The 57,671-nt window shown below is 44.7% G+C and carries 60 protein-coding genes (1 of these 60 running past the window's edge); 51 read left to right on the top strand and 9 right to left on the bottom strand.

Annotation, left to right across the window (positions count from 1 at the left end):
• From BUA78_RS02620 to BUA78_RS02590, 7 genes are all read left to right on the top strand, one after another.
• Nucleotides 1-357, top strand: partial view of an FAD binding domain-containing protein gene (locus BUA78_RS02620; protein WP_072910743.1) — the 3' end only. The gene continues 507 nt to the left of window position 1, outside the view; 357 of the gene's 864 nt are visible here — the last part of the coding sequence; the start codon falls outside the window, past its left edge; its stop codon occupies nt 355-357.
• A 42-nt stretch (nt 358-399) separates the two neighbouring features.
• Entirely contained in the window at nt 400-885 is a 486-nt protein-coding gene (locus BUA78_RS02615) for a (2Fe-2S)-binding protein (RefSeq protein ID WP_072910742.1), read from the top strand.
• Between the two features lie 13 nt (nt 886-898).
• Nucleotides 899-3,178 (top strand): xanthine dehydrogenase family protein molybdopterin-binding subunit, encoded by a 2,280-nt coding sequence (locus BUA78_RS02610; RefSeq protein WP_084082281.1) that lies wholly within the window; start codon nt 899-901, stop codon nt 3,176-3,178.
• Nucleotides 3,179-3,395: 217 nt separating this feature from the next.
• On the top strand, nt 3,396-4,196 hold the full coding sequence (yqeB, locus tag BUA78_RS02605) for a selenium-dependent molybdenum cofactor biosynthesis protein YqeB (RefSeq protein ID WP_072910740.1): 801 nt from the start codon (nt 3,396-3,398) through the stop codon (nt 4,194-4,196).
• 364 nt (nt 4,197-4,560) lie between these two features.
• Complete coding sequence (gene spoIVB, locus BUA78_RS02600; protein WP_072910739.1) at nt 4,561-5,931, top strand: SpoIVB peptidase; 1,371 nt, start codon at nt 4,561-4,563, stop codon at nt 5,929-5,931.
• A 162-nt stretch (nt 5,932-6,093) separates the two neighbouring features.
• Nucleotides 6,094-6,864 carry a sporulation transcription factor Spo0A gene (gene spo0A / locus BUA78_RS02595; RefSeq protein ID WP_072910738.1) on the top strand — a complete coding sequence of 257 codons (771 nt, stop codon included), beginning with the start codon at nt 6,094-6,096 and terminating at the stop codon, nt 6,862-6,864.
• Nucleotides 6,865-7,002: 138 nt separating this feature from the next.
• Nucleotides 7,003-7,848: an MBL fold metallo-hydrolase gene (locus BUA78_RS02590; protein WP_072910737.1), complete on the top strand. Its 846-nt coding sequence runs from the start codon at nt 7,003-7,005 to the stop codon at nt 7,846-7,848.
• A gap of 50 nt (nt 7,849-7,898) precedes the next feature.
• On the opposite strand, the gene BUA78_RS02585 is transcribed toward BUA78_RS02590, so the two are convergent.
• Nucleotides 7,899-8,087, bottom strand: coding sequence for a hypothetical protein (locus tag BUA78_RS02585; RefSeq protein WP_072910736.1), 189 nt, complete (start codon nt 8,085-8,087; stop codon nt 7,899-7,901).
• Nucleotides 8,088-8,406: 319 nt separating this feature from the next.
• Here BUA78_RS02585 and steA point away from each other — a divergent pair, with 319 nt between their 5' ends.
• From steA to BUA78_RS02540, 9 genes are all read left to right on the top strand, one after another.
• Nucleotides 8,407-9,528: a putative cytokinetic ring protein SteA gene (steA, locus tag BUA78_RS02580; RefSeq protein WP_072910735.1), complete on the top strand. Its 1,122-nt coding sequence runs from the start codon at nt 8,407-8,409 to the stop codon at nt 9,526-9,528.
• Nucleotides 9,529-9,543: 15 nt separating this feature from the next.
• Nucleotides 9,544-10,473, top strand: a complete 930-nt coding sequence (locus tag BUA78_RS02575) for a copper transporter (RefSeq protein WP_072910734.1) — start codon at nt 9,544-9,546, stop codon at nt 10,471-10,473.
• Nucleotides 10,430-11,137, top strand: a complete 708-nt coding sequence (locus BUA78_RS02570) for a glycosyltransferase family 2 protein (protein ID WP_072910733.1) — start codon at nt 10,430-10,432, stop codon at nt 11,135-11,137. Before BUA78_RS02575 ends, BUA78_RS02570 begins: the two co-directional genes overlap by 44 nt.
• 93 nt (nt 11,138-11,230) lie before the next feature.
• Nucleotides 11,231-12,067, top strand: a complete 837-nt coding sequence (locus BUA78_RS02565) for an MraY family glycosyltransferase (protein WP_072910732.1) — start codon at nt 11,231-11,233, stop codon at nt 12,065-12,067.
• A gap of 93 nt (nt 12,068-12,160) precedes the next feature.
• Nucleotides 12,161-12,856: a nucleotide-binding protein gene (locus BUA78_RS02560; RefSeq protein ID WP_072910731.1), complete on the top strand. Its 696-nt coding sequence runs from the start codon at nt 12,161-12,163 to the stop codon at nt 12,854-12,856.
• 61 nt (nt 12,857-12,917) lie between these two features.
• Nucleotides 12,918-13,136, top strand: coding sequence for a 4Fe-4S binding protein (locus tag BUA78_RS02555; RefSeq protein WP_072910730.1), 219 nt, complete (start codon nt 12,918-12,920; stop codon nt 13,134-13,136).
• Nucleotides 13,133-14,197: a 3-methyl-2-oxobutanoate dehydrogenase subunit VorB gene (locus BUA78_RS02550; protein WP_072910729.1), complete on the top strand. Its 1,065-nt coding sequence runs from the start codon at nt 13,133-13,135 to the stop codon at nt 14,195-14,197. The genes BUA78_RS02555 and BUA78_RS02550 overlap by 4 nt, the downstream gene beginning before the upstream one ends.
• A gap of 3 nt (nt 14,198-14,200) precedes the next feature.
• Nucleotides 14,201-14,950: a thiamine pyrophosphate-dependent enzyme gene (locus BUA78_RS02545; RefSeq protein WP_072910728.1), complete on the top strand. Its 750-nt coding sequence runs from the start codon at nt 14,201-14,203 to the stop codon at nt 14,948-14,950.
• Nucleotides 14,951-15,505, top strand: coding sequence for a 2-oxoacid:acceptor oxidoreductase family protein (locus BUA78_RS02540; RefSeq protein WP_072910727.1), 555 nt, complete (start codon nt 14,951-14,953; stop codon nt 15,503-15,505). It begins immediately after the preceding gene.
• Between the two features lie 154 nt (nt 15,506-15,659).
• Here the strand turns inward: BUA78_RS02540 and BUA78_RS02535 are convergent, their stop codons facing one another.
• Nucleotides 15,660-16,334 (bottom strand): uracil-DNA glycosylase, encoded by a 675-nt coding sequence (locus BUA78_RS02535; RefSeq protein ID WP_072910726.1) that lies wholly within the window; start codon nt 16,332-16,334, stop codon nt 15,660-15,662.
• A gap of 215 nt (nt 16,335-16,549) precedes the next feature.
• Here BUA78_RS02535 and BUA78_RS02530 point away from each other — a divergent pair, with 215 nt between their 5' ends.
• From BUA78_RS02530 to BUA78_RS02515, 4 genes are all read left to right on the top strand, one after another.
• Nucleotides 16,550-16,891: a zinc ribbon domain-containing protein YjdM gene (locus tag BUA78_RS02530; protein WP_072910725.1), complete on the top strand. Its 342-nt coding sequence runs from the start codon at nt 16,550-16,552 to the stop codon at nt 16,889-16,891.
• 242 nt (nt 16,892-17,133) lie between these two features.
• Entirely contained in the window at nt 17,134-18,267 is a 1,134-nt protein-coding gene (locus BUA78_RS02525; protein WP_072910724.1) for a M20/M25/M40 family metallo-hydrolase, read from the top strand.
• A gap of 43 nt (nt 18,268-18,310) precedes the next feature.
• Nucleotides 18,311-18,502 carry a hypothetical protein gene (locus tag BUA78_RS02520; RefSeq protein WP_072910723.1) on the top strand — a complete coding sequence of 64 codons (192 nt, stop codon included), beginning with the start codon at nt 18,311-18,313 and terminating at the stop codon, nt 18,500-18,502.
• 96 nt (nt 18,503-18,598) lie between these two features.
• Nucleotides 18,599-19,672, top strand: coding sequence for a DUF3866 family protein (locus BUA78_RS02515; protein WP_072910722.1), 1,074 nt, complete (start codon nt 18,599-18,601; stop codon nt 19,670-19,672).
• Here the strand turns inward: BUA78_RS02515 and BUA78_RS20785 are convergent.
• A complete protein-coding gene (locus BUA78_RS20785; protein WP_274377366.1) occupies nt 19,659-19,790 on the bottom strand; it encodes a hypothetical protein in 132 nt (43 codons plus the stop codon). The two genes, BUA78_RS02515 and BUA78_RS20785, sit on opposite strands and share 14 nt — an antisense overlap.
• A gap of 193 nt (nt 19,791-19,983) precedes the next feature.
• Here BUA78_RS20785 and BUA78_RS02510 point away from each other — a divergent pair, with 193 nt between their 5' ends.
• The 3 genes from BUA78_RS02510 (at nt 19,984) to BUA78_RS02500 (ending at nt 21,908) form a co-directional block, all read left to right on the top strand.
• Nucleotides 19,984-20,658: a hypothetical protein gene (locus tag BUA78_RS02510; protein ID WP_072910721.1), complete on the top strand. Its 675-nt coding sequence runs from the start codon at nt 19,984-19,986 to the stop codon at nt 20,656-20,658.
• Between the two features lie 199 nt (nt 20,659-20,857).
• On the top strand, nt 20,858-21,487 hold the full coding sequence (spoIIM, locus tag BUA78_RS02505) for a stage II sporulation protein M (protein WP_084082280.1): 630 nt from the start codon (nt 20,858-20,860) through the stop codon (nt 21,485-21,487).
• A 130-nt stretch (nt 21,488-21,617) separates the two neighbouring features.
• Nucleotides 21,618-21,908, top strand: a complete 291-nt coding sequence (locus tag BUA78_RS02500; protein WP_072910720.1) for an alpha/beta-type small acid-soluble spore protein — start codon at nt 21,618-21,620, stop codon at nt 21,906-21,908.
• A gap of 40 nt (nt 21,909-21,948) precedes the next feature.
• On the opposite strand, the gene BUA78_RS02495 is transcribed toward BUA78_RS02500, so the two are convergent.
• The gene (locus BUA78_RS02495) at nt 21,949-22,404 is read right to left on the bottom strand and encodes a DUF441 domain-containing protein (RefSeq protein WP_072910719.1); all 456 of its coding nucleotides are present in this window, start codon (nt 22,402-22,404) and stop codon (nt 21,949-21,951) included.
• A 205-nt stretch (nt 22,405-22,609) separates the two neighbouring features.
• Nucleotides 22,610-22,834 (bottom strand): hypothetical protein, encoded by a 225-nt coding sequence (locus BUA78_RS02490; protein WP_072910718.1) that lies wholly within the window; start codon nt 22,832-22,834, stop codon nt 22,610-22,612.
• Nucleotides 22,835-23,097: 263 nt separating this feature from the next.
• Here BUA78_RS02490 and BUA78_RS02485 point away from each other — a divergent pair, with 263 nt between their 5' ends.
• The 5 genes from BUA78_RS02485 to BUA78_RS02465 all read left to right on the top strand — a co-directional run bounded on the left by BUA78_RS02485 (nt 23,098) and on the right by BUA78_RS02465 (nt 28,325).
• Nucleotides 23,098-23,364 carry a hypothetical protein gene (locus tag BUA78_RS02485; RefSeq protein ID WP_072910717.1) on the top strand — a complete coding sequence of 89 codons (267 nt, stop codon included), beginning with the start codon at nt 23,098-23,100 and terminating at the stop codon, nt 23,362-23,364.
• Between the two features lie 169 nt (nt 23,365-23,533).
• Nucleotides 23,534-24,424, top strand: coding sequence for a site-specific tyrosine recombinase XerD (gene xerD, locus BUA78_RS02480; RefSeq protein WP_072910716.1), 891 nt, complete (start codon nt 23,534-23,536; stop codon nt 24,422-24,424).
• A gap of 31 nt (nt 24,425-24,455) precedes the next feature.
• Complete coding sequence (locus tag BUA78_RS02475; RefSeq protein ID WP_072910715.1) at nt 24,456-25,631, top strand: phosphopentomutase; 1,176 nt, start codon at nt 24,456-24,458, stop codon at nt 25,629-25,631.
• A 19-nt stretch (nt 25,632-25,650) separates the two neighbouring features.
• Entirely contained in the window at nt 25,651-26,952 is a 1,302-nt protein-coding gene (locus BUA78_RS02470; protein ID WP_072910714.1) for a pyrimidine-nucleoside phosphorylase, read from the top strand.
• A 164-nt stretch (nt 26,953-27,116) separates the two neighbouring features.
• Nucleotides 27,117-28,325 (top strand): D-alanyl-D-alanine carboxypeptidase family protein, encoded by a 1,209-nt coding sequence (locus tag BUA78_RS02465; RefSeq protein ID WP_072910713.1) that lies wholly within the window; start codon nt 27,117-27,119, stop codon nt 28,323-28,325.
• A 365-nt stretch (nt 28,326-28,690) separates the two neighbouring features.
• On the opposite strand, the gene BUA78_RS02460 is transcribed toward BUA78_RS02465, so the two are convergent.
• Together BUA78_RS02460 and BUA78_RS20070 are read right to left on the bottom strand one after the other, a co-directional pair.
• On the bottom strand, nt 28,691-29,629 hold the full coding sequence (locus tag BUA78_RS02460) for an SDR family oxidoreductase (RefSeq protein ID WP_072910712.1): 939 nt from the start codon (nt 29,627-29,629) through the stop codon (nt 28,691-28,693).
• Nucleotides 29,630-30,084: 455 nt separating this feature from the next.
• Nucleotides 30,085-30,222, bottom strand: a complete 138-nt coding sequence (locus BUA78_RS20070; protein WP_175548954.1) for a hypothetical protein — start codon at nt 30,220-30,222, stop codon at nt 30,085-30,087.
• Nucleotides 30,223-30,397: 175 nt separating this feature from the next.
• On the opposite strand from BUA78_RS20070, the gene BUA78_RS02455 reads away from it, so the two are divergent.
• The 10 genes from BUA78_RS02455 to BUA78_RS02410 all read left to right on the top strand — a co-directional run bounded on the left by BUA78_RS02455 (nt 30,398) and on the right by BUA78_RS02410 (nt 38,768).
• On the top strand, nt 30,398-31,807 hold the full coding sequence (locus tag BUA78_RS02455; protein WP_072910711.1) for an aminotransferase-like domain-containing protein: 1,410 nt from the start codon (nt 30,398-30,400) through the stop codon (nt 31,805-31,807).
• Nucleotides 31,808-31,978: 171 nt separating this feature from the next.
• Complete coding sequence (locus BUA78_RS02450; protein ID WP_072910710.1) at nt 31,979-32,638, top strand: hypothetical protein; 660 nt, start codon at nt 31,979-31,981, stop codon at nt 32,636-32,638.
• 322 nt (nt 32,639-32,960) lie between these two features.
• Nucleotides 32,961-33,302, top strand: coding sequence for an anti-sigma F factor antagonist (gene spoIIAA, locus BUA78_RS02445; RefSeq protein ID WP_072910709.1), 342 nt, complete (start codon nt 32,961-32,963; stop codon nt 33,300-33,302).
• Nucleotides 33,303-33,315: 13 nt separating this feature from the next.
• The gene (spoIIAB, locus tag BUA78_RS02440) at nt 33,316-33,762 is read left to right on the top strand and encodes an anti-sigma F factor (protein WP_072910708.1); all 447 of its coding nucleotides are present in this window, start codon (nt 33,316-33,318) and stop codon (nt 33,760-33,762) included.
• 16 nt (nt 33,763-33,778) lie between these two features.
• Nucleotides 33,779-34,564, top strand: coding sequence for an RNA polymerase sporulation sigma factor SigF (gene sigF / locus BUA78_RS02435; protein ID WP_072910707.1), 786 nt, complete (start codon nt 33,779-33,781; stop codon nt 34,562-34,564).
• Nucleotides 34,565-34,818: 254 nt separating this feature from the next.
• The gene (gene spoVAC, locus BUA78_RS02430) at nt 34,819-35,289 is read left to right on the top strand and encodes a stage V sporulation protein AC (protein WP_072910706.1); all 471 of its coding nucleotides are present in this window, start codon (nt 34,819-34,821) and stop codon (nt 35,287-35,289) included.
• Nucleotides 35,290-35,304: 15 nt separating this feature from the next.
• Nucleotides 35,305-36,327, top strand: coding sequence for a stage V sporulation protein AD (gene spoVAD, locus BUA78_RS02425; RefSeq protein WP_072910705.1), 1,023 nt, complete (start codon nt 35,305-35,307; stop codon nt 36,325-36,327).
• Nucleotides 36,327-36,680, top strand: a complete 354-nt coding sequence (gene spoVAE, locus BUA78_RS02420; RefSeq protein ID WP_072910704.1) for a stage V sporulation protein AE — start codon at nt 36,327-36,329, stop codon at nt 36,678-36,680. The genes spoVAD and spoVAE overlap by 1 nt, the downstream gene beginning before the upstream one ends.
• 10 nt (nt 36,681-36,690) lie before the next feature.
• Entirely contained in the window at nt 36,691-37,269 is a 579-nt protein-coding gene (gene spoVAEA / locus BUA78_RS02415; protein ID WP_072910703.1) for a stage V sporulation protein SpoVABEA, read from the top strand.
• Entirely contained in the window at nt 37,251-38,768 is a 1,518-nt protein-coding gene (locus BUA78_RS02410; protein ID WP_072910702.1) for a spore germination protein, read from the top strand. The genes spoVAEA and BUA78_RS02410 overlap by 19 nt, the downstream gene beginning before the upstream one ends.
• A gap of 90 nt (nt 38,769-38,858) precedes the next feature.
• Here the strand turns inward: BUA78_RS02410 and BUA78_RS02405 are convergent, their stop codons facing one another.
• On the bottom strand, nt 38,859-39,464 hold the full coding sequence (locus BUA78_RS02405) for a recombinase family protein (protein ID WP_072910701.1): 606 nt from the start codon (nt 39,462-39,464) through the stop codon (nt 38,859-38,861).
• A gap of 299 nt (nt 39,465-39,763) precedes the next feature.
• Here BUA78_RS02405 and BUA78_RS02400 point away from each other — a divergent pair, with 299 nt between their 5' ends.
• Together BUA78_RS02400 and BUA78_RS02395 are read left to right on the top strand one after the other, a co-directional pair.
• Nucleotides 39,764-41,461 carry a methyl-accepting chemotaxis protein gene (locus BUA78_RS02400; protein ID WP_072910700.1) on the top strand — a complete coding sequence of 566 codons (1,698 nt, stop codon included), beginning with the start codon at nt 39,764-39,766 and terminating at the stop codon, nt 41,459-41,461.
• Between the two features lie 59 nt (nt 41,462-41,520).
• A complete protein-coding gene (locus BUA78_RS02395; protein WP_072910699.1) occupies nt 41,521-41,985 on the top strand; it encodes a chemotaxis protein CheW in 465 nt (154 codons plus the stop codon).
• A gap of 258 nt (nt 41,986-42,243) precedes the next feature.
• Here BUA78_RS02395 and mobA read toward each other — a convergent pair whose 3' ends face one another.
• Complete coding sequence (mobA, locus tag BUA78_RS02390) at nt 42,244-42,888, bottom strand: molybdenum cofactor guanylyltransferase (RefSeq protein ID WP_072910698.1); 645 nt, start codon at nt 42,886-42,888, stop codon at nt 42,244-42,246.
• Between the two features lie 345 nt (nt 42,889-43,233).
• Here mobA and tatA point away from each other — a divergent pair, with 345 nt between their 5' ends.
• The 11 genes from tatA (at nt 43,234) to fdhF (ending at nt 57,553) form a co-directional block, all read left to right on the top strand.
• Nucleotides 43,234-43,452 carry a twin-arginine translocase TatA/TatE family subunit gene (gene tatA / locus BUA78_RS02385; RefSeq protein WP_084082278.1) on the top strand — a complete coding sequence of 73 codons (219 nt, stop codon included), beginning with the start codon at nt 43,234-43,236 and terminating at the stop codon, nt 43,450-43,452.
• Nucleotides 43,453-43,511: 59 nt separating this feature from the next.
• Nucleotides 43,512-46,622 carry a formate dehydrogenase-N subunit alpha gene (gene fdnG, locus BUA78_RS02380; RefSeq protein ID WP_084082277.1) on the top strand — a complete coding sequence of 1,037 codons (3,111 nt, stop codon included), beginning with the start codon at nt 43,512-43,514 and terminating at the stop codon, nt 46,620-46,622.
• A 24-nt stretch (nt 46,623-46,646) separates the two neighbouring features.
• The gene (locus BUA78_RS02375) at nt 46,647-47,462 is read left to right on the top strand and encodes a 4Fe-4S dicluster domain-containing protein (protein ID WP_072910697.1); all 816 of its coding nucleotides are present in this window, start codon (nt 46,647-46,649) and stop codon (nt 47,460-47,462) included.
• 31 nt (nt 47,463-47,493) lie between these two features.
• The gene (gene nrfD / locus BUA78_RS02370; RefSeq protein WP_072910696.1) at nt 47,494-48,660 is read left to right on the top strand and encodes an NrfD/PsrC family molybdoenzyme membrane anchor subunit; all 1,167 of its coding nucleotides are present in this window, start codon (nt 47,494-47,496) and stop codon (nt 48,658-48,660) included.
• A gap of 24 nt (nt 48,661-48,684) precedes the next feature.
• A complete protein-coding gene (locus BUA78_RS02365; RefSeq protein ID WP_072910695.1) occupies nt 48,685-49,497 on the top strand; it encodes a formate dehydrogenase accessory protein FdhE in 813 nt (270 codons plus the stop codon).
• Between the two features lie 39 nt (nt 49,498-49,536).
• Nucleotides 49,537-50,340: a twin-arginine translocase subunit TatC gene (gene tatC, locus BUA78_RS02360; RefSeq protein WP_072910694.1), complete on the top strand. Its 804-nt coding sequence runs from the start codon at nt 49,537-49,539 to the stop codon at nt 50,338-50,340.
• Between the two features lie 348 nt (nt 50,341-50,688).
• A complete protein-coding gene (locus BUA78_RS02355; RefSeq protein WP_072910693.1) occupies nt 50,689-52,197 on the top strand; it encodes a sodium-dependent transporter in 1,509 nt (502 codons plus the stop codon).
• Complete coding sequence (locus BUA78_RS19835; RefSeq protein WP_139257222.1) at nt 52,187-52,285, top strand: methionine/alanine import family NSS transporter small subunit; 99 nt, start codon at nt 52,187-52,189, stop codon at nt 52,283-52,285. The genes BUA78_RS02355 and BUA78_RS19835 overlap by 11 nt, the downstream gene beginning before the upstream one ends.
• 156 nt (nt 52,286-52,441) lie before the next feature.
• On the top strand, nt 52,442-52,900 hold the full coding sequence (gene nuoE / locus BUA78_RS02350) for an NADH-quinone oxidoreductase subunit NuoE (RefSeq protein ID WP_238456690.1): 459 nt from the start codon (nt 52,442-52,444) through the stop codon (nt 52,898-52,900).
• A gap of 12 nt (nt 52,901-52,912) precedes the next feature.
• On the top strand, nt 52,913-54,862 hold the full coding sequence (locus BUA78_RS02345; protein WP_072910691.1) for an NADH-quinone oxidoreductase subunit NuoF: 1,950 nt from the start codon (nt 52,913-52,915) through the stop codon (nt 54,860-54,862).
• 12 nt (nt 54,863-54,874) lie between these two features.
• The gene (gene fdhF, locus BUA78_RS02340; protein ID WP_084082276.1) at nt 54,875-57,553 is read left to right on the top strand and encodes a formate dehydrogenase subunit alpha; all 2,679 of its coding nucleotides are present in this window, start codon (nt 54,875-54,877) and stop codon (nt 57,551-57,553) included.
• Nucleotides 57,554-57,671: the final 118 nt, after the last annotated feature.

Raw genomic sequence — 57,671 nt, 5'->3', positions numbered from 1 at the left:
TTTCCTGCCTTATTGCCTGGTCAGGGTTCAGCTTTTGTCAGGTTGGCCCAACGTGGTGCACTGGCTTTACCCATGCTGAATGTGGCAGTTGTCTTGTCACTTTGCGAAGACAAAGTAGAATGGGTCCGCATTGTCATGGCACCGGTTGCTCCCAAACCTTTGCGGGCGTTAGAAGCGGAAAAGTATCTGCAGGGAGCAGTAATTAACGATGAACTTATTGCCAAGGCAGCTAAGATAGCTGTTTCGGAAGCCACTCCCCGGGACAGCGCACTGCGAGGTTCTGCGGAATATCGTAAAGAAATGCTAGAGGTACTGGTCCGGCGGGCATTACAGCAGGCGTTAACTACCGCTAGATAATGTAGGGTAAATAGTCACTAATCTTTCGAGGGAGGAATTGCGGTGCAGAAAAAAATCTTGAAATTTAAGCTAAACGGCGAGCTTATGGAACTACTTGTTTCGCCGAGTGATACTTTGGTCGATGTAGTAAGAGATAAATTGGGCTTGACCGGAACGAAAAAAGGCTGTGGTAAGGGAGAATGCGGTGCCTGTACTGTAATTATGAACGGACAAAGTGTAAACTCTTGCATTGTTCCGGCCATGCAGGCAATGGATGCCGAGGTTGAAACCATTGAAGGTATTGGCACCAGTGATAAAATGCATCCCCTACAGGAAACCTTTATTGATTATGGTGCCATTCAATGCGGTTTTTGTACGCCTGGTATGATTATGTCGGCCAAGGCATTACTGGATGGCAATCTGTCCCCCAGCCGACTGCAGATTAAAGAGACTATTGCTGGTAATATCTGCCGTTGCACTGGTTATGTGAAAATTGAGCAAGCCGTTCTGGCTGCTGCTGATAAGTTGAAAGCAAGTAAAGATAAGTAGGGGAGGGAAAACCGTGAAGAAAGATTATACTGTGGTAGGTAAAAATATACGTAAATTGGACGCGATAGAGAAAGCTATGGGTGCAGCCACCTTTACCACCGACATTAAGCTGCCAGGTATGTTATACGGCAAGGTATTGCGTAGCCCGTATCCCCATGCCAGGATCGTTAAAATCGATACCAGCAAGGCAGAGGCTTTGCCAGGGGTTAAGGCTGTGGCTACCTATCTGAATACCCCCAGGGTAAAATTTAATACCTCTGCTACCTCTACCTTTACCATCCCTCCTTTACAGCCGGTAGAAGACCAATATGTTTTTGACTCTGTGGTGCGTTACGTGGGTGACGAGGTAGCCGCAGTAGCTGCCACTAGTAAAAAAGTAGCTGAAGAGGCACTAGAATTAATAGAAGTTGAGTATGAACTATTGCCCACTGTTTTTGATCCCCTGGCAGCAATGAAAGAAGAGGCCCCCAGTCTACATCATTGTGAAGCAGGCAAAAATGTTCCCGGTGAAAAAATCCATATCGAAATGGGAGACATTGAGCTGGGTTTCGCCGAAGCAGACTATGTCTTCGAACATACCTTTAAATTACCTGTACAAAAACAGGCTCAGATGGAAACCCAAGCAGCAGTAGCCCAAGTTTCTGTAGATGGTAAGGTTACGGTTTGGTCCACCACCCAGACACCTCACCCGTCTCGCAGAATCTTAGCCACTATTTTTGGCTTGCCCTACAGCAAGGTGCGCGTACTGAACCCTCCTTACATTGGTGGTGGTTTTGGTGTGCGTATCGGTTTGTCGGCTAAGGCTGAACCCATTGCACTGGCCTTGGCGATGTTGGCCAAACAGCCTGTCAAGGTTGTCTATGATCGGAAGGAAGACTTCATTGCTTCCGATACCCGTCACTCGGGCTACGTGACAGTTAAGACAGGAGTTAAGAAGGACGGGACCTTTACAGCCCGTAAAATAATGGGTATTTTAAACTCCGGCGCCTACTGTAGTTGGAGCGCAGAAACTCCAGGGGTGTTGGGAGCTATGGGCCTTTCCATTTACTACTGTCCCAACCAGATGTACGACGGCCATAGTGTTTATACAAATACAACCCCGGCTGGTGCCATGCGGGGCTTTGGGAATCCTCAAGGCATGTTTGCTGTGGATTCCCAAGTAGATATAATTGCCGAGGAATTAGGTATGGATCCTATGGAAATAAGGCGAAAAAATATTATGCGGCCGGGTCTACCCTGGGTATTACCTTATCCCTGCCAGAGTTCCGGTCTGGAAGAGTGTATGGATCTGGGCGCTAAGGCCATTGTTTGGGATCAGCGGGGAAAGCAAAATCAGGATAGTGATACCATCCGTCGGGGTATCGGTATGGCCATCGGTACCCACGTGTCCAATGCTTGGCCCTTCTGTGGCGACTACTCCAATGCCTATGTAACGGTTCAACAGGATGGCTCTATTCAGGTGGCCAGTGGAGTACCGGATATGGGTACAGGTACGATCACCACATTAAGTCAAATGGCCGCTGAAGTAATGGGTATTGCCTTCGGGCAAGTTGGGATTACCTTCGCAGATACCGAGTCTACTCCCTTTGAAATTGGTAGTCATGCCAGCCGAACCTGTTATGCTTCCGGTACTGCGGTGGTAGCTGCGGCTCAGGATGCCAGAAAACAAGTGTTTGAATATGCTGCCAATATGCTAGAGGTTACTCCTGGGGAGCTAGATATCGAGAATGGTATTATTTATTCCACCCTGACCCAAGAAAAGAACATCTCCCTAGGGCAAGTGGCCATGGAAGCCCACCTACGGGGACAGCAGTTCATTGGTGTTGGCCGCATTATACCGCAAAACGCACCACCTTATTTGGCCCATTTTGCCGAAGTTGAAGTGGATACCGAGACCGGCAAGGTAAGGGTCACCAAAATGGTAGCTGCCCATGATGTAGGTAAAGCGATTCATCCGCTCATTGTCGAGGGACAATTGGAAGGTGGCTTGGCCATGGGTATCGGTTATGCCTTAAGTGAAGAAATTAAATATGATGACCGAGGCAGGCAGTTGAACAATGGGTTCCATAAATACATGTTGCCTACCGCCATGGATATTCCAGAATTAGAGGCCATTATCGTGGAAGCAGAGGACCCTACAGGTCCCTTTGGCGCCAAAGGGGTTGGGGAAACAGGTTTAGTGGCCACGGCTGCGGCTATTGCTAATGCAGTCTATGATGCTATTGGTATTCGTTTCTTTGAAATACCTCTAACGGAGGAACGGGTATATAGAGCCCTCAAGGAACGTAAGTAGTAATAACTAAACATGGGGCACCTTCAACGTAAGGTGTCCCTGCTATTTCAATTAGAGGAGGGCTGCCCAGTGCGTACCGAAGTGATACCGGTAGAGAAAGCCATTGGCCATATTTTGGCACACGATATTACTAAGATTATCAGAGAAGAATTTAAAGCAACTTGCCTGGAGCCATGTTTTTGAGTTCCTTACTATCTTTTGAGAAAGGTTGGTCTAAATGGAACTGCTTGTATGGGTAAAAGGAGCTGGTGACCTAGCCACCGGAGTCGCCCACCGACTACACGGCAGTGGTTTTAAGGTGATAATGACAGAAATTCCTCGGCCAACCATGGTGCGACGGACTGTTTCCTTTGCAGAAGCGGTTTATGAAGGACGGTGGCAGGTAGAGGGAAGTACGGCTGTTCTGGTTAAGGGTATCAATGAGATAGCAAACGTCTTTAAACAACAGATGATTCCGGTACTAGTTGATCCAGCTGGACAACAGGTAACGGTACTGAGGCCAGACGTGCTGGTTGACGCTATCATTGCAAAAAGAAACACGGGTACGCATAGAAATTTGGCAACGATTGCCATCGGTTTAGGTCCTGGCTTTACTGCCGGGGTAGATGTACATGCAGTTATCGAAACCAATCGGGGACATTACCTTGGTAGAGTAATTTTAAATGGGACAGCCCAACTGGATACGGGTAGCCCTAGTCCGGTAGAGGGATATACCCGGGAACGACTGCTGCGATCCCCTGCGGAAGGTGTTTTCGTTCCCTGTGTGACTATCAACAGTGTTGTTCAGTCCGGTCAAACTATCGGCTTTGTTGGAGGCGAGCCGGTAAACGCAGGCATTAACGGAGTATTAAGGGGACTATTACGAGGTGGTCTGTGGGTCCATAAAGGTCTCAAGCTGGGGGATATCGACCCTAGGGAGGATTGTTTAGAACACTGCTTCACCATTTCTGATAAAGCCCGGGCTATTGGTGGAGGTGTACTGGAAGCAATTCTATATTTACAACGACATTCTAGTTAGTTAACATAAAAAACGAATTGGAAAATACGAATATTACTGTCCGTGTGGATACGTGAACCGAGGATAATAATAAATCCTCGGTTTTTATTATTTTTATTTATTGAAAATTTCCAAAACCTGTTGAACTAATTTTATTTTATGCAAAAGGTAAAACAAACAAAACTTACAAAATGCTCGAAACCCGCAAAAGTACTGTATTCGGCAATTTTCGGCAGAAATGAGATGAGTAAAAGCGTTTTGAAGAGGTAATCTTAAGATTACGCCAGATTTATTTTGCTTTTATCCTTTTTCTTCGTTTTCTATTTAAAAATTAACAGGAGGTGTTGAAAGTAATCATTTTATAAAATTAAAGGAGGGGCTGTACTTGGACTACCGGAAAAATAAGACGCCAGTATTATTAGTGGCTATTGCATTCTTGGGCCTTTGTCTTCAGCTCCCGTTCCAAATGTTAAATCATTTACCAATTCAACAAAGAGTATCAGTAGGTGATAAACTTAGTTTTGACATTGGTTTACCTAAATATGTAGAGCAAAACTTATTAGAGTATTCTATTAAAAATAATGAAAAATCGATATCTATGATAAAAACAGAAAGCCTTACTCCTGTAGCAGCTACACCAGGTCAGTTAGATGTGCAGGTTAAACTTCTTGGCTTTATTCCGGTTAGACATATGACTGTCAGTGTAGTGCCGGAGATTAGAGTTATTCCCGGTGGACAGGCGGTTGGTGTTATGGTGGAATCCGAAGGAGTGATGGTTGTTGGTAGATCTGCCATTGTGGATGAGCAGGGTAAAAGACATAATCCAGCTGCGGAGGCAGGTGTTCAGTTAGGGGATACTCTATTAAAAATTAATGACCAAATAGTAGAAACCGAGAATCAGGCACAGGAGCTTATTAATAACATGGGCAAAGATGGTAAAGCACTGGGAATGGAGTTCAAGGACAGGGATTCTCATAAAATTTACCATACAAAAATTACACCAATTTACTGTAAGGAAACCAGACGATACCGGGTAGGACTTTTTGTCCGAGATAGCACAGCCGGTGTAGGGACCATGACATTTTATGATCCAGAAAGTAAATCCTACGGTGCTTTGGGTCATATTATCAGTGATATTGATACCTGTCGTCCCATCAATTTGAGTAAAGGCAAGGTTGTAGGAGCACAAATTGAGGGAATCAGAATGGGTAAAAAGGGACAACCTGGAGAAAAAATGGGAGTATTCCAGCGGGGAGAAGGTATTGTAGGAAATATTACGAAAAATACAAACTGTGGTATTTTCGGTAAACTTGATAAAGCCCCGGAAAATACTTATATGAAAGACGCTATTCCGGTAGCCATGGCCAATCAAGTAAAAGAAGGGCCAGCTGAGATTTATACAGTTCTTCAAGGAAATAAAATTGAGAAATATTCTATTACTGTAGAGCAAATCAATCTACATGGTCGTGCCGAAGGGAAAGGTATGATTATTCAAATTACAGATCAAAATCTATTGAAAAAAACGGGTGGAATTATCCAGGGTATGTCAGGAAGCCCCATAATTCAAGATGGTAGGCTTATTGGAGCGGTGACTCATGTCTTTGTCAATGATCCTACCAGAGGTTATGGAGTTATGGCAGAGTGGATGTTATATGATTCAGGAGCCTTCCCCAAACATGTGAGCGAGAGAAAAAAGGCAGAATTTGACGCTAGACGTAATGTGGCGTGTTTAATTAATCAAAATTTAAAATTTTAGTCAAATTTGTGTCGAATTGAATTAATTTAACCTTTTTAGTAAATTTTTCCGTTTTTAAAGAAGGAGTTTATACCTCGCCTGTCGAAAGCTATAGACACTAGAAAGATATTCCAGATAATGGAAAAGAAAAGAAAAGAAAAATAGGAGGCGGGGTCTTACATTATGATTAGAAAGGCGATAAAGGTATTATTAGCAGATGATAACAGAGAATTCTGTGAACTATTAAAGGAATTTATCAATCAGCAAGACGATTTTGTCTTAGTGGGGATTGCCAACAACGGATTGGAGGCATTGGAAATAATAGATCAGCAGTCACCGGATGTAATGGTGCTGGATGTTATTATGCCTCATTTAGATGGTATCGGTGTATTAGAGAAACTTTCCACAGGTGCTATTGCACATAAACCTAAGGTAATTATGTTAACTGCCTTTGGGCAAGAAAGCATTACGGCCCGGGCTGTGGAATTGGGTGCAGATTATTATATTTTAAAACCTTTTGATTTTGCTGTCTTAGCCAACAGAATCCGTCAATTGGCCGATGGTGTTGCAGTTGGTCAGTACATTTCTGTCAGTAAGCCTCGTAACTTAGATGTGGCAGTTACCAATATTATTCATGAAATGGGAGTTCCTGCCCATATCAAAGGCTATCATTATCTCCGTGAGGCGATCCTTTGTGTTATTAATGAAGTTAATCTTCTGGGGGCCGTAACCAAAGAACTTTACCCCATGATTGCACAAAAGTATCAGACTACACCTAGCCGTGTGGAAAGAGCTATTCGTCATGCCATTGAATTGGCTTGGGATCGTGGTAATATCGAGATGATGACTAAATTCTTTGGTTACACCATCAATCTGGAACGTGGTAAACCCACCAACTCAGAGTTTATTGCCATGGTAGCAGATAAATTACGGATTGAAAGTAAAGTTAGTTAGAATTTTCCCGGTTGAGATTAATAGTAATCACTTTTAGTTTGGAGATAATCCATAATAATTACACCGCTAAACAAGCGGTGTTTTTTTATAATGGAAGAATTATAATTGCCATAAAAATTAACAAGGAGTGAACCCTTAGTGAAATTAACTGTTTTAGTCGATAATAATACGCTGATTGATCGGTATTTCTTAGCGGAACCTGGCCTATCTTTCTTTATTCAAACGGGAAATAAAAAAATTCTATTCGACACAGGGTACTCTGATATCTTTATCCGAAATGCTGAGAAGATGGGAATTAACCTTAAAGAGCTAGATTACATAGTGCTATCCCATGGCCATATGGATCATACCTGGGGCCTTGAACCTTTAATACGCCTATATACTGAGTCAAGGATAGAACATAAGTCTCAAATTGCTCCTACGGTTGTGGCACATCCTTTGGTTTTGGAAACAAAAGTAGTTGAGGGAGTAGGAGAAATAGGAAGTATTGTATCCAAGACAAAACTATCCCATCACTTTAAACTGAATTTACAAAAAGAGCCAGTATGGTTAACCGAAAACCTAGTATACCTTGGTGAAATTCCAAGAATGTTTAAATATGAAGCTAACTCCCCAATGGGCTCTGTAATTAAGGAGTGTAAATCTACGGATGACTATTTAATGGATGACACAGGATTAGTGTTCAAATCAACCGAAGGGTTAGTAATTATAGTTGGTTGTTCACATGCTGGAATTTGCAACATTATTGAGTATGCTAAGAAGATCTGTCATGATGAGAGAGTCGTGGATGTTGTCGGTGGGTTTCATTTGCTGAATCCTGCTAAACAACAGCTGGATGGTGTTCTAAAATATCTAGAGACAGCACAGCCTAAGGAAGTTCATGCTTGTCACTGTACAGACCTTCATTCTAAGATTCAACTATCAAAGGTAGTAAATCTGAAAGAAGTAGGGGTTGGTTTGAGCCTGCAATACAATGGGAACTAGGACCTATAAAGCACCTCTCGGATGAGAGGTGCTTTATAGGTTTGATGCTTTTAATGTAATAATTTATAACTAGTTATCCGAAATAATTTACCAAACATTCTTCCACCATTTTTTTGCACAATATTGATAGAACCTTTGGCGTATTTGGAAAACAAAGGCTGACTGGTGGAATTTGATAGTTTTACTTGAGAGTACAGATTTAGCATGCCGGGAGTTGCTAGATCAATAGTTTCTTTCATTATTATAAACGCCCCCTTACATTACTTTCTGTTTGCAAATCGTAAGTGTAAGATAACTATACTATAAACCTACAATGTTTTTAAAGATAATCTTATTGGTATTATGGATAATAATAGGACTAAATGCCTGAAAGAGAAAAACTGACAAAATTAAGTTACATAAGGATAAAAAAGCAAGTCTTTTACGTAAGAGAATATAGCAAGATGAAAAACACCCAAATTGAGACTGTAAAGGAAAAAAATTACAATATTTGGGAGCTATACTTGACTTACCCTACTATTAACATTAGAATGAAGGTGGTAAGGTGGTGTATTGTGGATGAGTATAAGAGCAATCGCCCGAGTCGATAAAAGAACAAAAGATTTGGCTAAAAGAATACATGCCAACGAAATTGCCGTTATATGTCATAAGGAATTAGATAAAGTAGCAGCAGATTCATTAATTGCAGCTAAGGTTAAGGTTGTCGTTAACACAGTCCCCTCATTAAGTGAGGATTACCCAAACCAGGGGCCGATTACCCTATTAGAGGCGGGTATCTCCATTCTTGATAATGCTGGTAATCACCTCATGGAGGAAATCCGGGAAGGTGACGAACTGGAGATACGGGGCAACGTTGTCTGGCATAACGGACAGAAGATTGCTGAAGGAAATTTGCTAACACTTAGTCAGGTTAAAGATCACATGGAAGAATCCCGGAGCCGTATGGACCGGGTCTTGTCGCGTTTTATTCATAATACTTTGGACTATGCCCGAAATGAAGTGGATTTTGTTTGTGGGGGACTCAATATCCCTGATGTCACCACCTCATTTAAGGGCAAACATACCCTAATTGTTGTACGGGGTCACAATTACAAGCAAGACTTAAACGCCATCAAATCCTACATTGATGAAGTACATCCTGTTCTAATCGGTGTTGACGGTGGTGCTGATGCATTGCTGGAATTTGGTTATAAACCAGATATGATTATTGGTGATATGGATAGTATCACTGACCGAGCCCTTTGTTGTGGTGCTGAACTGGTGGTTCATGCCTATCCCGATGGTAGAGCACCGGGTATGGAAAGGGTTCATGCCTTGGGTCAACAGGCCAGAATTTTTCCTGCTCCCGGAACCAGTGAAGATATTGCCATGATGTTAGCTTATGAGAATGGTACCGAATTAATTGTGGCAGTTGGCACCCACTCCAATATGTTGGATTTTTTGGAAAAGGGTCGCAAGGGCATGGCCAGTACCTTCTTGGTACGCTTAAAAGTAGGGGATATCCTGGTAGATGCCAAGGGAGTTAGCCAACTGTACAAAAATCGTGTAAAAATGAAATATGTGGGCCAAATTTTGCTAGCCGGTCTGGTACCTTTGGCAGTTGTAGTGGCGATGGCCCCGCCCACCAGAGAACTGTTTAGATTACTGGTACTAAATGTAAGATTAATCCTTGGGGTGTAGGAGGACTCTAACTCTATGATTATAGATTATCGCTACCACATTGCTTCGTTAGTGGCAGTTTTTATAGCCCTTGGTATTGGTATTCTAGTTGGCAGTGCGGTATTGGGTAATGAAGTTATTGCAGAGCGACAGAAGCAATTGGCGGACAGGCTGGAAGTCCAACTGGAGGAACTACGGCAAAAGAATGAAGCCGTTCAGGCAAGGGCGAACAACTTGGAAATTGATAACAACATTCAGCGGCAATTTGAAAAACAAGTTTTACCGCCACTCATTACAGGCAAGTTAACGGGGAAAAGAATAGCCATTGTGGAAACAAACAGCTATGGTTTTCGGGACGATCTTGTCAACACACTATCTATGGCTGGGGCGACGGTCCAATCGGTAACCACTATTCTGGATGGTTTTGACGTAACCGGTCATAAAGAACAGTTACGTAGCGAGTTAGGTATTAACGATCAAAATGATAATGACATGATGAGTTTTTTAGCCAAGGAGACTGCCCGAGGCATTTTAACTGGGGAAAAACAGGCATTACTAAATACCTTGTCTCAATCAGAGCTTTTAAAACTGTCCGGTGATTATGGTGTGCCGGTTGATGCAGTAATATTCATTGGTGGAAGTCAGGATCAAACGTTGGTTAAGACTGAAATTGTGGATTACCCTATGATGGATTATTTTTTGCAGCAAAAACTACCTGTTTTTGGCGTGGAAGAAACTAACGTTACCTATTCTTACATGAAGTCATACCAAAAAAAGAGAGTTAGTACTGTTGATAATGTGGAATCGGCGCCCGGTCAATTGGCTCTGGTTCTGGCCATTGCGGACAAGCCAGGACATTATGGAGTAAAACCCACGGCTAAGCAACTACTGCCTCCCTTTGATACGACTGGGGGTGTCGGCAATGGTCAAAAAGGCCAAGGTGTCAGTGGTAATCCCCGCCCATAATGAGGCAGCTCGCATTTCAGATACTGTCAAAGGGGTACTAGATATCGCTGAGGTTTCTGAGGTGATTGTGGTGGATGATGCCTCCACGGATGAGACAGCTAAGCTGGCTAAGTTGGCCGGAGCTACCGTTATTGTACTGCCTCGCAATATGGGTAAGGGTGGTGCTTTAAATGTTGGTGTGGCTAAAGCTACCGGGGATGTCATTGCCCTGTTGGACGGCGACCTGGGATCTAGTGCTCGTGAAGCAAGGTTATTAGTTTTACCGATTTTAGAAGATCAAGCAGATATGACCATTGCCCGTTTTCCCCAGGCGAAAAAGAAGGCTGGCTTTGGTCTGGTGAAAAATCTTGCTCGGAAAGGTATCCGTTACTACGCCGGTTTGGAGGCTAATGCCCCCCTATCCGGTCAAAGGGTCATGACCCGCAGTGTGTTGGAAAAGGTGATCCCCTTTGCTTCCGGTTATGGCGTAGAAGTGGCTCTGACCATTAAAGTAGCCCGGGCAGGTTTTCGAGTAACAGAAATTGCCACCCAAATGTCCCACGCTGAGACAGGCCGGGATTTAAGGGGGTTTATGCACCGGGGGAAACAGTTCGTTCATGTAGCTAGAGTCCTAGCGGGTTGTTTTATGAAATATGGCCTAAGCCGTGCTAAGATTGAACAGTAACAAGCATTATTTAGATTATTTGTGGAAATAATATCCATTAGTTTTCAGTTTAATGGTTTACATAATGTAACCAATGATTCCGTGAGGTGTTCCATGATTCAAAGTTTCTACTGGCCGATGCTGTTGGCTGCCCTACTAGCTTTTGGGGTGGCTAAATTTATCCTAAACAGTATTTTGCAGCTCATTATAGAAGCAGGCTTTGTGAGACCCAATTTTCGAGGTGATAATATACCCGTAGGGGCGGGCCTTTTGTTTTTCGTGAGCGTCTTGCCCCCCACCGTTTTGTTTCTTATCCTTCAGTCGGATAGTGTGCATTTAGAGGGTCTTATTTTTCTGTTTGCAATTTGTGCTATGACCTTGTTGGGAATGGTAGATGATATCTTTGGCTCTCGGGCTGCCACCGGCTTGAAGGGTCATATCAAAAAAATGCTGCAGGGCGAATTAACTACCGGCGGCTTAAAACTGCTGGCGGGCGGCTTGATTTCCTTGGCGGTGGCAGTGGTGGTAAGTCACGGTTGGCAGCAAGTAATGGTTAATACTCTGGTCATTGCCCTCTCTATCAATGCTATTAATTTACTGGACCTTAGACCTGGTAGGGCTGGTAAAGGCTTTCTATTAGGGGCGGTACTTTTATTTTTAGGGGGCTGGCCTTCCCAGCAGCTATGCTGGCTTGCTGTTATGGTGGGGGCACTGTTGGCCTACCTACCCTATGATCTGAAAGCCAAAGCCATGATGGGAGATACCGGCTCCAATGCTTTAGGGGCAACCATTGGTATTACGGCAGCTATGGTTTTACCCGAAACTGCAAAGCTAGGCTATTTGGTTTTCTTAATTGCTTTTCACCTGTTGACCGAAAAATACAGCTTGACCAAAATTATAGAAAAAAATAAAATGTTAAATTACCTGGACCAGTTAGGGCGGAATCAATAAAATCCCCTTAGCTGGTTAATTTTTGTGCAACTTTGGCAGGTTTTTTTGTTAGACAAAACGAAATATTTAAGATAGTATAACGGAGGTTTTTCTATGAAAATTAACATAAAACCAGTGACTATATTTACAGCCAATTTAGGAAGCGGCAAAACAGAAATCTCCATTAATTTCTCCCGTATGCTGCAGCAGCGGGGGGATAAAGTTTCTTTGGTGGATTTGGATATTATTAATCCGTATTTCCGTACCCGCTTGGCCAAGGATAACCTGGCCAGCCAAGGTCTAAAGGTAATTTGTCCACCGGGGCATTTGGTAAATGCCGATGTACCAGCCCTGACTCCTGCCATTCGGGGAGCCCTGCAAGCATCTGAGGGATATTGTGTGTGCGATGTGGGTGGGGATGACGTAGGAGCCATTGCCCTAGGCGCGTACAGACCGTACTTAACCGAAGACCGCTTCGATCTATATTTTGTTGTTAACACCTGCCGTCCCTTTACCAGGGATCTTGCCGGTGTTTGTAAAATTATGGGCGATATTGAAAAAAACTCCCGTCTGAAGGTAACGGGATTGGTTAGCAATACCAATCTAGGTAGGCATACCGATCTCCAGATAATGTTAGAAGGTTACACCAAGGTGTCTCAAATAGCAGAACAACTGGAACTGCCAATGGCTTTTATGGCGTCCCCTCAAGAGCTGGTACCACAGATCAAAACCATTCTGCCGGAAGTACCCGTTCTACCTTTAGAATTTTATATGAAGACTCCCTGGGAAGAAGCCTTTGGCGAAGAGTAGTAGGTTTATTTCCAAGGTGCCATATTAACAAAATAATCATTCAATCAAGGAGGGAATATAGTTGGCCACAGTAACATTCCGAGAAGAACGCTGCAAAGGATGCGAGTTGTGTATTTCGGTTTGCCCCGAAAAAATTATCGTCCTGGCAGAGCATTACAATGCCATGGGATTTCACCCAGCTACCGTGGTAGAAATGGATAAGTGCAAGGCCTGTGCTATCTGTGCAAGGATGTGTCCCGATGTGGTAATTGAAGTAGTGAAGGAGGAGAAGCAGGATTGAGTAAAGTACTGATGAAAGGTAACGAAGCCATTGGCGAGGGTGCCATTCGTGCCGGTTGCCGCCATTTCTTTGGTTATCCCATCACCCCCCAAAGTGAGTTGCCCCACTACCTGGCCAAGCGCATGCCCGAGGTAGGCGGTGTTTTTTTACAAGCAGAAAGCGAAACCTCTTCCATTAATATGGTTTACGGTGCAGCCGGAGCTGGTTTTCGGACCATGACCTCATCATCCAGTCCTGGTTTAAGTTTGATGCAGGAAGGGATTTCTTATTTGGTCGGGGCTGAACTACCTTGTGTAGTGGTAAATGTTATGCGGGGTGGCCCGGGACTGGGCAACATTGCTCCGGCCCAAGGGGATTATTTCCAGGCTGTTAAGGGCGGTGGCCATGGTGATTATAAGCTGGTTGTCCTGGCTCCCGCTTCCGTGCAGGAAATTATTGATATGATGCAAGTCGCCTTTGATTTGGCGGATCAGTACCGTACCCCTGTTATGTTAGTTGGGGATGGTATCCTAGGCCAAATGATGGAACCCGTTGAGTTGGCTGATGAAGTTACTCTGCCGGAGGTTCCTGCAAAACCTTGGGCTGCCAGTGGCTTGAAGGGAAGAAAGAAGCCCAATATTGTTAATTCTTTATATATTGTACCCGAGGACTGCGAAGAGCTGAATCAAAGATTGTTTGCTAAGTATGATGTTATTGCCGCCCAGGAAACTCGCTGGGAAGAGTACCGTCTGGAGGATGCAGAAATCGTCTTAACTGGCTTTGGTACCGCAGCCCGGATCGCTAAATCCGTGGTGGATAAAGCCAGATCAGAAGGTATTAAGGCAGGTTTGATTCGACCTATCACACTGTGGCCCTTCCCCTCAGAGGTGTATGCCAAAGCAGCGGCACATGCTAATAAGTTTCTGTGTGTAGAAATGAGCATGGGCCAGATGGTGGAAGATGTTCGGCTGGCAGTGAACGGCAAGAAGCCCGTCCATTTCTATGGCCGTAGTGGTGGTATGGTACCTCTGGCCAAGGATGTTTTGGCAGAAGTCAAAAAACTCATGGCAGGGGGTGAATAGTCAATGGCTAAAGTAATTTTTAAACGTCCCGATTCCTTAACGGATAAACAATTCCACTATTGCCCAGGCTGTACCCATGGCATTATTCACCGTTTGGTGGCCGAGGTAATTGATGAAATGGGCTTACAGGATGATACCGTAGGGGTTTGTCCCGTTGGCTGCTCGGTATTTGCCTATGATTATTTCAATGTAGATATGTTCCAAGCTTCCCACGGGCGTGCACCCGCCGTGGCCACCGGGATCAAGCGTTGTCTGCCGGAGCGTACGGTGTTTACTTACCAGGGGGATGGCGATCTGGCTTCCATTGGTACGGCAGAAATTGTGCATGCTGCTGCCAGAAGTGAAAAAATCACTACCATCTTTGTAAATAATGCCGTCTATGGCATGACCGGTGGCCAAATGGCTCCCACCACCTTGCCGGGACAAAAAACCACCACCAGCCCGCGGGGCCGGGAAAAAGAACTGAATGGTTTACCGGTACGGGTTAGTGAAATGCTAGCCACCCTGGACGGTGCCGTCTATGTGGCACGGGTATCGGTGCATGATCCCAAACATATCGTTCAGGCTAAGAAGGCCATTCGGAAGGCCTTTGAAATTCAAAAAGCAGGCTTAGGCTTTGCCTTGGTGGAAGTTCTCTCTACCTGTCCCACCAACTGGGGACTGTCACCAAAGGAATCGATTAAGTGGTTGGCGGAAAACATGATTCCGTACTACCCCCTTGGTGTCTTCAAAGAACCAGCGGAGGTGAAGTAAATGTTGCAGGAAGTATTAATTGCCGGTTTTGGCGGCCAAGGGGTTCTATCCACCGGTCAATTGTTGGCCTATGCGGGTATGATTGAGAATAAGCAAGTGGCTTGGATTCCCTCCTATGGGCCGGAAATGCGTGGCGGTACGGCCAATTGTGGCATCACCATTTCTGATGAACCCATCAGTTCACCCTTAGTAACAGAGCCAACTACGCTCATTGTTATGAATCGTCCTTCCCTGGACAAATTTGAAAAATCAGTGGTGCCAGGTGGTTTAATTCTAATTAACTCTTCTTTGGTGGATCAAAAGGTAACACGGCAAGACTTGCAGGTGCTGGAAATCCCGGCCAACCGAATTGCCGAAGAACTGGGCAATACGAAAGTAGCTAATAACATCATTTTGGGGGTTTTAATTGAGCTGACCGGAATTGTCTCCCTGGAAGCTGTGGTGGAATCCTTAAAAAAGGTACTGCCAGCCCGGCGCCACAACTTAATTCCTGTTAATCAGCAGGCCTTAGAAAAAGGTATGCAACTGGCTAAAGAGTTCAAGAATAAGCAGTAGTATGGCTAGGCCCATATTCCAAACCGATATGGAAAAGCAAGCGAGAGGTGTTGTCCCACAAGGGATAGCACCTCTCGCTATGTAAAAATATATTTTGAGTTCTAAGCGGCATTACGGGTTTGAGGTTGTGGATCATTTTGCTTTGTAAGGCAGATCAAATATCCTCAATCTGCCAATCAATGGGTTCCTTACCCTGAGACACTAAAAAATTGTTAGCCTTAGAGAAAGGCTTACTGCCGAAAAATCCGGCATGAGCGGAAAGTGGGCTGGGATGAACGGATTTTATGATAAAATGCTGAGGGGCCTTGATAATACTTTGTTTCGTTTGGGCATTTTTTCCCCAAAGGATAAACACCACAGGGTTCTGGCGCTGACTCAGGAGAGCGATCACTTTATCCGTAAATAGATGCCACCCTATCTGCGCATGAGAGTTGGCTTGACCGGCGCGCACTGTCAGGGAAGTGTTCAGGAGTAAGACCCCCTGATCCGCCCATTTTTTGAGGTAACCATGGTTAGGGATACTGCAACCAAGGTCACTCTGCAATTCCTTAAAGATATTTTGCAAGGAGGGTGGGGCCGGTACACCGGGTTTGACAGAAAAACTCAGGCCATGGGCTTGGTTCGGGCCATGGTAGGGGTCTTGCCCCAGGATAACCACCTTTACATCTTGATAAGAGGTAAAATGCAGTGCGTTAAAAATATCGTACATATCAGGATAGATGGTTCGGGTTTGGTATTCCTGGATCAAATGCTTTCTCAGCTCTTGATAATATTCCTGATGAAACTCATCCTTTAATAATTCATGCCAATCATTTTTCAATATTTGCATCTTTATCACCCTCATTTATTATATCAACTATAATGAATGTAGTTAATCAATATTTGCAAAAACATGACGTAGTCCACCTTATAGGGAATGATGCACAATAACTGTGTCATCCTAAAGTCGATAATTATTGTATTGTATAAAAGGTAGCAAATCAATACAGAATATGGCAGAATATAGGCATATACAATTAACATAATGAATGGAGAAGTGAGATTATGAGTAATTTACCTAATTGCCCAAAATGTAATTCGCAATTTACATACGATGATGGAAGTCTTTTGATTTGTCCAGAATGTGGTCATGAGTGGACTTTAGAAGTAGGGACTGACAATAGTGAAGACAAAAATGTTGTCAAAGATGCAAATGGAAATATCTTAAACGATGGTGATTCTGTAACGATAATCAAAGACCTGAAAGTAAAAGGGAGTTCATCCGCCTTAAAAATAGGCACAAGGGTAAAAAATATACGTTTGGTTGAGGGAGATCATAATATTGATTGTAAAATTGATGGTTTTGGAGCTATGAAATTAAAATCTGAATTTGTTAGAAAGCTGTAAAGAAAAATTACTACAAGAGGGGTTGTCCGCTGGGACAGCTCCTTGTTTTTGTTCGCAAATTAGAAAGTATAAAAACTTCTGATTTGCATAAGGGCAAACTAAGCCTCCGCCGGCGTCTAAAGACTTGGCAGAGACAAGTTTTTCTAATATGGCAGTTTGGAAACTTTAATTTGCAATATTGTTCTAAGAAAGTTATCATTTGGTTAAGTTGTTTAAGAGATATCATTGTGGAGGTGTCCTCTTTGATTAAAGCAGAAAGATTAATAGAAGAATTTCTTGAGTTAGTTCAGGTGGACAGTGAATCTGGGGCAGAACGGCAGTTGGCCGACCTCTTAAAGGATAAACTCAACGCTCTGGGTTTGCAGGTGTTTGAAGATGAAGCAGGTTCTTACGTGGAGGTGGGTCAGAGAACCGGTAACCTTATTGCTACCTTACCAGCCAACGGTGGCCAAGGTCCCTTGTTGTTGTTCTCGGCTCACATGGACACGGTAAAGCCTGGTCAAGGGGTTAAACCGATACGGCAGAACGGGATGATTACTTCTGCGGGAAATACCATTCTTGGCTCCGATGATAAGGCGGGTATTGCTGCCATTATGGAGAGTCTAAGGGTTTTACAGGAACAGAGTATTTTACATGGTGGTTTGCAGGTGGTCTTTACCGTAGGGGAAGAAATTGGTCTTAAGGGTGCCAAGGGCTTGGATTACAGTCGCCTACAAGCTAACCTAGGTTTTGTGTTGGACAGTGGTGGCCCGGCCGGAGAAATCATTACGAAGGCCCCTACGCAATATAGTTTGAAAGCTACCGTGCAAGGGAAAGCTGCCCATGCCGGTATTGCCCCGGAGCAAGGTATCAATGCCATTGTGGTGGCCTCTCAAGGGATTGCCGGGATGAAAGTGGGCCGTATTGATGAAGAAACAACTTCGAATATCGGGTTGATTTCCGGCGGAGTCGCCACCAATATTGTGCCAGAACAAGTAACGATCCAAGGGGAAGCACGTAGCATCAACCCAAGCAAAGCGAAAGCACAAATTGATCATATGGTGGAGGAGCTTAGACAGGCTGCGGAACGACTGGGAGCGAAGGCAGCGATCGAGGTGGTCAAAGAATACGATCCCATTGATTTAGCTCCCGATGCCTTACCGGTGCAGATTGCCGTTAAAGCTGCCGAACGGATTGGTTTAAAACCTTTTCTTGGTCAAACCGGTGGTGGCAGTGATGCTAATATTTTCAACGGGCAGAACATTGCTTGTGCCAACTTAGGTACCGGCATGTCCAAAGTGCATACCACCGAGGAGTTTATCACCGAAGAAAACTTGCTCAATAACGCCAGATTTGTGCTGGAAATTATAAAAACAGCACAGGAATTTAAAGAATAGGCTATTCTGCGTGGATGACGATTCTGTGATAAGGAGTGAGTAGATGGAGAGTATGGGGTTTAATGGTACACTACTTGCACAGTTATTTAATTTTGTTGTCCTTCTGGCAATAATGGGTGTGATTTTTTACTTTTTGGTTAAGGCTTTTAGAGGCACATCGAAAGTAAGAAGAGAGATTGATGATTTAAATCATCGCTTAAGAAATGTAGAACGTAAAATAGATAAGGGCAGCTAATTAAGCCCTCGGATTGCATTCCTCTGTGGTCCCGCTTTAGTTAACATAAACAGGCTATTTGTTGCTCTGTCGAACTTCGAAAAGAGGTGTCTTCCTTTGATCCGTATGCGTCGCGGTGTGGTGCAAAAAATAACCTCCCAAAGGACCGGCATTAGTGAATTGTTGGTTGAGCTGGAAGGTGGACTTCAAAAGGCTGTTAATTATGACTCTTTAACTGGAGAAGTGGTTGCCGGTGATGAAGTAATTTTAAATACCACCGCTGTTTATAAAAAGTTGGGCACCGGGGGTGCCCATTTTGTTCTGGCCAACTTGTCTAATACTGAAATAGATGTGCCTGAAGCAGGACACATTATGAAGCTGCGTTATACCCCCTACCAGGTAAAAGTTCTCTCAGTGGAAGAACAGGACAGTCCCTATGCAGAGTTGATGCAGCAGGCAAACTCTTTAGAGGGTACGCCTGTGATTATCGGTACCCTGCACAGTATGCTGGCTCCGGCTGCCGCAGCCCTGAAAAAACTAGCGAACAAGCAGCTCAAAGTAGTGTATTTAATGACCGATGGAGCTGCCTTGCCGCTGACACTGTCTCGTCTGGTTTGGGAGCTTCGGGAAAAGGGGTTAATTCAGCACACAGTAACTTGCGGACACGCCTTTGGCGGTGACCTGGAAGCCATCAACGTTTATACGGGTTTGCTAGCCTGCAAACATGTTCTGGGAGCAGATGTCATTCTGGTGGCTATGGGGCCAGGCATTGTGGGAAGTGGTTCCCGTTTTGGTTTTACCGGTGTTGAGCAAGGTGAAATTATTAATGCCGTTAATCTCTTAAAAGGTAAACCCATTGCCATACCTAGAATAAGTTTTGCCGATGCCCGGGAGCGTCACCGGGGGTTGAGCCACCACAGTCGTACGGCCCTAGGCACCATTGCCTTAACTAAGGCCACGGTAGTGCTGCCTAAACTTGTACCTGAGAAGCTGGAGTTAGTGCTGCAACAAGTGGAAGAAAGTACCATCGCCCACAAACATGATGTTGCCATTATCGAGGGGCAGCCAGCCTTGGCAGCATTGGCAGATTATCAGGTGAAAGTAACCACCATGGGCCGCCACGTGGAGCAGGACCCGGAATTTTTCTTGGCCGCGGGGGCGGCCGGGGTCTATGTGGCTAGTTTAATTTAGCCTTGATGAGTTCCTGTACGGTATGATACTGCCCTGCAGATTGCTTGATTAGTTTACATAAATCTTTAGCTTTGGCCAGGAAATAGATTTTATTTGCATAGACGTAGATCTGATTCATGTTTGTCCCTCCCCGCTGGTTATGGGACAGTATATGAAGGGGCTTTTGTTTTTAGCATATCGAAAAGTAAAAACTTTCCGACATGCATAAGGGCAAACTAGGCTTACTTGTGCCCTATCGGGTACGCCGGCGTTTAAAGACTTGGCACAAGCTAAGGTTTACTAATGTACTTGTTGGAAAGGAGTAGCCATTAATGAAACTTGTTACCCTTACGTCCAATGCCAGCGGTGCCGTTCAGGCTGCCCGGGAGGGGTTGGTGGTAATGGTGGTGGATGTTATTGATATGTCCACAACCCTAGAAGCTGCTCTTGATGCAGGAGCTCTCACTGTACTAGGTGCCAGCCCGGATACAGCAACTCCGCCGGTATCTTTGCATCCGGAAGGTATCGGTCTGCGGGCAGCCCAATTGGCCTTGGCGGCAGATACCAGTGTGGTATTGGTAACGGAGCCTCGGGTAGGAACCGACGAAGAAAGAATGGCTAATGCTTCCCGGTTGCTGCGGGGAATTCGCCAGGGGGGGGCAGAGGTCTCAGCTGTTATTCCTAACCTTGGTGCAGAGACGCCGAAAATTTGTAATTTATCTGATAGAGTGGTGGTAGCAGTCACCGCCACGGGTGGTGTGGCTTATGATGCAGCCTTCACGGCAGGAGCACCGGCGGTAATTACCGGCACCGTAGCACGCACCCTAAAAAAGAAGGGTTCTGAGCCGGCCAAAGCCGCAGCACGCAGGGCCATAGAAGCCGCCCGGAGGCATGATTCCGGCATCTGTGTAGTGGCTGCCAGTGCCAATTCTTTAGAAGACCTATTAGCAGCGGAATACATTATGAAAACCATTATCGAGGAAGGTTATCTGGCGTTAAAAAACTAACATGAAGCAGGTGAATTAGAAAAGTCATGGGAGCCGCTGGAATTGCCAGGCTGCCCGCGTGGGACTTTATTTCTACATTCAGCCTCTGAACCAAGGGAGTATATCATCTTGGTTCAGGGGCTTTTATCATTTTCATTTGATTTTTCGCATAGTATGTACAGGGATTTAAGTTGGTATGGGACAAAAGTGAGGTGGGACAGTGGCCAGGGGACTGAAAAGAATCTGTAAATCCTCTCTACGGGAGGGATGGCCCATTTACTTACTGGCCCTTTTAACCTTTGCAGCAGGAATTGGGGTTGGTTGTTGGGGAGTTAGGGGGCTTGACAGTGAACAAGTCAAACAGCTTGTGTTAAACCTGGATCAGTTTATGTATCAAGCAGATAAACTGATGCTAGACCGCTCGTCTATGGTAAGAGATACTGTCACCAATAATTTGATTTATATCGGGATCATTTATTTATTAGGGCTAACCGTTATTGGTATGCCGGTGGTACTGGCTCTTTTATTTGCCAGGGGTTTTTCCCTAGGGTTTACGATAAGCTTTTTAACGAAAGAAAAGGCCGGAGAAGGCATTATGCTGGCCTTTACTTCTGTAGTGCCGCAAAATGTTTTGCTAATACCGGCTATTTTACTGGCCAGTGTTGCTGCCCTTTCTTTTTCTTGGTTATTGATTAAAAGATTTCTTAATTCCAGATTACCCGTTTTGCCTGGTTTGATAGGCTATCATATGCTAATAGTCATTGTTTGCTGTATCTGTATAGCGGCGGGTTTGGTGGAGGCCTATGTCACACCGGAGTTAATTAAAGCCACAGCAACATTTTTAAAATAAAATTGATAGATAACAATTTTGGTAAAATAAGGTTACATAATTTCTGATTTTTTCGGGCATATTAATAGCAACAACCGGGTATTCTAATGTTTTGCATTTGAAAAGCAAATCTGTAAGGAGGGAAAACAGCATGTCTAAAGAGTTGACCCGCGTAGATTTGCCATACAATTTAATTAAGGAGACAGCTTTTTCTGGTTTAGTTCCTAGAGAATTGGTTCCCTATGTAAAACCGGCTTTAGTAGAATTTAGAAATGAAATGGCTGCTGAATTGGGATTACCGGATTATGCCAATATGGATAAAGGAGATTTACCCAGCCGATTAAACGGTAATGTAGGTGGAGGCATGACTAAAAAAATGGTTGCCTTTGCAGAAGCTGTTTTGGCCTGGCATTATAAAAACAGGGTTTTAATAACTGAATAAATAAGAGGCTCCGCCAGATCGAAACGGCGTGAGCCTCTTTTTATTTGAACCAATAGATTACTTCTAAAAACAAAGCTGTAAGACCCGCAGCCATTAAAGGACCGATGGGTATACCGCCTAAAAATACAATACCAACGATAGAGCCAATAACCATACCAAAAATTAACTGAGGATCCAATTTCAATAATTTTAATCCTTCACCATTCATATGGGTGGCTAAAGCACCGCCAATTATTGCCAGGATACCTTGGGGTGAAAGGGTTTTTTCCAGCATGTCCAGATAAATCACATTATCATGGGCTAAAGGAACCAGTACCGACAACATTAAAAAAATTAGACCTACTTCCAAGCCTCGACGTTCCAGTGTGTACAAAAATCGGCCCAGTTTACTTAGCTTTAAAAAAAGTAAGATACAAGCAGCTGTAGCCAATAAGGTAGATTCTGCAGCAAAGCCAAGCAAAAGTAATGAAAATAAGATAAGGTTACTTTTCTGCATGTTTCATACCTCCTATTGTAAATTTCTATGCTAACCGATGAAAAAAATACCACTGGCCTAGGGCTAATAAGCTATGCCTGGCCAGTGGTATTTGATTTAAAATGTAAAGAAATAAAAATTTGTGATTGAAATCAATAAATACAGACAAGGGGTCACAAAACAATAAACCTAAATGGTGGGCTTCAATTGTAACTCCCGCAGGGTACTATTTGTCGTGTAATTCTGCAAAATTAGCATGAAAGGTTTCAATACTGGTATTCATAGCCTGGAGACCGCCGCGGACCCCCGCAATAGAACGTTTTGTTTCTAACAAAAAAGCTCTGATTTTAGTTAGTACTTCTTCCACATTTTTATTTTGCGCTAGAACTAATAAAACCAGAATAAGAAATAACGTATACGGACTATGGGGATCTAGATTTTTTGTTTCCATCTTATTTTTTGCACCTCCTAAGCTTACTACCCAGTATATGGGTGTAGACTTGAATAAGTGTAAGTCCATTAGTCTCTTGTTGTCTGTGTTCTAAAAAGTTCTTAGTTAGCATATTTTGGCATATCGGAAAGTATTAAACTTTCGAATATGCCTAAGGGCAAACTAGCTTACTTGCTTGTGGCCTTTTAGGTTATGCCCTTTTTCTAAGGATAAGCCAAGAACACCTTCGAGATCTATTTTAGCTTATGGTGGGAGGGAAGAATGTGCTGGTGGTTTTTATTACCAAGACAAAATACAAACTATTAAAGGGTCTACGGTTTGCCCTGGTCTTTACGATACTGGTTATTCTTCTAGTGCAACTGGTGGGCTTGGTTCGTTCCTTGGGTTTCTCCACCGAGGATAAACTGCCCAGCGGCAATCCCATGAGAGTAATGGCACCTTCTAACGAGATTTGTGAGGATGAAATGAATCACGGTATATTGGAGAAATTAATAGAAAGATTACTAAAATATAGACAAGGAGAAAAATAAAAAAAGGGATTATATGGGTCTTGTTGAAGTAGTTCCAAACACTGGAACTACTTTTGTTTTTAGCACTATAAAAAAGGTTTTAGCAACTTGCCTGCTTGTGACCTTTGGGGTTAAAGGTACAAGCAGGCAAGCAAGGCAGATGCTACGTTTTCTAATAAGGAGGAGGGAAATGGAACGCTGGTTGGAAGAATTTATCCATTACCTGGCAGTGGAACGGGGTCTGGCCCAAAATACCTTAGCCTCCTATCGTATCGACCTCAACCAATATTTGGATCACCTAAAGAAACAAGGGGTAACCTCCCTGGGACAAGCCGACAGAAATCATATATTATCACATCTCTATAACCTGCAAAAGGACAGGAAGGCCCCTGCCACCATTTCTCGGCACTTGGCTGCCTTAAAGCACTTTTATAGGTTTTTATTGTCCGATGGGATGGTGGTAGAAGACATTACCCTTAATCTGGAATCTCCTAAGCTGGCCCAACGGTTGCCGCAGGTGCTGAGTACTGGAGAAGTTGAAATGTTGCTTAGTCAGCCCCAACTGGCTGACCCTGCTGGCATGCGAGACAAAGCCATGTTGGAACTTATTTATGCCACAGGGATCAGGGTTTCTGAACTGGTTTCTTTAAATCTCCAAGATGTTGAACTGGCGATGGGGTATGTCCGATGTTTTGGCAAGGGTGCCAAAGAACGTATCATCCCTCTGGGCTCGGTGGCTGTACAGTTTGTCGGAGAATACCTGGCCAGATCCAGGGTCAAACTAACGAAGGGTAAAGCAGAGCATCAGGCTCTGTTTGTCAATGTACAGGGCAAAAGACTTACCCGCCAGGGCTTTTGGAAAATTATTAAAAAGTATGCCCGGGAAGGTAAAATAGATAAGCCCATTACCCCCCACACTCTAAGGCATTCCTTTGCCACGCACCTGTTGGAAAATGGGGCAGATCTGAGGTCTGTACAAGAGATGTTGGGCCATGCGGATATATCCACGACACAAATTTATACTCACCTAACCAAGATCAGACTACGGGAAGTTTATAACAGTGCCCATCCCAGGGCTTAATTATGATTACTACAGGGGTGAATCACGACAGATGGGAAAAGTAAACAAAGTAACATTGATTATTCTAGATAGTGTAGGAATTGGTGAATTGCCCGACGCTGCTGCATACGGGGATGCCGGCTCCAATACATTGGCCAATGTGGCGAAGGCAGTGCAGGGCCTAAAGTTACCGAACCTAGGTCGTCTGGGTTTAGGTAACATACATACCATCGACGGGGTAGCAGCAGTAGAATTACCCCAGGGAGCTTACGGTAAAATGGCAGAAAAATCCCAGGGTAAAGACACCACCACAGGTCACTGGGAGATGGCAGGTATCATTTTAGAGAAGCCCTTTCGAACGTATCCCAAGGGATTTCCACCAGAGCTAATCTCGGAGTTTGAAAAAAGAATTGGGCGAAAGAGTTTAGGTAATGTGGTGGCCTCTGGTACGCAGATTATTGAAGAGTTGGGGCCGCAACATATGGAAACTGGCTTGCCCATTGTTTATACTTCGGCGGATAGCGTTTTTCAAGTGGCTGCCCATGAAGAAGTAATCCCTCTGGAAGAACTTTACCATATTTGTGAGATTGCCCGTACCCTATTAGATGGTGAACATAAAGTAGGGAGGGTGATTGCCCGTCCCTTTGTGGGACAACCAGGTTCCTTTAGACGAACTGCTAACCGGCATGACTATGCCGTACCACCTCCGGAACCCAATATACTTACCGAACTGCAGCGGGCCGGTGTAAACACCATGGGAGTGGGCAAGGTGTTTGACATCTTTGCCGGGGTTGGCATCTCGGACACCATTAAAACCAAAAGTAATATGGATGGTGTGGACAAGATCCTCGAGTTTATGAAAAACACCCGGCAGGGCTTAATCTTTGCCAACCTAGTGGAATATGATTCACTTTATGGTCATCGCAATGACCCGGTGGGTTATGCCAGGGCTTTAGAGGATTTCGACAGCAGGCTACCGGAAATTTTAGCAGCCATGCAGCCGGATGAGGTGTTAATCCTCACAGCTGACCATGGTTGTGATCCTACCACGGCCAGTACCGATCATAGCAGGGAATATGTTCCCCTGTTGGTTTATGGCCAGCCGATTAAACCGGGGATAAATCTCGGCGCGCGTACTTCCTTTAGTGATATTGCTGCTACCTTGGCCGACTTCTTTGGTCTGTCCTTTTCGGTAGGCACAAGCTTTGCCGGTGAGGCTTTGAAATAAAGGAGAGAGGGTTTTCTTTATGCGAATGGTTGACTTAATTCATAAAAAGAGAGAGGGAGAAAGCCTAACCAAAGAAGAAATCGAATTCATTATTCAAGGCTATACCCGAGATGAAATACCCGATTATCAAATGTCAGCCTTTACGATGGCGGTTTTCTACAAAGGAATGAATAGGCAAGAAATTGCAGATTTTACCAATGCGATGGTACACTCCGGTGAAACGATTGATTTGTCAGCCATTGAGGGAATTAAGGTAGACAAACATTCAACCGGTGGTGTGGGAGATAAAGTTAGTTTGATCATCCTTCCTCTGGTGGCTTCCGTGGGGGTTCCGGTGGCAAAAATGTCGGGGCGGGGTCTGGGTCATACCGGGGGAACCATCGACAAGTTGGAATCCATAGAAGGCTTTCGGATTGAACTAGGCAGGGAAGAGTTTATCAACCATGTTAATACCTATAAAATGGCCATTGCCGGGCAATCCGCCAACCTGGCTCCCGCAGATAAGAAACTATATGCTTTACGAGATGTTACCGCTACCGTGGACAGTATCCCCTTAATTGCCAGTTCGGTAATGTCAAAGAAAATAGCTTCTGGGGCGGATGCTATTGTTTTAGATGTTAAGGTTGGTTCCGGGGCCTTTATGAAATCCCTTGAAGAAGCTAAGGAACTAGCTGAGACTATGGTTGAAATTGGTAATTCACTAAACCGCAAAACCATTGCCATTGTAACCGATATGAGTCAACCCTTAGGGCACGAAATCGGTAATGCCAATGAAATTAAAGAAGCCATCGATGTCCTGCAAGGCAAAGGAGCAGAGGACTTAACAACGGTGGCCTTAACCATTGCCTCCTATATGACAATACTGGGTGGGGTCTATACGGATTTTGATCGTGCCTATCAAGAACTAGAAAAGGTTATTAAGTCGGGTAAAGCCGTCGAAAAGCTGAAACAGCTGGTGACCATACAAGGTGGCAACCCAGCAGTTATTGATAACCCAGCAAAGCTGCCGCAGGCTGCCCATCATATCGAAGTAAAAGCTTGGGAAAATGGTTATGTAGAAAGTATCGATGCAGAGAGTGTTGGCATTTCTGCTATGTTACTTGGCGCCGGCAGACAGAAAAAGGGTGATGCCATAGATTATGCTGCGGGGATAACTCTGAGCAAAAAAATTGGTGATGAAATAAAAATCGGAGATACCATTTGTATTTTGCATACTAATGTAGAGGATTATGATCAAGCGATACAAATGATTAGAAATGCCTATGTCTTTAGTCAGGAGAAACTTGGGCCAAAGGATTTAATTTTGGGCGTGATAGCCTAGAAGCTAAAACAATGACTACACCCATATTTTTTGACAGCTACCTCGGAATAACTCCGGGGTATTTTTTTGGAAAAAGATCCCTCCTACCTTTGCAGCATATTACAGCCCCAAAAGATAACAATAATAGGAGCAATATGAACAGAGATCCTGGAGGGTGATATTAAATGAAAGCACAGTTAAAAGTAAAGGTGATGGTTCTACTCTGTCTTATTCTTTCTATCACACTGGCACTTACCGTAGGCCTATCTTCGGCTTGGGCGGCACCCGCGGCTAAAAAGCCTGCGAAGGAAGATGTTGCGACAGCGACACAGTTGGAGACCACTGCGGTAACGGCTGTACTAATGGATTATAGTTCCGGGCAGATTTTATTCCAGAAGGACATGCATACCTCTCGGCCCATGGCCAGTGTTACCAAATTAATGACCATGCTGTTGATCTGTGAAGCAGAGTCTCAGGGTAAAATTAAAATGACAGATAAAGTAGTGGCCAGTGAACATGCCTGCAGCATGGGGGGCTCTCAGATATTCCTGGAGCCTGGTGAAGAAATGACGGTTAAGGAAATGTTAATCTCCATCGCCACTGGTTCCGCCAATGACTGCAGTGTGGCTATGGCGGAAGCCATTGCCGGTTCCGAGGAGGCCTTTGTGGATATGATGAATAAAAAGGCCGAGGAGATGGGATTAAAGAATACTCATTTCTCCAATCCCACCGGTTTACCTACTGAAAACCATCATACTTCTGCCTATGATATGGCTTTAGTGCTCCGACAATGCCTGAGATACCCCATTTTCCGTGAAGCATCTGCCATTTATGAATATGACCTGCGGGGCGGGGACTTTAAGCTCTGGAACACCAACAAGCTATTGAAATGGTACTCCGGTGCAGATGCCGGGAAAACTGGTTGGACCAATGAGGCCAGTTATTGTCTGGCTGCCTCGGCCAAACGAGATGGTTTAAGGTTGGTATCCGTGGTGCTGGGGTGTCCGATGCCCAGAACCCATTTTACAGAAACCATTAAGTTATTCAATTATGGTTTTGCCAGATACAAAGCGGTTAACATGGCAGAAGCCGGACAGGTGATTAAGGAACTTGAGGTGGGCAAAGGACAAGTAGAAAGGGTTAAGGTGGTTACTAAAGACCCGGTTGGTTTAGTGGTGGTGAAGGGGCAGGAAAAGAACGTTGAGGGCAAAATTAATCTGCCGGACAAACTGGATGCACCCATTGAAAAGGGACAGGTTGTTGGTAATTATATTGTGACCAAGGATGGCCAGGAGGTACTAAAAGTAGATTTGCTGGCAGCCAACGAAGTTAAAAAAGCCTCACCGTTGCAGCTACTCAACAATATGTTGGATCGGCTTTATAGTATGGAATAAGTAAGTCAAACATCGCAAAGGGCTGTGTGAGAACGTAGCCTTAGTAAACCGCTTAAAACGACAAGTTTTAGGCGGTTTGTTAATTTACATCCCTCCCTATCATATCTTGTGATTTTCTTTGAATATCTCGTTTATGATAATGAAAACTAACCTTGCCAGCTTGCTAGAGCTTTAACATCTGCAAGAGTTAAACCCTTAACTTCTTTAACACTTGCTAACTCCATAAATTATCCCTCCATAAATGTATTGAAGGGGCTGTTGCAATTAACCAAAGAGTTTTTGTGTAACAGCCCCTTTTCAATCTAAAAGAGGTTTTGTAACACCGGTTTCATGCCTTGTAGATATTCACACCGATGTCATAGCATTTAGGAGGTGGTAAATTCCCCCCCGTTTACATGAATGGTTTGCCCAATAACAAAGCGGGAATCATCCGAGGCAAGATAAACATAGGCCGGTGCCAGCTCAAAGGGCTGAGCCTGTCGCTGCATGGGGTTAGCCACTTGGGTTACTTCGTCTGCGGAGAAACTTGCGGGAATGAGTGGTGTCCATACTCTTCCCGGTGCAACGGCGTTAACCCTGATACCTTGACTGACTAAATTGTTTGCCAGCGCCCGGGTAAAACCCACGATAGCTGCCTTGGTAGCGGTGTAATCAATTAATTGTTGATAACCAACATAAGCCACCACCGAAGTGGTATTAATAATGGAACTACCGGCTTTTAAATGGGGTAATGCTGCCCTCGTTGTATAGAAATGCGAGTAGATGTTCACCTTGAAGGTATCATCAAACTGCTCATCAGTAATATCCAGCAAGCTTAATTGCTGAAACTGTATCCCCACGTGATTACAAAGAATGTCGAGTTGTCCAAATGTTTGTACCGTTTTCTCCACGATGTGGACACATTGCTGCTTATTCCTTAAGTCCCCAGGCAGCACCAAACAGCGTTGACCCAGTTCCTCTATCCTTGTCCTGGTTCGGTTGGCATCTTCATGTTCATCTAAATAAGAAATAGCAACATCTGCACCTTCTTTTGCAAAGGCAATGGCCACCGCTGCACCAATCCCACTATCTCCACCCGTGATCAGTGCCACCTTGCCTGTTAATTTACAGCTTCCTTTATAATTGGGGTTTTCGATAATGGGTCTAGGAACCATCAATTTTTCCACACCAGGCTGGCGTAGCTGGCGTTGTTCCGGTACAGTGATGGGAACATCTTGATAACGGGTGATTTTTCCGTAATTAGGATACATGGGGTAATTCTGACCCACTGACTTGATTTTAAATTGATCAGCTTCTTGTGACATAAAAATATCCTCCGGGTATTTTATTATTACTTTATGTAAAATACCGGGAAGAAAGTGCATTTTTGATTAATAAACAATTCTAGCCTAGTGTGTCACTTTTAGGAAATATGCCGAGTAAAATGAATAAGGTGAAAAAGGAGGTCGTTTTTTGTGCAAAATTATCAACCCTGTCCTGGAGTAGACTTATTATTGGTAAACAGTTCCCATGAAAAAGTACAGGTACTATATAATTCAAACCCTTATAGTTACCAAATGCCAAAAATTGGTCTTAGGCCACCATTTTATTGTAACCCACGATGTGAACAGTATTATCCTGTTATCTAACTGTATTGATATAAAGGCAGGGTTAAAGAAAAAGAGGCTATTGCATAATTCTCTCTAATCCATCTTTGAACATAAACATTTTTCTCAGACACATGATGAACCTTGACCAGAGATTTTTCTTCAGGACGGAGTCAGGTTCTATATAACTCGTAGTATTTATCCAGAGCTTCCTTTTGACTATCAGCTTCAATGCACTCCCAACGATCAAACAGATAACCCGGCTCTACAAAGTATTCCTTCTTAGGCATAATCCCGATAACATAGAACATTAACATTACCTCCCTCATAGTATGGAAAAATGGCAGCATCCTGCATGTAGGATGTTGCTATTTTTCAGCCCTTAAATCTCCCTATAATAGTTGTTTATATGTATAGTACGTTGAAATTGTATGTATCGATGATAATATTGTATTCAATACATTACATTTTTAAGAAGGTGAAGCGATGCCAGTTAACTCCTTTGAAGATTACCATATGAACTGGAAACCAGATAAAGAGAGACTGAAGCACCCTTACTATTTGTCTCTCGCGGAGCAATTGGAGCACGATATTAAGAATGGTAAACTTCAGGAAAATTCTAAACTTCCACCTCAAAGGGAGCTTGCTGATTATTTAGACATAAACCTTAGTACCATTACACGGACTTACAAGCTGTGTCAAAAAAGGGGGCTTATTTATGCAACTGTGGGTAAAGGAACCTTCGTTTCTCCCCATATTGGGGTACAAACAACCGTTGTCAGCCATCAAGATGAAACGGCCATTGAAATGGGAATGGTATTTCCTTTTGACGAGGACAACTGCGTTGTTCGTAAAGTTGCTTCTGAATTACTTGCAAAACCTTCTGCCGAAGAATATTTCGATTACAGCTTTCCTCTGGGAAGTCCGTTTCAGAAGAATATGATGAAGAAATGGTTAGAGGAATTTGGCTGCTCAGTAGATACCGATCATATTTTGATTACCGCAGGAGGCCAGAACGCACTTTCTATTGTACTGACTTCACTTTTCAGTGCCGGTGATAAAATTGCCGCCGATCCCTACACCTATGCTAATTTTATTGGTCTTGCCAATATGCTGAATATCGAACTAATTCCCATTAAAAGCGACGACTTGGGTATAAATCCTGGGGAACTTGAAAAGGTATGCCGGCTGATCAGCATCAAGGGGATATACCTCATGCCCTCTTGGAGCAACCCAACCAATCAATGCATGGACGCTAAGCGAAGAAGTGAATTAGCCAAGGTAATCATGGAACAGGATCTGATTGTGCTGGAGGATGACAGCTATGCCATTCTATCAGAAGAAAGGATTCCCCCCTTGGCAACACTGGTTCCTGACCGGACAATTTACATCAATGGTTTTTCAAAACCGATCAGTGCCGGGTTACGGGTGGCCGCCCTTGCTTTTCCTGAAAGATTTAAGGTACTGCTGGAGAGAGGACTTTTTAACCTAAATCTCAAAACGCCTTCACTCAACATAGAAATCGCCGCGGAACTGATCCGCAGCGGGGTGTATCGGGAAATTTTGCAAAAAAAGCGAGAGCGTGCAGTCTTTAGGAATCGGCACTATCAGGAAATCTTGGGAGCGTTTCCTCATACCATTCATCCGCGATCATTTTTTCAGTGGTTTCCCATACCGAGAAATTGTACTGGCAGAGCATTTGAGGCTATGATGGCGGTCCAGGGTGTCTGTGTATATGGCTCAGAACGTTTTGCACTGGGCGATACGGAAAACAATCACTTTATCCGCATTGCCACATCCTCACCGCAAGATGAGAATACATTACGTAAGGGGCTGCAAATCATTAAAGCGGGCTGCCTCGAGCTTAGCCAAAAGGATACCATGCTCATTGTTTAGCTTTCACCTGCTTGCTAACATTGGCGAAGATGAAATTAACCTGGTATCGCTTCACCTCCTGAAAAATGTATTCAATACAATATTGTTGTTGCTTGCATACAATTTTAAGCACAAAATAAAAGTATAGATAATATTGTATGAAGTTAAATGCATAACGAAGGAGTGCTTAAGATGTCAATGATTTATTTACCTAGTTGCAAATTTACCTCGTATTCCCCTGAGGCCAGCAAAAATATAAAGAATTACCTCTCGGAGAATTATGATATGCAAATTGGGGGGTGCTGCCGGCCAGATCACAAGAAGCTTACGAACCGTGATACGGTGGTTTATATCTGTAATACGTGTGCTGCCTTTTGTACAGAGGATTCTTCTGCTGAAAAAGTAATTTCCCTTTGGGAGCTATTGGATAACGACAAACAGTTTTCATATCCTGATTATGGTCATAAAAAAATGGCTATTCAAGATTGCTGGCGCGTATATGATAATACTTCCCAGCAAAAAGCAGTTCGGAGAATCATAAGGAGAATGAATATTGATATTGAAGAATTAGATGAGAATTATGATAAAACAAATTTTTGTGGAGTATCGCTCTATGAGCCACTGCCTAAGCAAAATGGAGATTTTGCGCCAAAACGTTTTATCGAGAACGCCGAAGACCTTTTTCTTCCGCATACGAAAGAAGAACAGGTGGCATTAATGAAAGAACATGGTGCTAAAATTAATGCCAATGAAGTTATTTGTTATTGTACAAGCTGTATAAACGGCATCAACCTTGGTGGGAAAAAGGGCAGACACTTATTAGACCTCATGTTTGGATTAGAACCTAAATAAGGACCTGACATTGTGGTTCTTAAGCCGAAGACACCGAAGATACAGATGAAACATAGGGAAACTCAGCAACAAAAAGGAGCGGTGGCCACCCCATGATCGGGAGAGCTGCCGCTTTTGTGCTGTTTCGGACCTCTCACGCCTTGGGAATGTCTTGCGGCATATCCTCGCCGGCAAGATACAGCTTCTTTTTCGACATTCATTTTGGAAAAAATTAGCAGGAATTTAGCTCGGAAAAAGAGAAATTTTTGGCATATCGGAAAGCATAAGACTTTCCTACATGTATAAGGGAATACTTCAAATGTGGAAGGAGAGGCTAGGCAGCATGCATTTGGATATGGACTATCAACAGCAGGATACTCTAGTGGTTCGCCTGGGCGGAGATATGGATCTAGGGGTGGCTGATAAGCTGCGTATTGCCTTGGATAAGCAGCTGGCAGAGAAAAGAATCCGATATTTGGTACTCAATTTATCTCGGGTGACTTTTATCGATAGCTCTGGTTTAGGAGTCATTTTGGGTCGCTATAAACGCCTGCATCATACTGGGGGAAGGGTAATTTTAGTAGGGGCACAACCCCAAGTCAAAAGAATTTTAGAGCTGTCTGGTTTGCTGCAAATTATGGAGGAATACCCGGACGAAAACCGGGCACTGACAAAGATCGTTTAAAGGAGTGGTCGGGTTGGTAATTTTAAATAAATGTGTGCTTGAATTTACCAGTGTACCGGAAAACGTGGCCTTTGCCAGGGTTTCTGTGGCAGCCTTTGCTTCCCAGTTGGATTGCACTTTACCGGAGTTGGAAGAAATTAAAGTGGCAGTTTCTGAGGCAGTGGGCAATGCCATTATCCACGGCTATCGTAACAAGGCGGATAAAACAGTACGAGTTTTAGCGACGATTTATAAAGAGGGGCTGGAGATACGGGTAGAGGATAGCGGCATTGGTATCACAAATATAGAGATGGCTATGCAGCCGGCCTATTCCACCGACCCGGAGAGGATGGGACTGGGTTTTGTCTTTATGCAGTCCTTTAGTGATCGTCTACAGGTTGATTCAACTCCGGGAAAAGGCACCACCGTAACCATGTATAAACGCATTGGTTTACGAGGTGCTAAGGCGCGGGCAAATTAGTAAAGGCGGGTTGTCCATGAGTTCAACCAGGCTTTTGGAAATGAATCTTCCACGCTTTCCTTTGCTGGGCGACAAAGAAATGAGAAATCTTCTTAAAAGGGCCCAGTCCGGTGACGGCGATGCCAGAGAGCGGCTGGTCAATTGTAATTTAAAATTAGTCTTTAACCTGGTACAAAGATTTAATAACCGGGGTTATGAGCTAGAGGACCTCTTTCAAATTGGTTGTATTGGGTTAATGAAGGCTATTGATAAGTTCGATTTGACCTATGACGTGAAATTTTCTACCTATGCCGTGCCCATGATTGTAGGAGAAATACGTCGTTTCTTAAGAGATGACAGTCCGGTTAAGGTCAGCCGTTCGCTGAAAGAGACTGCTTACAAGATACAACAAACCAGGGATCGACTGACGGCCCGTTTAGGTAGAGATCCATCGATTAATGAAATAGCGGAGGAACTTGGCTTTGGCCGAGAAGAAGTGGTCAATGCCTTGGAAGCTGCACAAACACCGACCTCTATCTACGAAACGCTGCATCAGGATGACGGAGATCCCATTTATATCTTAGATCAACTAAGTAGTGAAAGTGATGGCGATTCTCCCTGGTTGGAGAAACTAGCCATTAAGCAACTACTCATTAGCCTCCCGGAGAGGGATCGGCAAATCCTCTTGTGGAGATTCTTTGAGGACAAAACCCAGTCGGAGGTAGCCTTGCGCCTGGGGCTTTCCCAGGTACAGGTTTCGCGGCTGGAGCGTCAAGCACTGAAAAAATTGAAGGATTCCATGACCCAAAGCAGTGGTTTATAACTATAAGTAGCAGGTAGACGGGTTTATTTCATAAGCAAAGAGGTAACTAAAAAATACAATAAGGAACTAGGAAAGTTGCGGGGGCGTGGCGGCAGAATTGTCGATCTGCCCGGTGTGCACTTTCTCAAGACTTGGTAAAATTCGGTTGGAGCCAACCGAATTTTTTTGTTTTTAGACACACATAATAGCATTAATGCAAAAAGGGCACCGTGACTGGAATCAGGTGTCCTTCAAAATATTATAAGGTGGTTTAGATGGTTACGAAAACGAGAGCTAATTCGCTGGAAGTGGACAAAGCAAATTATGAAACACTGGTTCAACAAGTAAAACCTAAGCCAAAGGTATTACGGAACAGCGTGTTGGCTTTTTTAATGGGGGGGGCTATTTGTGCCCTGGGACAAATTTGTATTAGTTTTTTTAAGGCCCAAGGCTTGGCAACTCAAGACGCCGTGTTGGCTACCTCCATGGTACTGGTTTTTTTGGCAGCCCTCTTAACAGGTTTAGGTATCTATAATGAAATGGCGAAATATGCCGGAGCGGGCATGATTGTACCTATTACCGGTTTTGCCAATTCCATGGTGGCTCCGGCTATGGAGTTTCGCAGTGAGGGTATGGTGTTTGGCGTGGGGGCAAGGCTTTTCATGATTGCCGGGCCAGTGTTAGTTTTTGGTATTGTGGCGGCCTGGTTAGCTGGACTAATAACCTATCTTTGCACGTTAGGGTAAGGAGGTGCCTGACGCATAAGCAGTAAAAAAATAGGTTTACAAACAGTGGCTTTTCAACAAGCGCCTGTAATCCTATCCCATGCCAGTATCGTCGGACCTAAAGAGGGTGAGGGGCCTTTAGGTGATGTTTTCGATAAAGTTTTAGAGGATATGTATTACGAAGAAAGTACCTGGGAAAAGGCCGAACAAAAAATATTTCTGGAAACGATGAAATTAGCCTTGGCAAAAGCCCAGCTAACAACGGATGATATGGACTACTTATTGGCTGGGGATTTAACGAACCAAATTATTACGGCCAACTTTACAGCACGCAGTTTAGCCATTCCATTTATTGGTTTGTACGGAGCCTGTTCCACTATGTATGAAAGCTTGGCCCTGGGTAGTATGCTCATCGACGGCGGCTATGCCAAGTACGTATTGGTGGGAGCCTCCAGTCACTTTGCCACCGCCGAGAGGCAGTTTCGGTTTCCCACCGAGCAAGGAGTGCAAAGGGCTATGTCGGCTCAACGAACGGTAACAGGTGCCGGGGCAATTGTCCTGGGGGCTCAAGGGGAAGGACCACGGATTACCCATGCTACCATTGGCAAGGTCATTGATTTTGGCCAGGGAGATGCCAGTGATATGGGCTCTGCTATGGCACCTGCCGCTGCGGATACCTTCCTACGACATCTACAAGACAGAAAAATATCTCCCGATTTCTACAGTATCATAGCCACCGGAGATTTGGGCAAATACGGTCGGCAATTGGTGGTTAAACTATGTGAGCAGCAAGAAGTATTTTTGACCCAAAGTTACACCGATTGCGGTATTCTCATTTTTGATGAATCACAGGATACCCATGCGGGGGGGAGCGGCTGTGGTTGTTCAGCGGTAGTTACCTGCGGTCATTTGTTACGAGAGATGGAACAAGGTAGACTTACCCGTATCTTGGGTATCGGTACCGGAGCTTTATTATCACCTTGCAGTTCGCAACAGGGAGAGACCATTCCTGGTATTGCCCATGCTGTTGCCATAGAAGCCTCAGGAGGGGGACGTTAATGATATTAAAAGCCTTCCTGGTGGGAGGTGCTATCTGCTTGATCGGACAATTATTAATGGATTTGACCAGCCACAAAATTACACCAGGCCATATCTTGGTAGGATTTGTCACCGCTGGTGTAGTGGTCAGTGCTTTGGGCTTGTATCAACCATTAGTTGATTTTGCCGGGGCAGGGGCAACGGTGCCACTCACTGGTTTTGGTCATTTGTTAGCTCAGGGGGCCATTAAAGAGGCAGGGCAGAGTGGCTTTTTGGGTATTTTTAAAGGACCACTTAGTGCTGCTGCCGGTGGCATTACCGCAGCAATTGTTTTTGGTTACCTGGCTGCCCTGGTATTTAGACCCAAGGGTTAGGGTGTGTCTCATGAGTGAAAAAAGAAGTGTTATTTTGGTTACTGATGGAGATCAGATTGCCCGTCGTTCCCTAGAGGTAGCGGCTCGTAACATTGGTGGCAGGTGTATCTCGATGTCAGCGGGGAATCCCACCTTGCTGAGTGGGGCAGAGCTATTAGATTTAATTAAAAGTGCCGCCCATGATCCAGTTATTGTCATGTTTGATGACAAAGGACAGGAAGGGATGGGCTTTGGCGAAAAGGCTATGGTAGAAGTGTACAACGATCCGGATATTCAGGTGTTAGGTATATTAGCAGTGGCTTCTAATAGTGGTTTTTGTGGAGGTACCAAGGTGGATTGTTCTGTTACTCGAACCGGTGATATTATCCCGGGGCCGGTAAATAAATTTGGCAAGGCCTCCCGTCTCAAAGAGTTACATGGGGATACAGTGGAAATTATAAATGATATGGATGTACCTGTGGTGGTTGGGGTTGGTGATATAGGAAAGATGGAGGGCGCAGATGACTACCATTATGGTGCTGCGATCACAACACGGGCGTTACAAGAAATAATAGAAAGGAGTGGATTTAAATGGGAGCGGCAACCATAGAGAAGCAAGCTCCGAAGGTATCGACCAATCTGGAAAGAAACATGGCCTATTTAAACAGTGTTATGGGCTATGGAAAAAGTTTTGATATTGTGTTACGGCGTTTTAATGTAGGTGGCAAAGAAATTGCCATGTATTTTGTTAATGGTTTTGTTAAAGATGATGTTATGGCACTCATTTTGCGTAACCTGGATGAGCTTAAGCGAGTAGATGTTACGCCCAATAGCCTTCATAAATTATTCAATGAACATATCAACCACATTCAAGTTGAAGCAGTGGATGAACTGGAGAAAGTCATTGATCAGGTTCTTAGCGGACCCTTGGCCCTGTTAATTGAAGGGGAAGAACAAGCTCTCATCATTGACTTACGACAATATCCCTCCCGTTCACCCCAGGAACCGGATTTAGAAAAGGTTGTCCGTGGACCTAGAGATGGTTTTGTGGAATCCCTGGTCCCAAACTGTTTGCTGATTAGGAGACGGTTACGGGATCCTAGGCTGCGCAACGAAGTTATGCAGGTCGGTACCCGCTCTAAAACAGATATTGTTATTTCCTACATAGAGGATGTAACTAACCCAAATTTAATCAAAAAAGTTAAGGAAAACTTGCAAAGAGTTAAGATTGATGGCATTCCTATGGCAGAAAAAGCCATTGAAGAACTGATCCAACCGGGAAAGTTTGGTCATTTGTTCCCCAAGGTACGGTTTACCGAGCGTCCCGATGTAGCTGTAGCCCATCTACTGGAGGGTAGAATACTCATCATGGTGGACACCTCTCCCAGCATTATTATTACTCCCTGTACCCTGTGGGATCACCTGCAGGCGGCAGAGGAATATCGTCAAGGGCCGCCTGTGGGTATCTATATTCGCTGGGTAAGATATCTTGGTGTATTGATAGCCTTGTTCCTCTTACCGCTCTGGTTCTTAGTAGCCATCCAACCCGAATTACTGCCCCCGGCCTTAAAGTTTATTGGTCCAAATGAACCTGGGAGAATTCCTCTTATTGGCCAGTTTATCATGGCAGAGATGGCCATTGATATGATTCGCCTGGCTACGATACATACCCCCACGCCTCTAGCGACTTCCACGGGTATCATTGCCGCTTTGTTAGTGGGTGATGTAGCTATTAATGTTGGATTGTTTAATGCAGAGGTGGTTATGTACACAGCCATTGCAGCCGTTGCATCTTTCTTGATACCCAGCTATGAACTGAGCTGGTCCATTCGCTTGGTTAGGTTGTTCCTGCTGGTAGCTACTGCAATCTTCAAACTGCCGGGACTTATCATCGCTGCCTTGTTGACGTTAGCTTATTTGGTAGGCACCAAATCAATGGGTGTACCTTACATGTGGCCTCTAATTCCTTTTAATTTCAAAGAAATGGTAAATGTTTTAATTCGTACTCCTGTTGAAGTAAGAAATACGCGACCTGCTATTTTTCATCCCAAGGATGTAGTAAGACAAGCCGTCTCTGAACCCGCACGTAAGCCGGAAAAAGAGAAGTAAGATAATGTAAGGTCCTGCGGATGCTGCGCAGGACCTTTCTTGTAGGGAAAAGGTCTGAGGGTTTTAGGAGATTGGGTAACTAGGCTGAGTTCATAAAAGCGATTGCGTGTGTTTTTTTATCATTGTACGAAATTGGCTTACGGTAACCCCCAATTCCTTACTTGCTGTTTCGAGGGTGTAGATGCGCTGCTGCCATTTGTCATAAACCGGGTAAAACTTTTCGGGAATAGGAGTTGGAAAACGTCCTAAATGTTTCCCCTGGGCTTTAGCCAGGGCAATGCCCTCCGCTTGGCGTTGCTTTATATTTTCTCGTTCTGCCTGTGCCACGTAGGAAAGAAGCTGTAGGACAATATCAGATATTAGAGTGCCTATTAAATCTTTATTTGTTCTTGTGTCAAGAATCGGCATATCTAAAATAACAATATCTGCTTTTTTATTCTTAACAATTTCCCGCCATTCCTCTTGTATATCATCGTAGTTTCTACCTAAGCGATCGATACTTTTGACAACGAGAACATCGCCTTCCTTCAGTTTTCGTTTTAATTTTTGGTACTGAGGTCTATTGAAATCCTTACCTGACAATTTATCGCAGAAGATGTTTTTGTCAATAATCCCCCAACGTAAAAGCTCTATCCTTTGCCTTTCAATATTTTGTTCCAAGGTAGACACTCGCATATAGCCATAAAAATTTTTCATAAAAAAACCCCCTGTCATTCGTATTATGATAGGAGGTAAAAACTTTTATTCCTGCTATTGCTACAAAGGTACACCTACATAACAAACACTTAAAATGTCTTTTATTAGCAAAAATATTAAAAAAGTGATAGGGTTTTGTCGAAATACGTGGTATATTTTATGTGGGGATATGTGCCATTTTTTTTATTCCTGCTATTGCTATAAAGGTGTACCTTTATAGCTGGAAAACCCATGTTTAGGCTTATTGAGAGGACAGGCCAAAATAAATTGCAAATTATGTAGAGAGGAGAAAGGTGGTATTGAAAAACTTAACCATCAGTAAGAAATTAATCGTCGGTTTCGGGTCTATACTTATTTTGATGTTGTTGTCCACCATGCTGTCTATCTTTAACATCAACAACATTAATCGCCAGGTGGAGCTATACGAAAAATACACGGTGCCCAATGCGGAGTATATCAGAGTTATGCAGGTGAGTATGCAGAATATTCTTCATGAAATGCTGGAAGCGATTTTAGCACAAGACCTTCAGTCTTCCCAGGCGGCTTTGGCTTCTGCCAATGCTAATGGTAAGGAAGTGGCAGCTGCGTTGGAGGCATACAAGAATAACCAGCTGAATCATGACGAGGACGCTGAGATTGAAAAGATCAATCGGATTATAACCGAAGCAGCAGACAAAAGAGTAGAAATTAATGACCTTATTTTAAACCATTCAAAGGAAAATATTGATCAGGCCTTGGGCTTATATATGGATGAATATAAACCGAGACTGGCGCAAGCCATGGAAATTATGCGTAGTCTCTCTTCAGCAGCTAAAGAACGAGCAGCGCAGCAAAGTGCCGATGCGGCAGCTGCCAGTAAGTTAGCGAGGTTTGAGTTCATCACTTGCACGATAGTATCTGTTGTACTGACAATGATTGTCATATTCGCCATCAGAAGATCCATCTTAAACCCGGTCAATGAAATCGTGAGCGTCTTTGAAGAAATTTCTAAGGGGAATATGGGAACCGAGATTAAATACGAAAGCCGCGACGAGATGGGCAGAATGGCTAAGCTTATCCAGAGCGGCAATAGGATGCAGGGCGCCATCCTCGGGGATATGGTAGAAAAGTTTACCCGGATAGCCCAAGGTGATCTGCGCATCAAGCTGGAGCTTGACTACCCCGGCGATTTCAGGCCGCTCAAAGAGGCGATGATCAATACCGTTGCCGCCTTGAATCATACCATGCAGACCATCAACACTGCTGCCGAGCAGGTTAGCACCGGTGCCGACCATGTTTCAGGCGGCGCACAGGCCCTGGCGGCGGGTTCTACCGAGCAGGCTGCTTCTGTCGAGGAACTAAGCGCTTCCATTGAAAATGTCGCAGAACAGGCCGCGGAAAATTTGACCACTGTTGAAATTGCAGCAAAATCTGTTAAGAAGGCGGGGGCAGATGTCAACGCCGGAAGCGAGCAGATGAAACAACTCACCGAGGCGATGGCGAATATCGGGTCTTCCTCCAATCAGATCGCCAATATTACAAAGGTCATAGAAGATATCGCTTTCCAAACGAGTATTCTTTCCTTGAATGCTGCCATTGAAGCAGCCCGCGCAGGAAGTGCCGGTAAAGGCTTTGCTGTTGTGGCGGATGAAGTCCGCAATCTTGCCGCAAAATCCGCAGCAGCCGCCAAGCAGACCGCAGAGCTGATCCAGGCTTCTGCTGCCGATGTGTCCAAAGGTACGCAAATAACGGCGCAAACTGTGCAAATTCTGAAGGATGTAGAGGTGAGTGCCCAAGGGGTGGCGGAAGGCTTTAGCAAAATTGAACATGCATCTGCCGAGCAGGCCCATGCAATCGAGCAAATTAGGCAGGGACTGGCTCAGGTTTCCGCCGTTGTGCAGACAAATGCGGCTACCGCGGAAGAAAACTCTGCCACTAGTGAGGAAATGTCTGCCCAAGCCGCTATGTTACGCGAGGAAGTTGGAAAATTCAAGCTGGCCGCGATCGGCGAAGAGTAAGGAACAATATAACAGAACGTGAAACTGCCCCGGCTCTGGGGAATATTGAGGTATCGCTGATGAACAATACCAAAAGTGAAAATCTCTTGCAAACAGGAAACAACGAACTACAATTATTGGAATTCCGCGTCGGCGACAATAGTTATGGGGTTGACGTGACCAAAGTACACGAACTGCTGCAATATTGTCCGGTTCAGCCAATACCTAACGCACCGACGTGCGTAGAGGGCATTATCTGCCCCCGCAATCAACTAGTAACCGTGATTGAACTTGCCGCTTACCTGCAGCATCCTCCTTCGGGACGAGCGGACCGGGATATCTTTGTCATCGCAGAGGTCAATCAAGGGAGCTTTGCCTTCCATGTACATCAGGTGATTGAAATTCATCAAATTTCACAGGATGAGATTGAAATACCGGACATGTTTAGAGACGGAGACGGTGTGGTGACAGGAGTCGTAAAAAAAAGTGGTGTGCTGATATGCATACTTGATTTTGAGAAAATCATGATAGAAATCAATGGGTAACCAAGAATCCCCTAAACAAGAAGCGGGTTCATTTAGAATGATTGTGAAGAAATATTGAGAAAGATTATTGGTTTTATCTATTGGCAGTCAATTTGCTGTAACTGAAACCCATACAGTTATAAAGTAGGGTTATCATACGTAAACCAATCGAGCCGATGGCTGACGGCTGAAAGCTGAAAGCTGAAAGCTAAACAAGGGAGTGGTGCAAAAAAGTAATTTTGCGCCACTCCCTTGGGTTTAGCTACTACAGAACATCGGTTATCGTGCCACTGCTCCGTTTTTTGCCACAACAGTGGCGCTATCTTTCTCACTTCTCAAATGTTTGGCAAGTTCATAATCCTCCGGAGTATTTACATTAAAAAAGATTTGATCCCACTCATTATCTGCACGTTGGTTGAAATCCAGATAATTTATGTTAATTAATTCGTAAAAGGAAATAATTTTAGGTCGCTCCTGTTTCTGCAGTACCTTTTCGACGTAGGGTAGACAATCCTTGCGGTAAGCTGCATGTAAAGGCTGCAGGTATTTATTTTTTTTAGGCACCATGGCTTGGTATTCCTCCAAGCCAGACAACAGTTCCTGCGCCAATTGCGGGCTAAAAAAAGGCATATCACAGGCCACAAAGAACCCACAGGGAGTAGACATATGCTTCAGGCCACTATGAATTCCAGCCAGGGGACCTTGCTTAAGGAAAATATCAGGATATACAGGTACATTAAATGGATGATATAGTTCAGGTGTATTACTAATAATTAGTATTTCTTGAAAGTGCGAAACCAGTTGATTGATAATGGTTTGGATAATAGTTTGACCTTTTAACATTAGTAAAGCTTTGTTGGTTTTCATACGACTACTGTTGCCGCCCGCCAGAATTATGGCAGAAAACGCTTTCGTTTTTACCATTACTTCACATCTTTCAGATTTAATTGAAGATCAAAAAAACTTTTGTAAAAAAAATCCAAGACAACTCAAATTGTACGATAATCGAAGAAGGTCTGTAAGAAATCTTAAAATTTACTTCTAAATACCTGTCTACAGAAAGCCAAGTATTTTTAAATTCTTTGGAAAATATAATATCATTATACCTGTGGGACTATGCTTTGAAAAGGAGGCTTAAAAGATCAGTCGTCATTGAGTCTTTTTATTTTAAATTTTCAGACCATTATGATATTAAGGTTGCCAAGCATATGCTTGTTTGGCATAATGAATACAAGTACTGATACCTAATTATTAAACACGGAAAGGGGAGTGAACATCTTCTTCGAGGGAATTTTTCAACCAACCCACCTGATCTTAATTTTAGTTGTGGTCCTCATCATATTTGGTCCGGGCAAGTTGCCTGAAGTGGGCAAGGCCATGGGAAAAACCGTCAGTGAATTTAGAAGGGCCACATCGGCCAGCTTTGAGCAGGAAGACAAAAAAGTTGCTAAAGAAGAAACAACTTCAAAACAAGAAACAGAGAAATAAACCAGAGATTAGAACCCATTATAAAGAATCCCGGTAAAACCGAGGGGGTTAAAGGTTACATGAAGAAAATAAGCAGGCGCGATTTTTTAAAAAGTATAGGACTTGGCACCGCAGGGTTAACTTTAGTGGCTAGCCCTGCCTTGGCATCCGAGTCCCACTCTACAATTACTGGAGAGAAATTACCCTCCAAAATTAGAAAAGTGAAAGAAACTTTTACCGTTTGTGCTTACTGCGGCTGCGGCTGTGGTATCATTCTTTACAGTAATGACAAAAAAGAAATGATTTTCTGTGAAGGTGACCCTGATCATCCCATTAATGAAGGATCCCTATGCTCCAAGGGTAATGGCATTATTGATGTCTATAATAACGTTAATAAAAAGAAACAGCGTGAAGTTAACAAACGACGGATTACCGAACCGTTATACCGGGCTCCTGGCAGTTCCCAGTGGGAGAAAAAGAGTTGGGACTGGGTATTAACCGAGGTTGCTAAGCGTGTCAAAGCTGCCCGTGAAGCCACCTTTGAAGAGAAGGATGACAAAGGCGTTACCGTTAATAGAACCACTGCCATAGCTACCTTTGGTAGTGCATCCTTGGACAACGAAGAGAACTATTTATTACACAAGATGTTTAGATCGTGGGGGCTCCTGAATATTGAGCACCACGCCCGTCTCTGACATAGCTCCACAGTAGCCGGTCTGGCTGCTTCTTTCGGACGGGGTGTTATGACCAACCACTTTAACGATTTTATTAATACCGATGTATTTTTGATGATTGGTTCCAACTCTGCAGAAAACCATCCACAAGCCATGAAATGGATTGTCAAAGCGAAAGACAAAGGTGCAAAGCTGATTGTGGTTGACCCACGTTTAACCAAGTCCGCCGGTATGGCAGATCTCTTTGCTCGCCTGCGTCCGGGTACTGACATTGCTTTCATTAACGGAATGATTAACTATATAATTGAAAAAGATCTATATTTCCACGACTATGTGCTGAATTATACCAATGCTAGCTTCTTGGTTAATCCGGAATACAAGTTTGCAGATGGCGTATTCTCCGGTTTAGCTGAAAAAGACGGCAAAAAGACCTACGACACCCAAACCTGGCAATATCAAATGGACGGCGACCCTGTTAAAGATGGCATTCGAGAAGAAGCCATAAAAAAAGATCTCACCCTGCAGGATCCCAATTGTGTTTTCCAAATCCTAAAAAAACACGTTAGCCGTTATGACATGAAAACCGTTTCTAAAATTACCGGTACTTCTGAGGACATGCTGAAGAAGGTATATGATTTATTTGCTTCCACCGGTAAACCGAACAAAGCCGGTAATGTCATTTACGCCATGGGTATTACGCAACATACCTATGGATCTCAGAACTGCCGTGCTCTTTCTGTATTACAGTTAATGCTGGGTAATATCGGTATTGCGGGCGGTGGGGTTAACGCCCAACGGGGTGAATCCAACGTACAGGGCTCCACTGACTTTGCCATGCTGAACCAATATCTGCCCGGTTATAACCCGATGATCTACGCCCATAAGCATACTAAACTACAGGATTATTTTGACAAAGATGTACCAAAGACCAGTTACTGGTCTAACCGTAATAAGTTCTTAGTGAGTATGCTCAAGGCTTGGTATGGTGACAAAGCAACCCAAGAAAATGATTTCTGCTTTGACTATATCCCCAAGCACGATAATAAAAACCGAACTCACATGGGTATTTTCTCTGATATGGCTGAAGATAAAGTAAAGGGTATGATTGCCTGGGGCCAAAACCCTGCGGTAGGTGGTCCTTCCTCCTTCCAGGGACGGAAAGCTATGGAGAAGCTGGATTGGCTGGTAGCTGTGGATTTGTTTGAAACAGAGACAGCGGCCTTCTGGCATCGTCCGGAAGCGGACCCTAGCAAAATCAATACCGAGGTATTTTTCCTGCCTGCGGCCATGTCCTATGAAAAGGAAGGTACAGTTTCTAACAGTGGACGTTGGTTGCAATTCCGCTATATGGCGGTTCATCCACCGGGTCAGGCCAAGAGTGACCTGTGGATTGCCGACCGACTATTTAAAGCCGTTAAAAAGGAATACCAGAGTGGTGGTAAGTTCCCAGCTCCCATGATGGATATGGTCTGGAATTACGATATACCAGGTGAAGATGAACCTAACATTGAGCAAGTGGCCATAGAAATTAACGGCTACGATGTAAAAACCAAGGAAGTATTACCTGGTTTCGCCAGGCTTACAGCTGACGGTTCCACTGCTTGCGGCTGCTGGATTCACAGCGGTTACTGGGCCATGGATAAGGAAGCTGGCACTGTAGCTTGCAAACGCCGTCTGAAAAAGGATAAATCAGGCTTAGGCTTATTCCCACAGTATGGCTTTGCCTGGCCGGCGAACCGTCGTATTGTTTACAACCGTTGCTCTGCCGACCCAGCGGGTAACCCCTGGAATCCAGAGAAGGAATTGGTTAAATGGGATAGCCTGGCAGGTAAGTGGATCACTGCGGATGTCCCGGACTTTGGTGCTACCAAACCAGCAGCGGAACCCGGTGGCCAGCCTACACCAGTACCGCCAGACAAGACGGTACCCTTCCTGATGCAGGAAGAAGGTCGCGGTCGTCTGTTTGCGGTGAAGGGTGTTAACGACGGGCCGTTGCCGGAGCATTACGAACCCATTGAAAGTCCAGTGCAGAACATTCTTTCCAAACAACAAAACATGCCTTTGGCGACTAGATTCAAGGGTGATTTTAGTAAAGTAGCGCCAACCGGCAGCACTGAATATCCCTATGTAGGCACTACCCACCGGGTGATTGAACATTACCAGAGTGGTGCAGTGACCCGTAATAGCCCGACCTTAGCAGAGGCTTCTGCACATATGTTTGCTAACATTTCGCCAAATTTGGCCCAGAAAATTGGTGTTAAAACAGGTGACGATGTCCTCCTCGAAACCGTTCGCGGCTCCATCACTTGTAAGGTGGCTGTCTCCGGTGTTTGTGTTCCTATGAACATCGACGGTAAAGAGGTAGAAGTGATTGGTATGCCCTGGTGCTTTGGTTACCAAGGTATCGCCCAAGGGGCTACCGCCAATGACCTGACACCCAGCGTGGGTGACCCGAACACCAGTATTCCGGAATACAAGGCCTTCTTGTGCAATATCAAGAAAGCCAGCAAATATTAGAAGCAACGCTAAGGGGGTGTAATAATGGCTAAAGGTGTATTAGTTGATATAACTAGATGTATGGGCTGCAAGGCTTGCCAGGTGGCCTGTAAACAATGGAACGACCTGCCGTCTAAAAACCCTGAGTTTACAGACGGCTTAACCAGCCCGCCGGATATGGACGGCTATAACTACACCATAGTACGAATTGAAGTGGTGGAGGATAAAAAGAATAACGATTATACCATAAGATCGGCCAAACGCCAGTGCATGCATTGTGAACATCCGGCCTGTGCGTCGGCATGTTTTGCTAAAGCTCTGCAGAGAGATCCCAAAACGGGTGCGGTGGTTTACTATCCCCATCTGTGTGTGGGCTGCCGTTACTGCATGCTGGCCTGTCCCTTTGATATTCCTAAATACGAGTGGGATAAACAATTCCCCTTGGTGGCGAAGTGCCAGTTCTGCTTCGATCCCGAAGGCAAGTATGATCGCCTGGGTTATGGTTTAGCGCCAGCCTGTGTGGACACCTGCCCAACTGGTGCTCTGAAGTTTGGCGAGAAGGATGATCTGCTCAAAGAGGCCTGGAACCGCATTAACAGCGACCCCAAGTACCTAAAGCATGTCATGGGCGAGAAAGAAGCCGGTGGCACATCCTGGCTTTATATTTCTGACGTACCCTTTACAACCTTTGGTTTCCGTCCTAATCTGGGGACTAACCCGTTGCCGGAGTACTCCCACAACTTCCTCAAATGGACACCGATTATTGCGGTGGGTTGGGGCACTCTATTGACGGTAATGTACCACTACACCAAGCGTCGTGAACAAGTTGCTTCTGAAAGCAACAAAGATGTTCCTATGTAGTGACGGAAAAAGGGGATAGGGGGGAAAAATAATGTCAGAAAATAAAGGATTGCTTACAGAAATTATGGAATATAAGTGGAAGTTTACCATGACTACCACTCGCAAGGTATTGTTAATGCTGGCTGGTCTAGGGATAGCCTGCATGATCTTCCGTCTGGCTACAGGTTTAGGTTTGGCGACGAACCTGAATGACAAATGGCCCTGGGGCCTCTGGATTGGCTTTGACGTACTAACCGGGGTGGCCCTGGCCGGTGGTGGTTACGGTACGGCCCTTATTGTACACGTGCTGCACCGGGGGAAATATCATGCCATTGCTCGCAGTGCCATGTTAACTTCTTTGTTAGGTTATCTTTTAGTTATGGCAGGGTTGTTCATGGATATCGGTCAATGGTTTAACTTCTGGCGGCCCTTTGTATCTTGGGGACACACCTCTGTGTTGTTTGAAGTTTTCTGGTGCGTGTCTTGCTATACCACGGTACAGGTACTGGAATTTGGTGAAGTCATTACCGAAAAGGTGGGCACTAAGTATCATAACGTCTTTAAAAAGGCGTTACCTGTATTGATGATCGTCGGTATAATTTTCCCAACCTTGCACCAATCCTCACTGGGGGCACTGTATTTAATTATGGTGGATAAATTATATCCCCTGTGGTGGTCACCCTTCTTGGGCTTGTTCTTCTTAATGTCCTCTTTCTTTGTCGGACCGGCCATGATTTGTGTGGAAACGGGCCTGGCAGGCAGAGCCTTTAAGCACGAAGTGCCCATCCATGTACTACGGGGCTTGGTGAGAATCGCTGGTTGCTTTATGGTGCTTTATCTAGCCCTGAAGCTTTATGATCTTGCCAACCGTGGTGTATTTAACTTAGTCTTCAAGGGTAACCTGGAAGGGAACCTGTTCCTGCTAGAACTACTCTTGGGTGTGATTATCCCAATCTTTATTGCTTTCAGTGGTATGAGCAATACCCGCAAAGGACTTATTACCTTTGGCGTATTGGTCAGCGGCGGCTTAATCTTCAACCGGATGAACGTAGTATTTACCGGCATGTCCGCAGCACTAGGCGGCTGGTACTTCCCTTCCGTGATGGAGTGGGCTGTTAGTATCGGTCTGGTAGCCATCGGTGTTCTGGCCTATTGCTTTATCGCTGAGAACTTTAATATTATGGGTCATGATGAACACCATCATAATGCCGCTGCTTAAAGCGGGGCAAAAGGAGCTGCTCTAATGGAGAAAAGAAATGACAATGACAAGCTGGCAAACTTTTACCTCGAAGTTATGGATTTAGGAAATGATGCAGCATCATTAGAGTGTAAGCTTACTCTAGATTCCGAACAAATAAAGCGGTGGGAGCAGGGAGAAGCGATATTAGCCTTGGTTCCCCCGTCCATAGATGCCATAAAGTGGTTTGAACATTTTTATTCTGTGGCCCAGGCCTGCCAAAGGTGGCAGGCCGGTCCACGGCCTGTTTCAAACGCTTTTTTGCAGGCACTACAGGATATGGACAAGACTACCTGGGAAGAGTTTATTAACTCCCTGTTCAAGGTAGATGGTCAAAAAACTAGGTGGGCTAAAAAATTAAATATTTCCCTTGAACTGTTAGATTTCTTAGCCCAAGTCACCTTTCGACCACTGTTAAAGACCTATGGAGAGGAAGTGGCTAAGCAATTACCCCTTGGTGATTGGGCCCATGGTCATTGCCCTGTGTGTGGGGATCAACCGACCATGGCTAAATTAGCTGGTTCGGAAGGTTACCGTAAATTATTCTGTGGTCGTTGTGAGACGGAATGGCGGTATAAAAGAATTGGTTGCCCCTATTGTAAAGATGAGAACGCTTCCGAGGCATCTTTTATAGCACTGGATGATCATAAGCAATACCGTGTCTATCTGTGTGACCGTTGCAAAAGCTATTTAAAAACGGTAGACGAGCGGGTTAGTGGAGAGGTAGATCTGTTTTGTGAGGATTTAGCCACTGTTGAATTGGACAAGTTAGCCCAGTCAGAGGGATATCAACGAGGCGACAAGAGGCAACAGGTCTAAAGCAACAGTCACTTGCAGAGCAGAAGGGGGAAATCGACTTTGGTAGAAGAAAAGGATCAAACGATGATGGAGCACCTGGAGGAACTCCGCCGGGTGCTAATTATCTCTTTGCTTGCGACGGTTGTCATGGCTGGTGTTTGTTGGTTTTTTAGTGATCGCATCATGGAAATTATTTTAAAACCGGTTTTGGCAACCGGTAACAAAATGCACTACATCGGCATTTTGGAAGCCCTCATGACAAAAATTAAGTTATCCTTTTTTCTTGGCTTCCTGGCTGCCCTCCCGGTAGTGCTTTGGCAATTTTGGGCCTTTATTATGCCGGCACTGCGCAAGATGGAGAAGGTTTACTTTACCCTCTTTGTGATAGTGTCTTACGTGTTTTTTATTGCTGGTATCCTATTTGCCTTTTACACCGTATTTAGCGTTGGGGTCAAGTTTTTACTGCATTTTGGTGGGGAAGAACTGCTGCCCATGCTGACCATTAGCAATTATGTTTCCTTTGCCATGATGTTTATTTTACCCTTTGGTATCGTTTTCGAGCTACCCTTGGCCGTCTTTCTGTTGGCCCAACTGGGTATCATTAATTATGAATGGATGGTCAAAAAGAGGAAAATGGCCATTCTAATTTCAGTAGTGACCGGTGCAGTTATGGTGCCCTCCCCGGATATAATCACACCTTTGATGATGGCTGCACCCATGTATTTGATGTTCGAAATAGGTGCTTCCATTGTTAAACTGGTAGAATGGCTGAAAAAGAGGAAAGCAAAGCGTCAAGCTCAGGCAGAGGCTTTAGAAAAAATAGCGGAAGAAAGTAACGTTACTGCTAGAGAAGAGGAAAAATAGTTTTAGGTAACGATGAATGATAAACTAATTTAACAAGAAGTATCTTTCCAGGGACCTGCTGACAGCAGGTCTTTTTATTATGTTTAAAAGTATAAAGAACTAAGGTTACAAAGGTAAAGGCTTTTAAGTATGTCCATGTCAATAAATTGAACATCGAGAAAAGTAAGCATTTTTGTGAGTGTCAACAATCTAGACAATTAAATTAGAAGGTATTTTTTAAAAACTGTAGAAATTTAAAAAATAAACATTTGTACAGTAATTGACACATGTGCCTTAGACAAGGAGGGATGTACCTTAGAAATAAACAACGGTATTTCGGATCATAATTTTTGTTAGGAGGTTTTTTTGTTGGGACAACGTGAACAGTGGGGATCTAGATTTGGTTTTATCATGGCGGCGGTGGGATCTGCCGTAGGGTTAGGAAACATTTGGAGATTCCCCTACATGGCGGCTGACAACGGCGGTGGTATTTTCTTTCTTTGCTATTTATTTGCTCTCTTAACAGCTGGTATCCCGATCATGATTCTAGAGTTTGGTATCGGTCATAAATATCGTGGCAGTGCCCCACTTACGTTCTTTAAAATTAATCCCAAGTGGGAGTGGTTGGGCTGGTGGCAGGTACTGGTTTGTTTCTTTATTTCAATTTATTATGTTGTGGTTATTGCTTGGGCCTTATCCTACGTAATATTTTCACTGAATATAGCTTGGGGAGATGCTCCAAAGGACTTTTTCTTTGGTAGCTATTTAAAACTCACTGGTGGTCCCTTTGAATTAGGCGGTATCAATACACAGATTTTATTACCACTGGCTGTGGCCTGGATTGTCGCCTTTGTTGCTATTTACACCGGTGTTAAAGCGGGTATTGAACGGATAGCCAAATATTTAATTCCTATTTTGTTTTTCATGGTTGTATTTATTGTTATCCGTGGAGTTACTCTACCCGGTTCCGCAGCAGGTCTGAACTTCTTATTTGAACCGGATTTCAGCAGAATTTTTGACTACAAGATTTGGACTGCAGCCTATGGACAGATATTTTTTGACTTAAGTATTTGTTTTGCTATTATGATCACTTATTCCAGTTATCTGCCCAAAAAATCAGACGTTGTAAATAACGCCTTTACCACCTGTTTAACCAACTGTAGCTTCAGTGTATTAGCAGGTATGGCGGTATTTAGTATCTTAGGACATATGGCCTTTACCCAAGGAGTAGATGTAAAAGAGGTTGCTAGTGCAGGGGTAGGCCTTGCCTTCATTACTTTCCCAGCAGCGATTAGTTCATTAGGGAGTGCTGCTCCTATCTTCGGTGTCCTATTTTTTCTCGCACTGACCTTTGCTGGTATCACGTCACTAATTTCCATTAATGAAGCTGCCATTGCCTCAATCATGGATAAATTTGAGATGGGACGTAAAAAAGCAACTATTATGTATACTGGTACCGCTGCAGTTTGCAGTCTGTTATTTGCAACTGGGGCCGGTCTTTACATCTTGGATATTGTGGACCATTTTACCAATAACTTTGGTATCGTGTTTGCCGGACTCATTCAGGTATTGCTACTCGGTTGGCTGTTTGACTTGAAATCCATTAAGGATCACGTAAACCCAATCTCTGACTTCAAAATTGGTAATTGGTGGTTGTTTGCCATTAAAGTAGTCACTCCATTGGTGGCTGGCTACACTGGTATCATGACCTTAATCGGCGATCTGAAGAAGCCTTATGAGGGCTATCCGCCGGATGCTTTGTTCTGGATGGGTTGGTTTGTTTTAATTGTGATTGTGGTTGGCGGTGTGCTGATGGCCTCTTACAAGTGGAAAGGTGAACAAACTCTTGTTAAAGGGGGGATTTCTCTTGACAGGTAGTGCAATTTTTATGATGGTGTTGGCTATGATTTTACTTTGGGGCGGTGCAGCCTACTGTCTGTCCGTTGCTTTAAGAAAGAAATTCTAAGAGAGCACAAAAAGCTAGGGGTGCTGGTTTCGATACCAGCACCCCTAGCTTTTTGTGCTCTCTTAGAAAGTATGGAAAAAATGGTTAAGGCACAGAGGATGGTGCTTTACAAATAAAAATAGTACAATATGATTTATTGAGAAACAGTATGGAGGTGTGTTATCCCTGGACGAAAAACTGGAAGAATTGTTAACCAAGTACCAGGACACTCCCGGAGCTTTGATACCGGTACTACAGCAAGCTCAAGAGATTTATGGCTATTTATCCCCGGAACTAATACGCATCATCTCCTCGAGATTACGAATACCCACTTCTCGCACCTATGGGGTAGCTACCTTTTATTCACAATTTCATTTAAAACCCAGAGGGCGACATATCATTAAGGTATGTCAGGGAACTGCTTGCCATGTGAGAGGTGGCAGTAAACTAATGGAAGTATTAAAAAATTATCTTGGTGCCCAGCCAGGGGAGACTACGGAGGATCTAAAATTTACTTTAGAAACCGTGGCGTGTCTAGGAGCCTGTGGTTTGGCCCCGGTAGTGATGATAAACGACCAAACGGTAGGTCAACTAACACCGGAAAAGGTGTTGCAAAAAATTACCACGTGCGAATAGGGGGCAGAGGACATGAGGAATTTAATGGAGGCCTGTTGTCAGCGGTGTACTCATACACCGGCTTCACCATGTTCTGAGTACCTGCTTTGTCGTACAGAAGGCCCCCTTTGCCATGAGAGTAAAGAATGCCGACAGCAACGCAAAGCATTCATCGATGAAGTTACCATTCCCTCTGATTCTCCCGGTAGGCAAATCATCGTCTGCGGTGGCACCGGCTGTACCTCTTCGGGAGCAGCAAATTTAGTTGATTTACTGAACCAGGAGATAACAGCTCATAATCTGGGAAATTCTGTCCAGGTGAAAAAGACTAGTTGCCACGGTTTTTGTGAGAATGGGCCGATTTTGCATATCAAACCAGAAGGGATTTTTTATACCAAAGTTAAACCTAAGGACATCCAAGATATTGTGCTTAGCCATTTGGTTAACCAACAAGTTGTTAAACGATTACTTTATCAAGACACCGCAGGCAACAGCTACCCGTACTTTCAAGATATTCCCTTTTATGCCGGCCAAACCCGGTTGCTTTTACGAAATTGCGGGCAAATCAATCCAGAATCACTGGCGGATTATCTAGCAGTGGGAGGATACCGCAGTCTGGTTAAGGTGTTGCAGCAGATGACCCCAGATGAAGTAATTGAAGAAGTACAGCGTTCGGGCCTACGGGGAAGAGGCGGGGCGGGATTTCCCACCGGGCGAAAGTGGGCCTCGGCCCGCAAAGCGGCAGGGGATGTAAAATACATCATTTGTAATGCGGATGAAGGAGATCCAGGGGCCTTTATGGATCGCTCTCTTCTGGAGGGAGACCCCCACTCAGTACTGGAAGGAATGCTGATTGCCGGTTTTGCGGTAGGTTCCACCAAGGGTTATATCTATTGTCGGGCGGAATATCCTCTGGCCATTAAAAGACTGAAAATAGCGATTCACCAGGCTCAGCAAGTGGGCCTTTTGGGCAGCAATATCATGGGTTCCGGTTTTCAATTTGATATTGCGCTAAAGGAGGGTGCCGGCGCCTTTGTGTGTGGTGAAGGCACGGCCCTGCAAGCCTCCATTGAAGGCTTACGGGGCATGCCTCGGGTAAAGCCTCCCCGCTCAACCGAGAAGGGACTTTGGGAAAAGCCTACGGTGTTGAACAACGTAGAAACGTTAGCCAATATTCCGGTGCTGATCCAAACTGGAACGGAAGCATACCGTAAGTTAGGTACAGTAAAGTCCCCGGGCACTAAAATTTTTGCCCTAAGCGGTGCGGTTACCAACCCTGGATTAGTAGAAATTCCTATGGGACAACCCTTACGAGAGATTATCTTTGGTATTGGGGGCGGTATCCGGGACGGTAAAAGTTTTAAAGCAGTCCAACTGGGAGGACCTTCGGGCGGTTGCCTTACAGAGCAGCACCTGGAACTCCCGGTGGATTTCGATTCCCTCACCACCGCCGGAGCTACCATTGGTTCCGGTGGTATGGTGGTCATGGGTGAGGATACCTGCATGGTGGATGTGGCTCGTTTCTTTCTGGCCTTTACCCAGGCAGAATCCTGTGGCAAGTGTACTCCCTGTCGGGAAGGCACCAAACGGATGCTGGAAATTTTAGAGCGGATTTGCCAAGGGAAAGCAGATTTAAAAGACTTGGGGGATTTGGAGAGACTGTGCCGTGTGGTCAAAAATACATCCCTCTGCGGATTGGGGCAGGCCTGTCCTAATCCGGTACTCTCCACGTTACAATATTTCCGGGAAGAATATTTAGCCCATATTGTAGAAAAACGGTGTCCCGCCGGAGTTTGTTCCTCCTTGGTACGATATAGCATTGCTGCCGATCGCTGTCGGGGCTGTGGACTGTGCCTTAAGAATTGTCCGGTGGGAGCCATTGAAGGCGAGAAAAAACAGCCTCACACCATTACCGCCGAGCGGTGTATTAAGTGCGGCGTCTGCCTGGATAAATGCAAATTTGGGGCCGTGTTGCGCGGCTAGGAGGTGAAGCAGGTGTCTGAAGTTACCATCATCATTAATGAACAGCCAATAACTGTACCTGCCGGGACAACCATCTTGACGGCTGCCAGAGATGTCGGCATAGAAATTCCTACCCTTTGCCACGACCCGGAAGTAAGCCGTTACGGTGGTTGCCGCCTTTGTGTGGTGGAGGTTGCGGGCTGGGGTAGCCTACCTGCTGCCTGTGTTACCGAAGTTCGGCCCGGTATGGTAATCGAAACCGAATCTGCCAGGGTTTTGGAAGCCCGTCGTACCATTTTGGAATTACTTTTAGCGAACCACCCGGAGGATTGCTTAACCTGTGAGAAAACCGGGGCCTGTGCGCTGCAGGATTACGCCTATCGCTACGGGGTTCGGAGGGGTGCCTTTTTAGGCGAAAGACAAAACCATCCGGTTGAGGCGGACAACCCCTTTATTGTTCGGGATATGAATAAATGTATTTTGTGCGGTAAGTGTGTTCGGGTATGCTCCGAGGTAGTGGGCCGCAGTGCGATCGATTTCAGTCACCGGGGTTTTCGGGCTCGGATAGCCACTGCTTTGGACGAGGGTTTGCAGCAGTCCGGTTGTGTTTTTTGTGGCTCTTGTCTGGAGGTGTGTCCGGTGGGAGCTCTCACTGGAAAACAAAGGCGTGGTAAAGGTCGTCCCTGGGAAATGACTTCTGTAACCACCACCTGTCCTTATTGTGGGGTAGGCTGTCAACTAAAACTGCAGGTGAAAAATCAACGGGTAATTGGTGTCATGGCTGGTGGCAGTGGTCTTAACGGACGACATCTGTGTGTCAAAGGACGTTTTGGTCATGGCTTTATTCACCACCCGGACCGCCTGAAAAAGCCTTTGCTTCGCAAAGCAGGTGTTTTGCAAGAAGTTAGCTGGTCGGAAGCCTTGGCCTACACAGCACAACGACTAAGCCAAATTAAACAACACAGCGGTGGTGCAGCCATCGGGGTGTTGGCTTCTGCCCGCATTAGCAATGAAGAGAATTATCTGTTAAATAAATTTGCCAGACGGGTTTTAGCTACCAATAATCTTGATCATTGTGCCCGACTCTGACACTCTCCCACGGTCGCCGGTCTGGCGGCTGCTGTAGGGAGTGGAGCAATGACCAATTCCATCGATGAGATTGCCGGGGCTGATTTTATTTTGGCTATTGGCAGTAATACCACCGAAGCCCACCCAATCATTTCTCTGCGTATTCGCAAAGCGGTCCAGCGGGGAGCAACTTTGGTGGTGGTGGACCCACGTAAAACAGAATTGGCGGAACTGGCAGGACAACATCTACAACTGGTATCGGGCACAGATATTATTTTGCTCAATAGCTTGGTACATGTGATTTTGGAGGAAGAGTTATGGGATCAGGAGTTTGTCCGATCCCGCTGTGAAGGATTGGCTGATTTAAAACAGGCCGTAAAATCCTATACACCGGAATATGCGGAGCAGCTCACCGGTATACCGGCTGCTGTACTGCGGCAAACCGCCCGGGGCTATGCCCAAGCGGCGAAGGCCACGGTCGTCTATACCATGGGCCTAACCCAGCATGTTTCCGGGACGGATAATGTTTTAGCCCTGGCCAATCTGGTTTTGCTGTGCGGCCAAATCGGCCGGGAGTCCACCGGGATCAATCCTCTACGGGGGCAAAACAATGTACAGGGTGCCTGTGATATGGGGGCACTGCCTAATTTTTTCACCGGTTACCAGCCGGTGGCCGATGATGCCTACCGCCAAAAGTTTGCCGAGGCTTGGGGTGGCCCCTTACCGGCACAACCGGGGTTAACCTTGGGTCAAATGATGGATGCCGCCCAGCAAGAAACCCTAAAAGCCATGTATATCGTAGGTGAAAATCCGGTGCTTGCCGATGCCGATGCCCATCATGTGGCGGATGGCTTAGCGAAGCTGGACTTTTTGGTGGTGCAGGATATTTTCCTTACCGAAACTGCTAAGCTGGCCGATGTGGTATTGCCTGCTGTCAGTTTTGCTGAAAAAGACGGCACTTTTACCAATACCGAACGTCGGGTACAGCGGGTACGCCAGGCCGTTCCGCCCCTAGGAGACAGCTTGGCAGACTGGCAAATTATTAGTGCTTTATCCAATCTGCTGGGTTATCCCATGTCTTACGGTCATCCGGAAGAAATCTTCCGGGAGCTTGCTAAAGTAACACCCTCTTATGCTGGAATAAGCTATGCCCGGTTGGAGCAGGCAGGAATCCAGTGGCCCTGTCCGCAGGCAGACCATCCAGGCACGCCATTTCTGCATCAAGGAGAATTTGTTAGGGGTAAAGGTAAGTTTCATGCGGTTCATTATTTATCGCCGGCAGAATTACCCAATGAACAATATCCTTTGCTACTCAATACCGGTCGCAGGCTGTTCCATTACCATACCGGCAGTATGACACTACGTACCGGTTTACAGGAAATTTGCCCGGAGGAACGGCTTGATGTCAGCTTACAGGATGCAACAGCTTTGGGGCTAAACCAAGGGGAAAGGGTGCGATTGACTTCCCGTCGGGGAACCGTCATCAGCTCGATCCACATATCCGATAGGGTGCCCCGAGGCATGGTCTTTGCCTCTTTCCATTTTCCAGAGGTAGCCATTAACCAACTAACGAACGATGCCCGTTGTGCTAAGTCCAATATTTCTGAATTTAAAATATGTGCTGTTAAAATTGAAAAAATTTAAAAGCTGGTGTCGGTTATAAAATTTGAACCGAACCAGAGTAAATAGACACGGAAAAGAAAAGCAAATCGTAGAATATTTTTGATTTACACCGCCTGGCTCCGTTTTTCAAACGGGGTCA

This window comes from Desulforamulus aeronauticus DSM 10349 (assembly GCF_900142375.1).
Taxonomy (GTDB): domain Bacteria; phylum Bacillota; class Desulfotomaculia; order Desulfotomaculales; family Desulfotomaculaceae; genus Desulfotomaculum; species Desulfotomaculum aeronauticum.
The sequence above is the reverse complement of the archived record's forward strand: the minus strand, read 5'-3'. Positions and strand labels throughout refer to the sequence as shown.

What these genes read in the sequence shown, in the direction of transcription:
- BUA78_RS02500 (WP_072910720.1), top strand. Translation starts at nt 21,618, where the DNA reads ATGTCTAAAGAGTTGACCCGCGTAGATTTGCCATACAATTTAATTAAG.
- BUA78_RS02565 (WP_072910732.1), top strand. Translation starts at nt 11,231, where the DNA reads ATGATTCAAAGTTTCTACTGGCCGATGCTGTTGGCTGCCCTACTAGCT.
- BUA78_RS02570 (WP_072910733.1), top strand. Translation starts at nt 10,430, where the DNA reads ATGGTCAAAAAGGCCAAGGTGTCAGTGGTAATCCCCGCCCATAATGAG.
- spoVAC (WP_072910706.1), top strand. Translation starts at nt 34,819, where the DNA reads ATGGTTACGAAAACGAGAGCTAATTCGCTGGAAGTGGACAAAGCAAAT.
- BUA78_RS02450 (WP_072910710.1), top strand. Translation starts at nt 31,979, where the DNA reads ATGTCAATGATTTATTTACCTAGTTGCAAATTTACCTCGTATTCCCCT.
- BUA78_RS02345 (WP_072910691.1), top strand. Translation starts at nt 52,913, where the DNA reads ATGAGGAATTTAATGGAGGCCTGTTGTCAGCGGTGTACTCATACACCG.
- BUA78_RS02405 (WP_072910701.1), bottom strand. Translation starts at nt 39,464, where the DNA reads ATGAAAAATTTTTATGGCTATATGCGAGTGTCTACCTTGGAACAAAAT.
- BUA78_RS02455 (WP_072910711.1), top strand. Translation starts at nt 30,398, where the DNA reads ATGCCAGTTAACTCCTTTGAAGATTACCATATGAACTGGAAACCAGAT.
- BUA78_RS02575 (WP_072910734.1), top strand. Translation starts at nt 9,544, where the DNA reads ATGATTATAGATTATCGCTACCACATTGCTTCGTTAGTGGCAGTTTTT.
- yqeB (WP_072910740.1), top strand. Translation starts at nt 3,396, where the DNA reads ATGGAACTGCTTGTATGGGTAAAAGGAGCTGGTGACCTAGCCACCGGA.
- BUA78_RS02460 (WP_072910712.1), bottom strand. Translation starts at nt 29,629, where the DNA reads ATGTCACAAGAAGCTGATCAATTTAAAATCAAGTCAGTGGGTCAGAAT.
- BUA78_RS02520 (WP_072910723.1), top strand. Translation starts at nt 18,311, where the DNA reads ATGGAGAGTATGGGGTTTAATGGTACACTACTTGCACAGTTATTTAAT.
- BUA78_RS02540 (WP_072910727.1), top strand. Translation starts at nt 14,951, where the DNA reads ATGTTGCAGGAAGTATTAATTGCCGGTTTTGGCGGCCAAGGGGTTCTA.
- BUA78_RS20785 (WP_274377366.1), bottom strand. Translation starts at nt 19,790, where the DNA reads ATGAATCAGATCTACGTCTATGCAAATAAAATCTATTTCCTGGCCAAA.
- spoVAEA (WP_072910703.1), top strand. Translation starts at nt 36,691, where the DNA reads ATGAGTGAAAAAAGAAGTGTTATTTTGGTTACTGATGGAGATCAGATT.
- BUA78_RS02495 (WP_072910719.1), bottom strand. Translation starts at nt 22,404, where the DNA reads ATGCAGAAAAGTAACCTTATCTTATTTTCATTACTTTTGCTTGGCTTT.
- BUA78_RS02585 (WP_072910736.1), bottom strand. Translation starts at nt 8,087, where the DNA reads ATGAAAGAAACTATTGATCTAGCAACTCCCGGCATGCTAAATCTGTAC.
- mobA (WP_072910698.1), bottom strand. Translation starts at nt 42,888, where the DNA reads ATGGTAAAAACGAAAGCGTTTTCTGCCATAATTCTGGCGGGCGGCAAC.
- BUA78_RS02475 (WP_072910715.1), top strand. Translation starts at nt 24,456, where the DNA reads ATGGGAAAAGTAAACAAAGTAACATTGATTATTCTAGATAGTGTAGGA.
- BUA78_RS02510 (WP_072910721.1), top strand. Translation starts at nt 19,984, where the DNA reads ATGAAACTTGTTACCCTTACGTCCAATGCCAGCGGTGCCGTTCAGGCT.
- BUA78_RS02530 (WP_072910725.1), top strand. Translation starts at nt 16,550, where the DNA reads ATGAGTAATTTACCTAATTGCCCAAAATGTAATTCGCAATTTACATAC.
- spoIIAA (WP_072910709.1), top strand. Translation starts at nt 32,961, where the DNA reads ATGCATTTGGATATGGACTATCAACAGCAGGATACTCTAGTGGTTCGC.
- xerD (WP_072910716.1), top strand. Translation starts at nt 23,534, where the DNA reads ATGGAACGCTGGTTGGAAGAATTTATCCATTACCTGGCAGTGGAACGG.
- BUA78_RS02560 (WP_072910731.1), top strand. Translation starts at nt 12,161, where the DNA reads ATGAAAATTAACATAAAACCAGTGACTATATTTACAGCCAATTTAGGA.
- nrfD (WP_072910696.1), top strand. Translation starts at nt 47,494, where the DNA reads ATGTCAGAAAATAAAGGATTGCTTACAGAAATTATGGAATATAAGTGG.
- spoVAE (WP_072910704.1), top strand. Translation starts at nt 36,327, where the DNA reads ATGATATTAAAAGCCTTCCTGGTGGGAGGTGCTATCTGCTTGATCGGA.
- sigF (WP_072910707.1), top strand. Translation starts at nt 33,779, where the DNA reads ATGAGTTCAACCAGGCTTTTGGAAATGAATCTTCCACGCTTTCCTTTG.
- BUA78_RS02410 (WP_072910702.1), top strand. Translation starts at nt 37,251, where the DNA reads ATGGGAGCGGCAACCATAGAGAAGCAAGCTCCGAAGGTATCGACCAAT.
- BUA78_RS02470 (WP_072910714.1), top strand. Translation starts at nt 25,651, where the DNA reads ATGCGAATGGTTGACTTAATTCATAAAAAGAGAGAGGGAGAAAGCCTA.
- spo0A (WP_072910738.1), top strand. Translation starts at nt 6,094, where the DNA reads ATGATTAGAAAGGCGATAAAGGTATTATTAGCAGATGATAACAGAGAA.
- BUA78_RS02545 (WP_072910728.1), top strand. Translation starts at nt 14,201, where the DNA reads ATGGCTAAAGTAATTTTTAAACGTCCCGATTCCTTAACGGATAAACAA.
- BUA78_RS02395 (WP_072910699.1), top strand. Translation starts at nt 41,521, where the DNA reads ATGAACAATACCAAAAGTGAAAATCTCTTGCAAACAGGAAACAACGAA.
- BUA78_RS02465 (WP_072910713.1), top strand. Translation starts at nt 27,117, where the DNA reads ATGAAAGCACAGTTAAAAGTAAAGGTGATGGTTCTACTCTGTCTTATT.
- BUA78_RS20070 (WP_175548954.1), bottom strand. Translation starts at nt 30,222, where the DNA reads ATGTTCTATGTTATCGGGATTATGCCTAAGAAGGAATACTTTGTAGAG.
- BUA78_RS02535 (WP_072910726.1), bottom strand. Translation starts at nt 16,334, where the DNA reads ATGCAAATATTGAAAAATGATTGGCATGAATTATTAAAGGATGAGTTT.
- BUA78_RS02375 (WP_072910697.1), top strand. Translation starts at nt 46,647, where the DNA reads ATGGCTAAAGGTGTATTAGTTGATATAACTAGATGTATGGGCTGCAAG.
- BUA78_RS02365 (WP_072910695.1), top strand. Translation starts at nt 48,685, where the DNA reads ATGGAGAAAAGAAATGACAATGACAAGCTGGCAAACTTTTACCTCGAA.
- BUA78_RS02490 (WP_072910718.1), bottom strand. Translation starts at nt 22,834, where the DNA reads ATGGAAACAAAAAATCTAGATCCCCATAGTCCGTATACGTTATTTCTT.
- steA (WP_072910735.1), top strand. Translation starts at nt 8,407, where the DNA reads ATGAGTATAAGAGCAATCGCCCGAGTCGATAAAAGAACAAAAGATTTG.